This is a genomic window from Kribbella sp. NPDC050470 (assembly GCF_044458365.1).
Classification (GTDB): Bacteria; Actinomycetota; Actinomycetes; order Propionibacteriales; family Kribbellaceae; genus Kribbella.
In genome coordinates this window covers 55,166-111,543 of record NZ_JBITHV010000008.1, presented here as the reverse complement: position 1 = coordinate 111,543, position 56,378 = coordinate 55,166, and the positions used below count along the sequence as shown (strand labels likewise).

51 protein-coding genes and 7 tRNA genes (1 of these 58 cut by a window edge) are annotated in these 56,378 nt (G+C 69.2%); 31 read left to right on the top strand and 27 right to left on the bottom strand.

Going from position 1 to position 56,378, the window contains the following annotated elements; all coding sequences use genetic code 11:
* The 4 genes from ACIBGM_RS24575 to ACIBGM_RS24560 all read right to left on the bottom strand — a co-directional run.
* Positions 1-735 carry the 5' end (the start) of a MinD/ParA family protein gene (locus tag ACIBGM_RS24575; protein WP_396386854.1) on the bottom strand. The gene continues 894 nt to the left of window position 1, outside the view, so 735 of the gene's 1,629 nt are visible here — the first part of the coding sequence; the start codon lies at positions 733-735; its stop codon lies off the left edge, out of view.
* Between the two features lie 151 nt (positions 736-886).
* Positions 887-1,552 carry a response regulator gene (locus ACIBGM_RS24570; RefSeq protein ID WP_396386853.1) on the bottom strand — a complete coding sequence of 222 codons (666 nt, stop codon included), beginning with the start codon at positions 1,550-1,552 and terminating at the stop codon, positions 887-889.
* 4 nt (positions 1,553-1,556) lie between these two features.
* Positions 1,557-3,131 (bottom strand): sensor histidine kinase, encoded by a 1,575-nt coding sequence (locus ACIBGM_RS24565; protein ID WP_396386852.1) that lies wholly within the window; start codon positions 3,129-3,131, stop codon positions 1,557-1,559.
* A 55-nt stretch (positions 3,132-3,186) separates the two neighbouring features.
* Positions 3,187-4,293 carry a GntR family transcriptional regulator gene (locus ACIBGM_RS24560; RefSeq protein ID WP_360537767.1) on the bottom strand — a complete coding sequence of 369 codons (1,107 nt, stop codon included), beginning with the start codon at positions 4,291-4,293 and terminating at the stop codon, positions 3,187-3,189.
* Positions 4,294-4,354: 61 nt separating this feature from the next.
* Here ACIBGM_RS24560 and ACIBGM_RS24555 point away from each other — a divergent pair, with 61 nt between their 5' ends.
* The 3 genes from ACIBGM_RS24555 (at position 4,355) to ACIBGM_RS24545 (ending at position 7,212) form a co-directional block, all read left to right on the top strand.
* Complete coding sequence (locus tag ACIBGM_RS24555; protein ID WP_360537769.1) at positions 4,355-5,071, top strand: SDR family oxidoreductase; 717 nt, start codon at positions 4,355-4,357, stop codon at positions 5,069-5,071.
* 71 nt (positions 5,072-5,142) lie between these two features.
* Positions 5,143-6,600, top strand: a complete 1,458-nt coding sequence (locus ACIBGM_RS24550; protein ID WP_396386851.1) for an ArnT family glycosyltransferase — start codon at positions 5,143-5,145, stop codon at positions 6,598-6,600.
* Positions 6,601-6,609: 9 nt separating this feature from the next.
* Positions 6,610-7,212: a formylglycine-generating enzyme family protein gene (locus ACIBGM_RS24545; protein WP_396386850.1), complete on the top strand. Its 603-nt coding sequence runs from the start codon at positions 6,610-6,612 to the stop codon at positions 7,210-7,212.
* Positions 7,213-7,216: 4 nt separating this feature from the next.
* Here the strand turns inward: ACIBGM_RS24545 and ACIBGM_RS24540 are convergent, their stop codons facing one another.
* The 4 genes from ACIBGM_RS24540 to ACIBGM_RS24525 all read right to left on the bottom strand — a co-directional run bounded on the left by ACIBGM_RS24540 (position 7,217) and on the right by ACIBGM_RS24525 (position 9,533).
* Entirely contained in the window at positions 7,217-8,191 is a 975-nt protein-coding gene (locus tag ACIBGM_RS24540) for an NADPH:quinone oxidoreductase family protein (RefSeq protein ID WP_396386849.1), read from the bottom strand.
* Between the two features lie 1,061 nt (positions 8,192-9,252).
* Positions 9,253-9,324, bottom strand: a tRNA-Val gene (locus ACIBGM_RS24535).
* 33 nt (positions 9,325-9,357) lie between these two features.
* Positions 9,358-9,428: transfer RNA gene (locus tag ACIBGM_RS24530), tRNA-Cys, on the bottom strand.
* 32 nt (positions 9,429-9,460) lie between these two features.
* Positions 9,461-9,533 (bottom strand) — tRNA-Gly (locus tag ACIBGM_RS24525).
* Positions 9,534-9,708: 175 nt separating this feature from the next.
* Between ACIBGM_RS24525 and ACIBGM_RS24520 the strand changes: the two genes are divergently transcribed.
* On the top strand, positions 9,709-10,527 hold the full coding sequence (locus ACIBGM_RS24520; RefSeq protein WP_396386848.1) for an aminotransferase class IV: 819 nt from the start codon (positions 9,709-9,711) through the stop codon (positions 10,525-10,527).
* Positions 10,528-10,648: 121 nt separating this feature from the next.
* Here the strand turns inward: ACIBGM_RS24520 and ACIBGM_RS24515 are convergent, their stop codons facing one another.
* A complete protein-coding gene (locus ACIBGM_RS24515) occupies positions 10,649-11,209 on the bottom strand; it encodes a CGNR zinc finger domain-containing protein (protein WP_396386847.1) in 561 nt (186 codons plus the stop codon).
* Between the two features lie 132 nt (positions 11,210-11,341).
* On the opposite strand from ACIBGM_RS24515, the gene ACIBGM_RS24510 reads away from it, so the two are divergent.
* Positions 11,342-11,413 (top strand) — tRNA-Val (locus ACIBGM_RS24510).
* A gap of 346 nt (positions 11,414-11,759) precedes the next feature.
* Here the strand turns inward: ACIBGM_RS24510 and ACIBGM_RS24505 are convergent.
* A complete protein-coding gene (locus tag ACIBGM_RS24505) occupies positions 11,760-12,182 on the bottom strand; it encodes an ester cyclase (RefSeq protein ID WP_360538905.1) in 423 nt (140 codons plus the stop codon).
* Between the two features lie 135 nt (positions 12,183-12,317).
* Here ACIBGM_RS24505 and ACIBGM_RS24500 point away from each other — a divergent pair, with 135 nt between their 5' ends.
* Positions 12,318-13,439, top strand: a complete 1,122-nt coding sequence (locus ACIBGM_RS24500; protein ID WP_396386846.1) for a LuxR C-terminal-related transcriptional regulator — start codon at positions 12,318-12,320, stop codon at positions 13,437-13,439.
* A gap of 6 nt (positions 13,440-13,445) precedes the next feature.
* On the opposite strand, the gene ACIBGM_RS24495 is transcribed toward ACIBGM_RS24500, so the two are convergent.
* A complete protein-coding gene (locus ACIBGM_RS24495; protein ID WP_360538899.1) occupies positions 13,446-14,423 on the bottom strand; it encodes an aldo/keto reductase in 978 nt (325 codons plus the stop codon).
* A 66-nt stretch (positions 14,424-14,489) separates the two neighbouring features.
* Complete coding sequence (locus ACIBGM_RS24490; RefSeq protein WP_360538896.1) at positions 14,490-14,942, bottom strand: pyridoxamine 5'-phosphate oxidase family protein; 453 nt, start codon at positions 14,940-14,942, stop codon at positions 14,490-14,492.
* Between the two features lie 97 nt (positions 14,943-15,039).
* Between ACIBGM_RS24490 and ACIBGM_RS24485 the strand changes: the two genes are divergently transcribed.
* The 8 genes from ACIBGM_RS24485 to ACIBGM_RS24450 all read left to right on the top strand — a co-directional run bounded on the left by ACIBGM_RS24485 (position 15,040) and on the right by ACIBGM_RS24450 (position 21,097).
* The gene (locus tag ACIBGM_RS24485) at positions 15,040-15,906 is read left to right on the top strand and encodes a sigma-70 family RNA polymerase sigma factor (protein ID WP_360538893.1); all 867 of its coding nucleotides are present in this window, start codon (positions 15,040-15,042) and stop codon (positions 15,904-15,906) included.
* Positions 15,907-16,084: 178 nt separating this feature from the next.
* A tRNA-Gly gene (locus tag ACIBGM_RS24480) sits at positions 16,085-16,157 on the top strand.
* Between the two features lie 14 nt (positions 16,158-16,171).
* Positions 16,172-16,243, top strand: a tRNA-Cys gene (locus tag ACIBGM_RS24475).
* Between the two features lie 30 nt (positions 16,244-16,273).
* A tRNA-Val gene (locus tag ACIBGM_RS24470) sits at positions 16,274-16,345 on the top strand.
* Between the two features lie 246 nt (positions 16,346-16,591).
* Positions 16,592-16,771: a hypothetical protein gene (locus tag ACIBGM_RS24465; RefSeq protein ID WP_360538130.1), complete on the top strand. Its 180-nt coding sequence runs from the start codon at positions 16,592-16,594 to the stop codon at positions 16,769-16,771.
* Between the two features lie 43 nt (positions 16,772-16,814).
* Positions 16,815-17,717 (top strand): SDR family NAD(P)-dependent oxidoreductase, encoded by a 903-nt coding sequence (locus ACIBGM_RS24460; protein ID WP_360538128.1) that lies wholly within the window; start codon positions 16,815-16,817, stop codon positions 17,715-17,717.
* On the top strand, positions 17,714-19,315 hold the full coding sequence (locus ACIBGM_RS24455) for an AMP-binding protein (protein WP_396386845.1): 1,602 nt from the start codon (positions 17,714-17,716) through the stop codon (positions 19,313-19,315). Before ACIBGM_RS24460 ends, ACIBGM_RS24455 begins: the two co-directional genes overlap by 4 nt.
* Positions 19,316-19,411: 96 nt before the next feature.
* Positions 19,412-21,097, top strand: coding sequence for a beta-L-arabinofuranosidase domain-containing protein (locus ACIBGM_RS24450; protein WP_360538124.1), 1,686 nt, complete (start codon positions 19,412-19,414; stop codon positions 21,095-21,097).
* On the opposite strand, the gene ACIBGM_RS24445 is transcribed toward ACIBGM_RS24450, so the two are convergent.
* On the bottom strand, positions 21,081-21,794 hold the full coding sequence (locus ACIBGM_RS24445) for an alpha/beta hydrolase (RefSeq protein ID WP_360538122.1): 714 nt from the start codon (positions 21,792-21,794) through the stop codon (positions 21,081-21,083). The two genes, ACIBGM_RS24450 and ACIBGM_RS24445, sit on opposite strands and share 17 nt — an antisense overlap.
* A complete protein-coding gene (locus ACIBGM_RS24440) occupies positions 21,791-22,582 on the bottom strand; it encodes an LLM class flavin-dependent oxidoreductase (RefSeq protein ID WP_360538120.1) in 792 nt (263 codons plus the stop codon). Before ACIBGM_RS24440 ends, ACIBGM_RS24445 begins: the two co-directional genes overlap by 4 nt.
* Before the next feature lie 128 nt (positions 22,583-22,710).
* On the opposite strand from ACIBGM_RS24440, the gene ACIBGM_RS24435 reads away from it, so the two are divergent.
* The 4 genes from ACIBGM_RS24435 (at position 22,711) to ACIBGM_RS24420 (ending at position 30,867) form a co-directional block, all read left to right on the top strand.
* The gene (locus ACIBGM_RS24435) at positions 22,711-24,783 is read left to right on the top strand and encodes a glycoside hydrolase family 36 protein (RefSeq protein ID WP_360538118.1); all 2,073 of its coding nucleotides are present in this window, start codon (positions 22,711-22,713) and stop codon (positions 24,781-24,783) included.
* A gap of 143 nt (positions 24,784-24,926) precedes the next feature.
* Positions 24,927-25,328 (top strand): universal stress protein, encoded by a 402-nt coding sequence (locus ACIBGM_RS24430; RefSeq protein WP_360538116.1) that lies wholly within the window; start codon positions 24,927-24,929, stop codon positions 25,326-25,328.
* A gap of 377 nt (positions 25,329-25,705) precedes the next feature.
* Complete coding sequence (gene hrpA / locus ACIBGM_RS24425) at positions 25,706-29,623, top strand: ATP-dependent RNA helicase HrpA (protein ID WP_360538132.1); 3,918 nt, start codon at positions 25,706-25,708, stop codon at positions 29,621-29,623.
* 245 nt (positions 29,624-29,868) lie between these two features.
* Complete coding sequence (locus tag ACIBGM_RS24420) at positions 29,869-30,867, top strand: PQQ-binding-like beta-propeller repeat protein (protein ID WP_396387064.1); 999 nt, start codon at positions 29,869-29,871, stop codon at positions 30,865-30,867.
* Here the strand turns inward: ACIBGM_RS24420 and ACIBGM_RS24415 are convergent.
* On the bottom strand, positions 30,843-33,644 hold the full coding sequence (locus tag ACIBGM_RS24415) for a BTAD domain-containing putative transcriptional regulator (protein ID WP_360538113.1): 2,802 nt from the start codon (positions 33,642-33,644) through the stop codon (positions 30,843-30,845). The genes ACIBGM_RS24420 and ACIBGM_RS24415 overlap by 25 nt on opposite strands.
* A 92-nt stretch (positions 33,645-33,736) precedes the next feature.
* Entirely contained in the window at positions 33,737-34,552 is an 816-nt protein-coding gene (locus ACIBGM_RS24410; RefSeq protein WP_360538111.1) for an AraC family transcriptional regulator, read from the bottom strand.
* A 70-nt stretch (positions 34,553-34,622) separates the two neighbouring features.
* On the opposite strand from ACIBGM_RS24410, the gene ACIBGM_RS24405 reads away from it, so the two are divergent.
* Positions 34,623-35,369: a phytanoyl-CoA dioxygenase family protein gene (locus tag ACIBGM_RS24405; RefSeq protein WP_360538109.1), complete on the top strand. Its 747-nt coding sequence runs from the start codon at positions 34,623-34,625 to the stop codon at positions 35,367-35,369.
* A 60-nt stretch (positions 35,370-35,429) separates the two neighbouring features.
* Here the strand turns inward: ACIBGM_RS24405 and ACIBGM_RS24400 are convergent, their stop codons facing one another.
* Positions 35,430-35,846: a VOC family protein gene (locus ACIBGM_RS24400; protein ID WP_360533656.1), complete on the bottom strand. Its 417-nt coding sequence runs from the start codon at positions 35,844-35,846 to the stop codon at positions 35,430-35,432.
* Positions 35,847-36,025: 179 nt separating this feature from the next.
* Complete coding sequence (locus ACIBGM_RS24395) at positions 36,026-36,658, bottom strand: CGNR zinc finger domain-containing protein (protein ID WP_360533653.1); 633 nt, start codon at positions 36,656-36,658, stop codon at positions 36,026-36,028.
* Positions 36,659-36,709: 51 nt separating this feature from the next.
* On the opposite strand from ACIBGM_RS24395, the gene ACIBGM_RS24390 reads away from it, so the two are divergent.
* Genes ACIBGM_RS24390 through ACIBGM_RS24375 form a run of 4 tightly spaced genes read left to right on the top strand, consistent with a single transcriptional unit; the run spans position 36,710 to position 39,292 of the window.
* Entirely contained in the window at positions 36,710-37,921 is a 1,212-nt protein-coding gene (locus ACIBGM_RS24390) for an MFS transporter (RefSeq protein WP_360533650.1), read from the top strand.
* Entirely contained in the window at positions 37,890-38,654 is a 765-nt protein-coding gene (locus tag ACIBGM_RS24385; RefSeq protein ID WP_396386844.1) for a fructosamine kinase family protein, read from the top strand. Before ACIBGM_RS24390 ends, ACIBGM_RS24385 begins: the two co-directional genes overlap by 32 nt.
* 27 nt (positions 38,655-38,681) lie before the next feature.
* Positions 38,682-38,960, top strand: a complete 279-nt coding sequence (locus ACIBGM_RS24380) for a glycoside hydrolase family 20 zincin-like fold domain-containing protein (protein WP_360533644.1) — start codon at positions 38,682-38,684, stop codon at positions 38,958-38,960.
* Complete coding sequence (locus tag ACIBGM_RS24375; RefSeq protein WP_396386843.1) at positions 38,924-39,292, top strand: family 20 glycosylhydrolase; 369 nt, start codon at positions 38,924-38,926, stop codon at positions 39,290-39,292. The genes ACIBGM_RS24380 and ACIBGM_RS24375 overlap by 37 nt, the downstream gene beginning before the upstream one ends.
* Here ACIBGM_RS24375 and ACIBGM_RS24370 read toward each other — a convergent pair.
* Positions 39,289-39,564: a protealysin inhibitor emfourin gene (locus tag ACIBGM_RS24370; protein WP_360533638.1), complete on the bottom strand. Its 276-nt coding sequence runs from the start codon at positions 39,562-39,564 to the stop codon at positions 39,289-39,291. The genes ACIBGM_RS24375 and ACIBGM_RS24370 overlap by 4 nt on opposite strands.
* Positions 39,565-39,999: 435 nt before the next feature.
* Here ACIBGM_RS24370 and ACIBGM_RS24365 point away from each other — a divergent pair, with 435 nt between their 5' ends.
* Both ACIBGM_RS24365 and ACIBGM_RS24360 read left to right on the top strand, forming a co-directional pair.
* On the top strand, positions 40,000-40,203 hold the full coding sequence (locus ACIBGM_RS24365; RefSeq protein WP_360533635.1) for a cold-shock protein: 204 nt from the start codon (positions 40,000-40,002) through the stop codon (positions 40,201-40,203).
* A gap of 97 nt (positions 40,204-40,300) precedes the next feature.
* On the top strand, positions 40,301-40,789 hold the full coding sequence (locus ACIBGM_RS24360) for a DUF6328 family protein (RefSeq protein WP_360533632.1): 489 nt from the start codon (positions 40,301-40,303) through the stop codon (positions 40,787-40,789).
* Here the strand turns inward: ACIBGM_RS24360 and ACIBGM_RS24355 are convergent.
* Entirely contained in the window at positions 40,770-41,624 is an 855-nt protein-coding gene (locus ACIBGM_RS24355; RefSeq protein ID WP_360533629.1) for an LLM class flavin-dependent oxidoreductase, read from the bottom strand. The two genes, ACIBGM_RS24360 and ACIBGM_RS24355, sit on opposite strands and share 20 nt — an antisense overlap.
* Before the next feature lie 129 nt (positions 41,625-41,753).
* On the opposite strand from ACIBGM_RS24355, the gene ACIBGM_RS24350 reads away from it, so the two are divergent.
* Together ACIBGM_RS24350 and ACIBGM_RS24345 are read left to right on the top strand one after the other, a co-directional pair.
* Complete coding sequence (locus tag ACIBGM_RS24350; protein WP_360533626.1) at positions 41,754-43,526, top strand: BCCT family transporter; 1,773 nt, start codon at positions 41,754-41,756, stop codon at positions 43,524-43,526.
* 113 nt (positions 43,527-43,639) lie between these two features.
* Positions 43,640-44,140, top strand: coding sequence for a glycosyltransferase (locus tag ACIBGM_RS24345; protein WP_360533623.1), 501 nt, complete (start codon positions 43,640-43,642; stop codon positions 44,138-44,140).
* Here the strand turns inward: ACIBGM_RS24345 and ACIBGM_RS24340 are convergent.
* Positions 44,124-45,104 carry an SMP-30/gluconolactonase/LRE family protein gene (locus tag ACIBGM_RS24340; RefSeq protein WP_360533620.1) on the bottom strand — a complete coding sequence of 327 codons (981 nt, stop codon included), beginning with the start codon at positions 45,102-45,104 and terminating at the stop codon, positions 44,124-44,126. The two genes, ACIBGM_RS24345 and ACIBGM_RS24340, sit on opposite strands and share 17 nt — an antisense overlap.
* A gap of 150 nt (positions 45,105-45,254) precedes the next feature.
* On the opposite strand from ACIBGM_RS24340, the gene ACIBGM_RS24335 reads away from it, so the two are divergent.
* Positions 45,255-48,080 (top strand): DUF3376 domain-containing protein, encoded by a 2,826-nt coding sequence (locus tag ACIBGM_RS24335; protein ID WP_396386842.1) that lies wholly within the window; start codon positions 45,255-45,257, stop codon positions 48,078-48,080.
* A gap of 29 nt (positions 48,081-48,109) precedes the next feature.
* Here ACIBGM_RS24335 and ACIBGM_RS24330 read toward each other — a convergent pair whose 3' ends face one another.
* Positions 48,110-49,528 (bottom strand): ATP-binding protein, encoded by a 1,419-nt coding sequence (locus ACIBGM_RS24330; RefSeq protein WP_360533614.1) that lies wholly within the window; start codon positions 49,526-49,528, stop codon positions 48,110-48,112.
* 76 nt (positions 49,529-49,604) lie between these two features.
* Between ACIBGM_RS24330 and ACIBGM_RS24325 the strand changes: the two genes are divergently transcribed.
* The gene (locus ACIBGM_RS24325; RefSeq protein ID WP_360533611.1) at positions 49,605-50,420 is read left to right on the top strand and encodes an LLM class F420-dependent oxidoreductase; all 816 of its coding nucleotides are present in this window, start codon (positions 49,605-49,607) and stop codon (positions 50,418-50,420) included.
* A gap of 65 nt (positions 50,421-50,485) precedes the next feature.
* Complete coding sequence (def, locus tag ACIBGM_RS24320) at positions 50,486-51,091, top strand: peptide deformylase (RefSeq protein WP_360533607.1); 606 nt, start codon at positions 50,486-50,488, stop codon at positions 51,089-51,091.
* A gap of 1 nt (position 51,092) precedes the next feature.
* Here the strand turns inward: def and ACIBGM_RS24315 are convergent, their stop codons facing one another.
* From ACIBGM_RS24315 to cobT, 5 genes are read right to left on the bottom strand one after another with little or no spacing between them, the layout of a single operon-like run.
* Positions 51,093-51,647: an AAA family ATPase gene (locus tag ACIBGM_RS24315; protein ID WP_360533604.1), complete on the bottom strand. Its 555-nt coding sequence runs from the start codon at positions 51,645-51,647 to the stop codon at positions 51,093-51,095.
* 12 nt (positions 51,648-51,659) lie between these two features.
* Positions 51,660-52,196, bottom strand: coding sequence for a GNAT family N-acetyltransferase (locus tag ACIBGM_RS24310; protein WP_360533601.1), 537 nt, complete (start codon positions 52,194-52,196; stop codon positions 51,660-51,662).
* Between the two features lie 9 nt (positions 52,197-52,205).
* Entirely contained in the window at positions 52,206-53,015 is an 810-nt protein-coding gene (locus tag ACIBGM_RS24305) for an RNA methyltransferase (RefSeq protein ID WP_360533598.1), read from the bottom strand.
* Positions 53,012-54,271, bottom strand: coding sequence for a uroporphyrinogen-III C-methyltransferase (gene cobA / locus ACIBGM_RS24300; protein WP_360533595.1), 1,260 nt, complete (start codon positions 54,269-54,271; stop codon positions 53,012-53,014). The genes ACIBGM_RS24305 and cobA overlap by 4 nt, the downstream gene beginning before the upstream one ends.
* Positions 54,268-55,308, bottom strand: coding sequence for a nicotinate-nucleotide--dimethylbenzimidazole phosphoribosyltransferase (gene cobT, locus ACIBGM_RS24295; protein ID WP_360533592.1), 1,041 nt, complete (start codon positions 55,306-55,308; stop codon positions 54,268-54,270). The genes cobA and cobT overlap by 4 nt, the downstream gene beginning before the upstream one ends.
* Before the next feature lie 127 nt (positions 55,309-55,435).
* On the opposite strand from cobT, the gene ACIBGM_RS24290 reads away from it, so the two are divergent.
* Positions 55,436-55,966, top strand: coding sequence for a YbhB/YbcL family Raf kinase inhibitor-like protein (locus tag ACIBGM_RS24290; protein WP_360533589.1), 531 nt, complete (start codon positions 55,436-55,438; stop codon positions 55,964-55,966).
* The last annotated feature ends 412 nt before the right edge of the window (positions 55,967-56,378 follow it).

Below are 56,378 nucleotides of genomic sequence, written 5' to 3'. Positions count from 1 at the left end.
CGGCAGCGCCTGGATCAGCTCGTCGGTCCGGTACGACACCTCGCGCTGCTGCGGAGCCTGCTGACCGGGGATGCCTTGCGGGAAGAAGTGCTGGGCCTGCGGCGACAGCTGCTGTCCGCCCTGAGCCGGACCTGCGGCCGCCGGACCGCTGTTGAAGCCGGCGCCGGAGCCGTGAAAAGCCGAGCCACCGAATGCCTCGCCCGCGGCACCGGCGCCGGCACCGGCCGCGTTCTGAGCACCGGCGCTGTGAGCACCGGCGCTGTGAGTACCGGCGCTGTGAGTACCGGCGCTGTGAGTACCGGCAGCGCCTTCACCACCGGCCGCACCGGCGCCCAGCGCGCTCCCGGAGCCGGAGCTGTGCGCACCTGCGCCGTCGGCGCTGGCTTGGTCATCCTCGACGTACTCGTCCGGCTCGCTCGCGGGCTGGGTCCACGAGTTGCTCGAGTCGGCGGCCGGCTGGGCCCAGGAGGGGGCGGGCGGCGTCGACGGAGCAGGCGGCTGGGCCCAGGGCGCTGCCTGGCCCTGGCCGGACGGCCGGGACCACGAGTCGCCCGGGAAGTCCTCGGACAGCGCGTCCGGCTGCTCGTCGGGCTTCTCCGCGGGTTCGGGGTCGCTCTCGGGCGCCTGGTTCGGGTCCGGCTGGGTCCAGGAAGGGGTCGGTTGCCACATTCTCCGGACCTCGGCCGCCGCCGCTTCCCGGTCCTTGTGCTGTCCGGAGTTGTGCGAGTCGGTCACGACCTGGATCCCCGATTCTGTGAGAGGGGGGCCAGTGGGCCCCAGAGGTTGCTGGATCGATTCCGGAGGGGTGAGGCCCCCGGGAGGGCACCACTATCCCATGACCGGGTGTCCACAGGTCGTCACCACCCGGAGCGTCGGCAACCCCGGTTCAGCCGGTCACCAGACCCGCCTCGTAGGCGACGATCGCGGCCTGGACCCGGTTCTTCACGCCCAGCCGGAGCAGGACGGCGCTGACGTAGGCCTTGACCGTGCCCTCGACCAGGTAGAGGCGCTGCGCGATCTCGGCGTTGGACAGACCCGACCCGAGCAGGCCGAGCACTTCCAGCTCCCGCGGGCTGAGTACGGCGACCTGCTCCTTGGCAGCCGTTGCCCGGGCCATCGCTCCCCCACCCGACCCCGCGCTCAGCTCGGCGATCACGCGCTGCGCCACCCGCGGCGACAGGTAGGCGGCGCCTTCCGCAACAGCCTTCAGGCCGGCGATGAGCTCGCGCGGATCGCCTGACTTGAGCAGGAAACCGCTGGCCCCGTCCCCCAGCGCGCGGGCGATGTAGGCGTCCTCGGAGAACGTAGTCAGGATCACGACTGCCGTCTCCGGCATCGTGCGCCGGATCTCCGCCCCGGCGGCCAGCCCGTCCATCCGCGGCATCCGGATGTCGAGTACGGCGACGTCCGGCCGATGCCGCCGTACCGCTTCGATCGCCTCCGCGCCGTCGGCCGCCTCGGCGACGACCTCGATCTCGTCGTCGGTCCCGAGGATCGCCCGGACGCCGGCCCGCACCATCGCCTCGTCGTCAGCCAGCAGAACCCTGATCACGCAGTCATCCTGTCTCGGTCGTCGGGGTCACGGAGCCGCTCTGCACCATCGCCTTCGCGACCAGCACGCCGTCGGCGAAGCAGAGCCGGTAGGCGTACGTGATCGAGAACGGCCCGTCCGGGCGGTAGTAGCGGCAGGTCCAGCCGGCCGGTGGGTCATAGCCTTCGCCGGGCGGGTCGATCATCTGCATCGCAGGCAGGGCCTTCTCCACCTCGCGCTCGGGCTGGCCGACGGTCAGAGCGTCGTACTCGCTCGGTCGCAGGATCGAGCTGTAGCCGGCGATCAGGTAATAGCCCAGGGCAACCACTCCGATCACCGCACCGAGGATCAGCGGGGCTGCGACGGCGGTGATCAGGCCGCGACGGACACTGCGCCGTACCGTGGCCCGCTCAGCGGCTGCCGCGGACATTTGCGGCTCCTCCTCGGGCTCCGGTCGGCCACCTGCCCGCGGCATCGTCGCCACGACCTCGAAACCACCCTGGTACGGCCCGGCGGTCAGCGTGCCACCGACGAGCCGGACACGCTCCCGCAGCCCGTCCAGACCGCGACCCGACGACGGCACGGACTCCGGCACCGGCCGCACGGCGCCGGAGTCCACGATCCGCACACGCACGTCGTCCTCCGCGCACGTCACGCTCACCGTCACCGCCGCACCGGGCGCGTGCTTGCTCGCGTTCGTCAGCGACTCCTGTACGACGCGGTGCACTGCGCGGTCCACCATCGGCGACAGCTCCGCATCGCCCTCCTGGATCAGCCGCACCGACAGGCCGCTTGCAGCCGCACGCTCGACCAGAGTGGGCACGTCCTCGTCGCGTGGGACCAGTGGTGCCTCGGTGTCTCGCAGTACGCCGATGATGTCCCCGAGCCGGTCGGTCGCCGTACCGGCCATCTCCCGCAGCTCAGACGCGGCCCTGCGGTGCTCCTCGGGCAGCGATGGGTCCAGCTCCAATGCGGCGGCCCGCAGCGCGATCAGGCTGAGCTCGTGACCGACCGAATCGTGCATGTCCTGCGCGATCCGCGACCGCTCCCGCAGCCGCTCCTGGTCGATCGCCATCCGCTGCTCGCGCTCGATCCGCTCGGCCCGCTCCCAGCCGGCCGACGCGAGCAGCGCCTGCTGCGCCCGGTAGCGCCCGATCAGCCACGGCAGGACGACCAGCAGCAGGGCGAGCAGCAGCATGACCAGCCAGCTCAGCACTGCTTCCGTCGCCTGCTCCTCGCTACGGACGGCCAGGCTGAGCACCAGTAGCCCGGCCAGCGACCAGCTGCACACCAGGACGAAGTGTTTGAGCTGTGTCTCCCGCCGCCCGGCCAGGTAGCTCAGCAGCGTGATCGCCGGGACCAGGGCGATCTGGACTCCGTGCGTCGTACCGAGGGCGAACGCGAGGATCACGATCTGCGCCCAGGCCACCAGGGTGAAGGCCAGCAGCGGCCGCACCCGGCGGAGGAACACTCCGGCGAACAGGACCGCGAAGCAGGCGCCCTGGAACCAGTAGGGGTCGCCGCGGGCGCCGCTCTCCGCGAGCACGAGGAAGCACAGCACGGCCCACAGGCCGACGTCTCCCAAGCGCCGCCACTTCACGCGCCCGACGCTACACAGTCGGCGCGGTCGCGCCGTACTGCCGAAAGTCAGGTCTTCAGTTGCCTTCGGCATCAACGAGCTCGAACGGGACGATCGACAGGTTCGGCACGGCCTCGCCGCGCAACTGGGCCATCAGCAGGTCGACCGAGCGCCGGCCCATCTCCCGCTGGTCCTGCCGGACGTGCAGGTACGGCGGTCCGCCGATCGAGTCCCCCGGTGAGTCGAAGCAGGCGACCACCTGCTCCCCGTGCAGCGCCCGGTCGACCATCCGCGCCAGGTTGTACTCGCAAGCGACGTACGCCGTCACCTGCGGCAGCCGCTCGCGGAACGCTCGGATCACGTCGACATCCGCCCGGATGCTGTCTGGCGTCGTCGACCCGGGCAGCGTGCTGCGCAGCTCGGTCAGCTCGTAGGCGTGGCCGCGGCCGTCGAAAGCGGCCCGGAAGCCGTCCAGGCGGTCCTCGATCGACGAGGTGTTCACCGGCGGCGGCGAGACGAAGGCGATGTGCCGGTGGCCGCGATCCAGCAGACGGGACGTCAGCGCTCGCGAGGCAGCGACGTTGTCGGTGTGCACTGCGGCGACCGGGATGCCGGACAGGTGCCGGTCGACGAGCACCACCGGGTACCCGTCCAGCACCTGCCGCAGCAGGCTGGCGTTGTAGTAGTCGCCGTGCACTGGGAAGACGATCAGCCCGTCCACCTCACCGGTCGCCACCAGCGAGTCCACTGCCTTCTCCTCGTCGGACTGCCGGCCATGCGTCCGCCGTACGACGAGATGGGCGCCGTACTCCGCACACCGCTCCTCGATGGCGTTCAACAGGTCCAGCCCGTAGGCCTCGGACATGTCCGGTACGACGAACGCGACCGAGCGGGCCTCGTGCTTCGGCCGAGGGACGCGGCCCTTCAGCGGGACGGTGACTCCGGTCAGGTCTGGCAGGTTCCGCACGACGAACGTGCCCCGGCCGCGGATCCGCTCGACCAGCCCGGCCTCGCGCAACACCTCGAGCGCCCGCTTCGACGTGATCCGGCTGACCTCGAACTGGGTCGCGAGCTCCATCTCCGAGGGCACCCGATCGCCGGGCCGCAGCGCTCCGCGGCGGATCTGCTCCAGCACGTGGGTGCTCAGCTGCTGGTAGAGCAGGCCGGTTTGTCCGGTTGGCATACCAACATCATGTCGCATTGTCGGTGGACGGTGGGAGCGTGGGTTCCGGAGGTGGTCAGACATGAAGATCGACGGGAAACTCGCCGTCGTCACCGGAGCCGCGGTCGGGATCGGCCGGGCGATCGCGCAACGGCTCGCGGCCGAAGGCGCCTCGGTGGTCGTCGCGGACATCGACACCGACGGCGGGCTGGAAACCTGCGCCTCGATCGGCGTCGCGGCGCGGTTCGCCGAGGTCGACACGCGCGACGACCGGGCGGTCGCGGACCTGATGGCATGTCAACCACAGATCCTCGTCAACAACGCCGGCGGCGGCCCGTCGTTACGGCCGTGCTTTCCGGAGGCTTCGGTCGAGCGCTGGTCGGCGTCGCTCGACCTGAACCTGCGAGCGCCGATGCTGACCACGCAGCTCGCTCTGCCTGGCATGCAGCAGGCGGGCGGCGGCGCCGTCGTGAACGTCGGATCGACGGCAGGCCTGGGATTCGGGCCACATGTCTCGCCGGAGTACAGCGCCGCCAAGGCCGCGCTGATCCGGTTGACCGCGGTGCTCGCCCCGCTGTCGGACAGCCACGGGGTGCGCGTGAACTGCGTGGTGCCCGACTGGGTCGGGACTGAGCGCGGGATCCGGGAGCGCGCGGAGCTGCCCGAGGACGAGCGCGGGCCTGAGCTCGTGCCGCTCGAGGACCTCACCGATGCGGTCGTCCGCTTCGTCCAGGACGACGCCTTGACCGGCCGCGTGCTGCTGCTGGATCGCGACGAACGCCCCTTCTTCCTGAACTGAGCCTGCGAAGTGCGTGGAGAAGTCCGGTTCGGTTCCTGGTCCGGGCGGCTGCGGGCTGACAACATTCCCGCATGACCGAGCCCCGGCCTTCAGTGCCCGCCTTCGCAGCCGTTCCGGTGGTGTCCGTCGCCGCCGTCGTCGGGGTTGTGCTCACAGTCCTGTCGGGGCGGTACGGGTACCACCGAGACGAGCTGTACTTCCTGGTGGCCGGCCAGAAGCTCGCCTGGGGGTACGTCGACCAGCCCCCGCTCACCCCGTTCCTGGCGCGCGTCTCGTCGTCGCTGTTCGGGAACACGCCGATGGGGCTTCGAGTGGTGTCGACGGTTGCGTGTGCGGTCACGATCGTGGTGGTGGCGTTGATCGCGCGAGAGTTCGGGAGCGGTCGGCGCGGGCAGGTGCTGGCCGCGGTGTGCGCCGCGGTGTCCGGGTTCGTGCTGGGTGTCGGTCATCTGGTGTCGACTGCGACGTACGACTTGCTGGCGTGGATGCTGATCTGCCTGTTCGCGGTGAAGCTGTTGCGGACGGAGGACGCGCGTTGGTGGCTTGCGCTTGGTCTGACTGCGGGCATCGCGCTGGAGAACAAGTATTTGGTGGTGCTGCCGGTCGGGGCGCTGCTTGTGGCTTTGCTGATCGTCGGTCCACGGAGCGTGCTGCGGTCGTGGTGGCTCCTCGCCGGTGTTGCGGTCGCCGGGCTGGTGGCGCTGCCCAATGTGCTGTGGCAGTTCCAGCACGACTGGCCGCAGCTCACGGTGGCCGGCGGCATCAGCGAGGACGACGGCACCGAGAACCGGATCACGTTCATCCCGCTGCAACTCCTGCAGTTGTCGCCGTTCCTGATCCCGGTCTGGGTGGTCGGATTCCGGCGGCTGTGGCAGATACCGTGGGCGAGGTCTGTCGCGTTGGCGTATCCGCTGCTGTGCGTCGTCGTACTGGCTGTCGGCGGGAAGTCGTACTACGCGCTGCCGTTGCTGCTTGTCCTGGTGGCTGCCGGGGCTGAGCGGGTTGCGTCCTGGTCGCGCGGGGTTGTGGCGGTCGGGCTCGCGCTGACCGCGGTGACGTCGGCCATCTTCACCTTGCCCGTGTTGCCGGCGTCGGCGGTCGACCTCGTGATCCCGGTGAACCAGGAGCAGGGCGAGCAGATCGGCTGGCCCTCGATGGCGACAGCTGTGAAAGCGGAGTGGGATCGAATACCGGCTGACCAGCGCTCGACGGCCACGATCTTCACCGGCAACTATGGCGAGGCCGGTGCACTGCGCCGCTACGGGCCACCGTTGGGGCTGCCGACGGCGTACTCGGGTCACATGAGCTTCGCCGACTGGGAACGCCCCGCCGACACCCAGACCGGGCCGGTGCTGCTGGTCGAGCTCGAACGATCACCGGCGTACGAGGCACACTTCCGCGACTGCTCGGAGGTCGGCACGATCGACAACATCGTCTCGAACGACGAGGACGGCGCGGCGCTGGTGCTGTGCGCCGGGCCCGCCGAGCCGTGGTCAACTCTGTGGCCGAAGCTCCGGCACTACTACTAGGGTGCTCGAATGCTTTCCATGGTCGACATCCCGGCGGGCACCATCACCCTCCGGGACGACCGCCTCAGCACCCAGTGGCAGGTCGACCTGGCCGCCTTCCGCCTCGCCCGCATCCCGGTCGTCGGCGAGGGCGACGTACCCCTCACCAACCTCAGTTGGCTCGACGCAATTGCCCTGTGCAACGAGCTCTCGGCCGACTTCGGCCTGTCCCCGGCCTACCGGATCGACGGTTCTGAGGTCCTGTGGGACAGGGACTCCGACGGCTATCGCCTGCCGACCGAGGCCGAGTGGCAACACGCCTGCACCGCCGGCACGCCCGCCTATCGCTACGGCGAGCTCGACGACATCGCCTGGTACGCCGACAACTCCTCCGGCCAAGTCCACCCCGCCGGCCTGAAGCTGCCCAATGCCTGGGGCCTGCACGACATGCTCGGCAACGTCTGGGAGTGGTGCTGGGACCTCTACGACCCGTCGACCTACGGTTCCTACCGCATCTTCCGAGGCGGCGGCTTCGCGGACGCCGCGCGTTCCGTCGGCTCAACAGTCCGCCGCCGCTCCCATCCCACCTTCACCATCGAAGACCTAGGCCTACGAGTAGCCCAATCCCGTTAGGCGCCTAGGGCTTGAGTGCGAGCTTGCCTACGGTCGCCCGTGCTTCGAGCTCGGCCAGAACCTTCGGCCCGTCGGCCAGGTCGTACACCGTCGGCTGCCCCGGCGGGTAGACCCCGATCTCGATCAACCTATCGAGCTCCGCCATCAGCTCGGCAAACATCTCCGGTGCGTGCTGACCCAACACTCCAATATGCAGCCCGATCACGTGCACCTGGTGCTTGAAGTTCAGCTCCCAGTTGCTGACCGACGCCTCGCCTCCAGCAACCCCGTACACGATGACCTTCCCGGTCACCCGCTTCGCCACCTCGAGACTCTTGCCGAACGTCTCCCCACCCACCGATTCCAGTACGACGTCGACGCCTCGGCCGCCCGTCAGGCGCCGTACCTCACTCACGAGATCCGCGGTCCGGTAGTCGATCACCTCGTCGGCGCCGAGCCGCCGTACCACGTCATGCTTCTCCGCGGACGCCGTACCGATCACCGTCGCCCCGTAGTGCTTCGCCAACCGCACCGCCGCCTGCCCCACCGCCCCGGCCGCCGCATGCACCAACACCACCTGCCCGGCCGCAAGCTGCCCCAACGGCCGCAACGCCGCCAACGCCGTACCCCAATTCAACACCAACCCCAACGCCTGCTCATCCCGCCACCCAGCCGGCACCCGCGCCAGACTGTCGACCCCCATCACCATGTACTCCGCAAACGCCCCCGGCCCAGTCCCGATCACCCGGACACCCAGCAACGCCGGATCCACCCCGTCCCCAACAGCCACGATCTCCCCAGCCGCTTCGAACCCGGCCACATAAGGCGCCTCGGGTCCGCCGTCATACGCCCCGCGCGTCTGCATCACGTCCGCAAAGTTGACCCCCGCAGCCCCAACCTTCACCAGCACCTCCCCGGCCGCCGCCCGAGGCACCTCCACCCCATCCCCCACCACCAACGCCCCCGGCCCCACCAACGCCCCCAGCACCAACGCCCGCATACCCACTCCCAACTTCGATCCCCATCAAACTTCGACCCCGATCGTACAACCCCCCCCGACCGAACTGCCGCCGAGTTGTCGATTTTGGCTACCGCGAAACGTGATTTCGGACCAAAACTCACAACTCACCGAGTTCGCCCCCCGGCGCTCGACACCTCAGGCACGATCGGCCGCCCCGCAACCCGCCCACGCCAACGGCCCACCTCAAAGCCCTCGATCAGCCGTCTTCCGCGCCGACCGACCCCCACCGGCCGCCGGATCGCGGCGGCCAACCCGCCCACCCTGCTACGTCGCTTGCCTGGGCCAACCCCCACGGCAAAGCCACCGGCGGCAGGACCCCAAGCCCGTCAGCCGGGCCCGCGAGCACCCCGCCCCGAAAGGCAACCCCGACGGCCAACCTCCGGACCGCCAACGACGGCGAGCACCCCGCGCCACTCAGCCGACCAGATCGATCACCCCACGCCGCCCAGCAAACCGCGGCGGCCAACCCAAGCTGGTCGGCCGACTGCAGCGCCCAGCCCACGCCGGAACACCACGGCGGCGATCAACCCCGCCGGCCAGCCAACCGCGACGACCAACCCATCCCGGTCAGCCGATCGCGGCGCCCAGCCCACGCCTGAACACCACGGCGGCGAGCAACCCGAGCCGGTCAGCCGACCAGGGGCTATCAACCCACGCCGGTCAGCAAACCGGAGCGTTTAACCCACGCCGGAATACCACCGCGGCGAACAGCCCCCGCCGGTCAGCCGACCGCGATGGTCAATCCACGCCGTTGAGCCGGAGTCGATGCTCAGCCCACGCCGGGAACTCCACGGCGGCGAGCAACCCCCGCCGGTCAGCCGACCGCGGCGAGCAACCCCAGCCAGTCAGCCAACTGCGGCGAGCAAGTCGCGCCGGTCAGCAGACAGCGGCGGCCAACCACGGAGCCGAGCGAAGCGACGGCGCAAGGGGGTGCGGGTGGCGGAGCCCCCGCTCGCGGCAAGCGGAGCGCAGCCGCACAAATGACGAAGGCGAGGCGGTCAGCGCAGGAACTGCGCGACACACCTCGCCCATCGCCTTCGTGGACGATACTGGGATCGAACCAGTGACCTCTTCCGTGTCAGGGAAGCGCGCTACCGCTGCGCCAATCGTCCAAGACAACCAACTGAAACCTGTGGTGGGTTCCGAGGTGGAGACGGGATTCGAACCCGTGTACACGGCTTTGCAGGCCGTTGCCTCGCCTCTCGGCCACTCCACCAGTGAGAAAGCTGGCCTGCCGAACCCTCTCCGAGCGGACGACCGGGTTCGAACCGGCGACCTCAACCTTGGCAAGGTTGCGCTCTACCAACTGAGCTACGTCCGCGCTGCGACCGGGTTTTTCGTTCCCCCGGCGCGAGAAGAACATTAGCCCATCTCCCCCGGAGTTGAAAAATCGGGGTCCCCGCAACGTCGACCCACCGTCATCAACTGGTCACCTGTGGACAGCCTGATGGTCGCGAATCGCCTTAGGACTAAGGTGTTCTGCGGAAGGAGCACCAATGCGCATCTGGCTGAACGGCACCCTGCAGGACGACCAGGCGGTCGTCTCGCCGCTGGACCATGGACTGACCACGGGCGACGGGGTGTTCGAGACGATCAAGATCGTCGACGGGCGCCCGTTCGCGGTGACCCGGCACCTGCAGCGCCTGGTCCGGTCGGCGGTCGGCCTCGGCCTCCCGGAGCCGGATGTCGCGTACGTCGAGGAGGGCATCGCGACGGTCGTGAAGGCCGACCCGGACATCCCGTTCGGCCGGCTCCGGATCACGTACACGGGCGGTGTCTCCCCGCTGTCGTCCGATCGCGGTACGTCGGGCCCGACGATCGTGGTCGCGTCCGACCCGATCAAGCGCCCCGGCCCGGTCTCGGCGATCGTCACGGTCCCGTGGATCCGTAATGAGCGGAGCGCGGTGGCCGGCCTGAAGACGACGTCGTACGCCGAGAACGTCCGGGCCCTCGCCTTCGCCAAGGAGCGCGGCGCCAGCGAGGCGATCTTCGCCAACACGCTCGGCAACCTGTGCGAGGGCACCGGCGCCAACATCTTCTGCGTGTACGGCGGCGAGCTCGTCACCCCGACGCTCGAGTCCGGCGCCCTGGCCGGCGTCACCCGCGCCCTGGTCCTGGAGTGGTACGGCGCCACCGGGCGCGACGTACCGCTGGCACAGCTGTTCGAGGCTGACGAGATCTTCCTCACATCCACCACTCGCGACGTCCAAGCCATCCAGCGTGTCGACGACCGCGACCTGCCGGCTCCGGGCCCGATCACCGCCGAAGTCGCGAAGACCTTCGCCGAGCGCTCGGCCAAAGACTCAAACCCGTAAGCCGCCAGGCAACGGCCCCGACCAGTCACGACCCCTGGCAGGACAGACTCACGGGTGCGCCGTACAGGGCGCAGTAGTAGAGCAGCTCTCCGCCTGGTGCACGGAGAGCTGTTTGGGCCGGTTACTCGCCTGAGGCTTTGCGGCGTTCGCGGTAGGCGGCGACGTGGAGCCGGTTGCCGCAGGTGCGGGCGTCGCAGTACCGCTTCGAGCGGTTCCGGGACAGATCGATCAGGGCGTCGTCACAGTCCGGGGCCTCGCAGCGACGGAGACGTTCGCGTTCCCCGGCCGAGATCACCTGGGCAAGCGCGATCCCGCACTCCACCGTGATCCGGCACGCCAGCGACGCGCCGTCCCGGGAGTAGTGGATGTGCCACGGGTGCCCGTCGTGGTTCGTCAGCCGCGGCGTCGTCGTACCGCGGGCCACGATCGCGTTGATCATCGCAGCCGCCGTGGCATCGGATTCCGTGGTGAAGACCGGCGCGAACAACGGCCGCAGATCACGAACCTCGGCCAGGTCCTTGTCCGTCAGCGTGCCGACCGCACTGAACTCGCGCTCCTGGACGAACTTCTCCAGTTCCTCGAGCGATTCCATGGTGTCGACCTGGCTGTTCGGCCCGGGCAGCGTGTTCACCAGCCGGACCAGCGTGCCGAGCGCCTGCTCGGTGTCGTGCGAGAAAGTCACAATCACGTCTCCAACGCGACGGGGTCTCCGTCTTGCAGCAAGAGTAGCCCGCCCCGATTAGATTGGCGCTGACATCATGCGCTATGGTTTCACCCGCAAGGCACCACAAGACAACACCAGCAACACCAGAACGGGCGATTGGCGCAGTGGTAGCGCGCTTCGTTCACACCGAAGAGGTCACTGGTTCGAACCCAGTATCGCCCACGAAGGCGATAGGCGACTCGTGTCCGCGGAGAGCGCGGACCGGGTCGCCTTCGTCGTTTGTGCGGCTGCGCTTCGCTTGCCGCGAGCGGGGGCTCCGCCACCCGCACCCCTTTGCGCCTTCGCTTCGCTCGGCTCCGTGGTTGCCCGCCGCGGATCGCTGGCCGGCGCCTTCGCTTCGCTCGGCTCCGTGGTTGCCCGCCGCGGATCGCTGGCCGGCGCCTTCGCTTCGCTCGGCTTTGGGGTTGCTTGCCGATGGTTGGTTTCGGCGGTTCTGCTGTACGTCGGGGAGCGGGACAGCCGAGGTGGTGGCCTTCCGTGGGGCGGGGCCACGATTGTGGCGAAGGGGTCAGGGAGTGAGGCCTAGTTGGGTCAGCATTCCTGTTGAGTCGAGGTAGGCGTGTTCTGTTGCGATCAGGTGGTCTGGGGTGAAGGTCCAGAAGATTGCCATGTTGATGGCGAAGGAGTTGCCGGTGGCGGGGAACTCGCCGGTGGGGCCGGGCATGGGGCCTGTCATGGTGCCGGTGGCGTGCAGTTCCCAGGCGATGGCTTCGTTTGCTACGACGGGGTCACCGATCAGGGTCCAGACCATGTCGGGGAACGCCCTGCGGAACGCCGCGGCGGTCGCGAGTGCTGTCTCGCGGCCCTTCATCGGTTCGGGGGACATCGGGTCCTCGAGGATCACGTCGGCGGCGTAGAAATCCCCCAGGGCGGCGACCTCGCCGGAGTTGTAGAGGTCGACGTACCTGCGAATCAGCTCTGCGTCAGTCATTGTGTCTCCCCGCGGTCGAACTGAACCGGTCTCCTCAAATCTGGTCCGCGACCGGTGGCTCGTCCATTCCAGAAACCTGGCAACTCGGCGCCGGCGTCGATTACCGTTGAAGCGTGTCTCGGGTCTGGAGGCCAGGTGGCACGGCTGTCGATGGATGAGGCGGGCGCCCGGATCCGTCAGCTCGCCCGCGCGGGACTCGATACCCACGCGTTCTTCGAAGCGGCGGGCGACACCCTGAGTCGCGCCGTCCCGGTCGGCGGCGCGCCGCCGTTCTGGAACACCATCGATCCCTCGTCCCACCTGATCACCAGCGTCCACTTCGACGGCGAGTGGTTCTTCGACCTCGCCGGTCAACTCGAATGGGAGTACCAGGCGGTCGACCTGAACAAGACCGCCGACGTACTCGCGAACAGTCAGGGTGTCCAGACGCTGCATCAGGTGACGGGCGGTAGCCCCGAACGCAGCCCGGTCTTCCGTGAGTACCTGCGACCGCACGGCATCGAGCAAGAGGTCGCCGTGGCGCTGCGGGCGAAGACCGGTGAGGCCTGGGGATCCCTGCGGCTTAACAGGAGTCCCGGCCAGGACACGTTCAGCGCCGTCGAGCTCGACTTCCTGGGCTCGGTGAGCCCGCACCTGGCGGACGGGGTGCGCCGCGGCCTGCTGCTGGGCGAAGCCCTCGAGCCCGACTGGCCCGATGCGCCCGGCCTGGTGGTAATGGGCGAGGGTCTGTCGGTTGAGTCCGTCTCCCCAGAGGCAGAACGCTGGCTGAAAGAGTTGAGCGGAGGCCATGAGGGCACACCGGTCCCGCTCTTGTCGGTCGCAGCTCGAGCGACTGGCTGGGACGGACCCGCCCTGGCTCGGGTCCGCACCGCCACGGGTAGGTGGCTCGTCCTTCATGGAACGTCGATCACAACACCGACCGGCCTACGCGCGGCCGTCATCATCGAACCCGTTGCCCGGGCGCGGATCGCGAGCGTGCTGATGGCGGCCTACGGCCTCACCCACCGCGAACGTGAGATCACCAAGCTGGTTCTCATCGGGCAGTCCACCGCGCAGATCGCCGACGACCTCGTCATCGCGCCGGTCACGGTGCAGCAGCACCTTAAGAGCATCTTCGCGAAGACCGGCGTCCACAGTCGCCGGGATCTCGTATGCACCGTGTTCGTCGACCACTACGACCCACGTGTGCACGACAACGAGGTACGACGGGTTGCTGCGCGACCATCACGCGGTGGTCCCGCGCCGCTCAGCAACTGAGCGCGTCTACGCGTTGTGCAGGAGGTTGAGGTGCTCGGGCGAAAGCTCGAGGGTGGTGGCATCCAGGGCTTCCTCTAGTTGGCGGAGGGTGGAGGCACCGAAGAGGGGGATCAGGGTTTGGGGTTGGTGGAGGAGCCAGGACAGGACTAGTTGGTTGGGCGTGGCGTTGAGGGATTGGGACAGGTGGCGGAGGGATTCGAAGCGGGTGTAGGCGGTGGGGTGGGCGTAGCCGCGGGAGGCTGGGAAGGGGCGGTCGAGGTGGGCGTAGGAGCCGGCCAGGAGTGGGGAGTACGCGACCAGGGCCATGTCTGGGTGGGCGGTTAGGTAGTCGAGGTGTTCCACGCCGGCGTGGGTGTAGTGGGGGCTGCCTAGACGCTCTTCGCCTTGTAGGGCCGGCGGGTTGGGCCAGAGGTAGGTGTGGTGCTGCTGTACGACGGAGTACTGGGCGACACCTTGGTTGGCAGCTAGCTGGCGGGCTCGGTCCAGGCGCCAGCTGGTGGTGTTGCTGCAGCCGATGAGGTCTACGAAGCCTTCGGCGGCGAGCCGGCCGAAGGTGGCTACGGTTTCCTCGAGCGGGGTTCGCCGGTCGTCGATGTGCGCGTAGTACAGGTCGATGCGGTCGATGCCCAGGCGGTCGAGGCTGCCTTTGACGGCGGTCTCGATAGCGGTTGCGCTGAGGCCTTCCCAGTACTCGTCGTCAGGGGTGCCGGGGCGGGTCGACTTGGCGCCGACCTTCGTGGCGATCACGAGTTCGTCGCGGTTGCCTCGCGATTTCATCCAGCGGCCCAGGAGCTCCTCGCTCTCGCCGCCGTTGCCGTGCCATTGGTTGTAGTTGTTGGACGTGTCGATGAACGTCCCACCGGCCTCGACGAAACGATCGAGAATCGCGAACGCGGTGTCCGGGTCCGTCGTACTGCCGAAGTTCATCGCACCCAGACACAAGGCGCTGACGTCCCGGCGGTTGCCAATGGTTCGATACAACATGGAGTGCTCCCTCAAGCGGTGGATTCATTTCAGCCTGCCTGCTAGAGCGCACTCCAGGTCAACCCGTCAGACGAGCCAGACGCCGTCGTCCATCAACGTGCGGCTCGCGAGCTCGTCGACCTCGCGCCAGGCCAGGATCCTGGTCGGAGTCAGGCGGAAATAGGGGTACGGCGACTTGGCGGCCCGCGGATCGAATCCGGCCTTCGCCGCGAACGCGTCACCCTCGGACTGGGTCAGCGCGTCCGATCCCAGGATCACCGCGGTGGCAGTGATGTGGACGACGTCCCGGGTGTGGCCGAGGGTCAGTTGGGCCGTGGCGTTCGCGTGGAGGTTCTTGGCGGTGGGGTTGCCGGCCGCCGTGGACAGCAGGAGGGTCGAACCGTCCCAGAGGAAGGACAGCGGCATCAGGTACGGCGCGCCGTCCGCCGACGCGGTCGCGACCCAGAGGTCGACGTCCTCCTCGAGCCTGCGCAGCGTGTCCTGTTTCCGCACCGACAATGGACGGGCCGGCTCTGTCATCGTCAACTCCTCAGGGGTCGTGGGCTGCTGCAGTGTCACATGTACGGCGGGTCCTTCGTCAGAGCGGTGACGGTTGGCGGAGAGGGATGTGGTGGAGATGAGTGAGCACGACTGGCTGGCGGCCCGGTTCGAGGAGAACCGGGAGCACCTGCGCTCGGTGGCGTACCGGATCCTGGGCTCCGCTCCGGAAGCCGAGGATGCTGTGCAGGAGACGTGGATCCGGCTCAGTCGCTCCGACGCCGGCGAGATCGAGAACCTCGGCGGCTGGCTGACGACGGTGGTCGGGCGGATCTGTCTCGACATGCTGCGGCTGCGGCGCGGACATCCGGAGCAGCCGGTCGGCGACCACTCCCCCGCGCTTGCGGACGTCGCCGTACCTGATCCGGAAATCGAAGCAGTGCAGGCCGACTCGGTCGGGCTTGCGCTGCTCGTCGTACTGGAGACGTTGACGCCGGCCGAGCGGCTGGCGTTCGTGCTGCACGACATGTTCGCGGTGCCGTATGACGAGATTGCGCCGATCCTGGGCAAGTCGCCGGCGGCCGCGCGGCAGGTCGCGAGCCGGGCGCGACGGCGAGTGCAAGGTACGCCGGAGCCGCTCGAGGCGGACGCGATCCGACAGAAGGAACTCGTGACCGCGTTCCTGGCCGCTTCGCGGGGTGGCGACTTCGAGGCGTTGCTCGCCGTACTCGATCCCGATGTGGAGCTGCGTGCTGACGAGGCGGTGCTGGCGCGGGGTGCGAGTCAGCTGCGGGGTGCGGCGGCCGTTGCTCAGTCGTTCTCCGGCCGTGCGGCGGGCGCTCGGCTCTCGCTCGTCGATGGGCTGCCGGGTGCGGTGTGGTCGCTACGGGGGGAGCCGCAGGTCGTCTTCAACTTCACGATCGCCGGCGGGCGGATCACCGCGATCGAACTGCTGGGTGATCCGGAGTACCTGGCGGAGGTCGAGCTGGCGCCGTTGCAGGGCTGAGGGGAGGTACGTCGTACTGCTGCCGGCGACCTGTTGACCGGTGGGGCTGGTGTTACTTGTGTGACGAAATCCACGCTCGGACCGTCCGGACTGCGACACCCCGGAATCTGGTTTTTGCGAACGGGAAAAGTGCGCTACTGTTCTGCTCTCGCACCGAGCAGAACAACGCCGGAGCGATGCGGACGTAGCTCAGTTGGTAGAGCGCAACCTTGCCAAGGTTGAGGTCGCCGGTTCGAACCCGGTCGTCCGCTCGGAGCATTTCACTGGTGGAGTGGCCGAGAGGTTCAGGCAACGGCCTGCAAAGCCGTCTACACGGGTTCGAATCCCGTCTCCACCTCGGAACCCCAGGGTTTCAGTTGATGGTCTTGGACGATTGGCGCAGCGGTAGCGCGCTTCCCTGACACGGAAGAGGTCACTGGTTCGATCCCAGTATCGTCCACGAAGGCGATGGGCGAGGTGTGTCGCGCAGGTCCTGCGCTGACCGCCTCGCCTTCGTCATTTGTGCGGCTGCGCTTCGCTTGCCGCGAGCGGGGGCTCCGCCACCCGCACCCCCTGCGCCGTCGCTTCGCTCGGCTCCGTGGTTGGCCGCCGCTGTCGGCTGACTGGCGCGAGTTGCCCGCCGCGGCCGGCTGACCGGCGCGACTTGCTCGCCGCGGTCCGCTGACGGCGGGGGTTGCTCGCCGCCGTGGAGATCTCGGCCGCGGACCTGTTCGCCTTTGTGCTGCGCATCACCGAGAGCTGGCTCAGCGCCCCGCCCGCGCTCCAAGCGGCCGGCAGTGAGGACCCGCTAGCGCCCGAGCGCCTGCGCCAACACCGGGTCGCTCTCGAGGCCACCGTACGCAGCCTCGTCGAGAAACCCGCGTAGTCACAGGCTGCCAAGGATGGCTACCTGCGGGTAATGTCGGGGCATGGTGAGTGGCAAGCGGGCAGTCGGGTGGGGGTTGCTGGTTGCCCTGGCGCAGGGCCGGCGCCGGGTCACGGACGAAGCGCTGACGGCCGCCGTGGGTGGGCGGGTCGTGCTGGTGACGGGCGCGTCGTACGGGATCGGCGAGGCGACGGCGCGCCGGCTCGGGCAGGCTGGGGCGAAGGTCCTGCTGGTGGCGCGTACGGCGGACCGCCTGGAGGAAGTTGCCGCGGACATCCGCGCGACCGGCGGCGAGGCCGACGCGTACGCCGTCAACCTGGCTGATCCCGCAGCCGTCGAAGCGCTCGTGCGCACCGTGCTGGAGGAGCACGGCCACGTCGACGTGCTGGTGAGCAACGCGGGCCGGTCGATCCGGCGGGCGATCGCGGACACCTACCAGCGCTTCCACGACATCGAGCGGACCAACGCGATCAACTACCTCGGCCCGGCCAAGCTGGTCCTCGAGCTGTTGCCCTCGATGCGGGAGCGCAGATCCGGCCACATCGTCAACGTGTCGACGGCCGGCGTGCGGACGCCGCCGATGGCGCGCTGGTCGGCGTACCTGGCGTCGAAGAGCGCGTTCGACGTCTGGCTGCGCTGCGTCGCGCAGGAGATCCGCGGCGACGGGGTCACGGTGTCGACGGTCTACATGGGTCTGGTCCACACGCGGATGAGCGAGCCGACGCCGCTGCTCAACAAGATGCCCGGGCTGACCCCGGAGCAGGCCGCCGACCAGGTGTGTACGGCGATCGCCGGCCGCACGCACAACATCACTCCGCCGTTCGTCCGGCCCGCTGAGCTGCTCGGCAACCTGTTTCGCATCCCCACCGATCGGCTATTGGAACAGTACTTCCACCTCAGCGGCGGCGGATCCAAACGCCGGCAACCACCGGGAGCTCCAGAGTGAGAACACCGCGACCGATCGCTCCGATCCGACCACCGGACTGGCTGGTGCAGGCCGCGGCCGAGGTCGGCGGCGTGTCCGTCGCCGTACTCAAGTCCGGCGTCTGGAAACCGGCCCGGCCCTCGCACCTGGTCGGAATCGAGCGGGCGTTGCGGCACTGGGGCCAGTCGATGGCCGCGCTCGGCGCGATCGCCGCGATCAGGTTCCCGGACCGGCTTGCGGTGATCGACGACGACGGCAGTGCGACGTACGCCGAGCTGGATCGCCGGTGCGAGCGGATCGCCGCCGCCCTGCACGCCGACCACGGGATCGTTGCCGGGAGCAAGGTCGCGGTGTTGTGCCGCAACCATCGCGGCTTCCTGGAGGCGACCCTGTCGGCGTCACGGATCGGCGCGGACGTGTTGTTCGTCAACACCGAGTTCGCTCCCCCACAGCTCACTGCGGTCCTCGAGCGGCACCAGCCGGACCTGCTGATCCACGACGCCGAGTTCAGCCCGCGCACCCAGGTCCCCACAATCCTCAGCGACCACGACCTCGCTGACTCGAAGGCCGCCGAGGCCCCCAAACCGGAGTCGCCCGGTCACATCACGATCCTGACGTCGGGTACGACGGGAACGCCGAAGGCAGCCCCCCGAGCGCCGACCGCGCTCGGCCTCGCCGGGCTGACGGCCAGCGCGCTCAACCGCTTCGGACTGCGCTCCGGCGAGCCGATGCTGATCTGCCCGCCGTTGTTCCACGGCCTCGGCCTGCTCACCTCGATGCTCGCGCTCTTCCTTGGTTCGCCGCTCGTCCTCACCCGCAAGTACGACGCCCGCACCGTGCTGACCCTGGTCGAACAGACCCGCGCCGGCTCGATCGTCGCCGTACCGGTGATGCTTCGCCGGATGCTCGACCTGGGCCCGGTGGAGATCGCGCAGCACGATCTGCGGTCGCTCCGGGCGGTGATCTCCGGTGCGTCGGCGCTCGGCGCGCCGCTGGCCGAGCGGTTCATCGCGCAGTTCGGTCCGGTGCTGTGTGACGCGTACGGCTCCAGCGAGGTCGGCATCGCCACGATCGCGACGTCCGCCGACCTGACCGCGGCGCCCGGGACGGTCGGCCGGCCATGTCTCGGCAGCACGGTGCGGATCCTCGACGACGACGACCGGCCGGTGCGGATCGGCGTGACCGGGCGGATCTTCGCAGGCGGCGGGCTGGTGTTCGGCGGGTACTCCGACGGCTCGTCGAAGACGGTGGTGGACGGCCGGATGAGCACCGGCGATCTCGGCCACCTCGACCGGTCCGGGCGGCTGTTCGTCGACGGCCGCGAGGACGACATGATCGTGTCCGGTGGCGAGAACGTGTACCCAGTCGAGGTCGAGAGCTGTCTGGCGAGCCACCCCGCGGTCGCCGAGGCGGCGGTCGTCGGCGTGCCGGACGACGAGTTCGGCCAGCGCCTGGTCGGGTACGTCGTACTCCGGGCACCGGCGACCGAGGACGAGCTTGTCGACCACGTCAAGGCCAACCTGGCCCGCTACAAGACTCCCCGGCAGATCGTCGTACTCGACGAGTTCCCTCGCAACGCCACGGGCAAGGTGCTGCGGAGCAAGCTCCCTCCCCCGTGACGGAAAATTTCGAGGCCGGCACAGCCGTTGGCGCATTCCGATCAGCCGCACAGACTTGACGGATCAACCCCGTTTGCCGAGCCGAGGAGTCCGTCGTTGCAGCCCTTCGCCCTCGGTGAGGTGAAACTCGGTCCGGGCCTGCTCGCGACCAAGGCAGGCCGCATGCTCGACCACCTGCGGTCGTACGACCCCGACCGCCTGCTCCGCGCCTTCCGGGAGAACGCCGGCCTGCCGACGCCCGACGTACGCAGGCCCGGCGGTTGGGAGGACACCGCAGGCGAGGCGCATGGGAACCTCCGCGGTCACTACACCGGCCACTTCCTGTCCGCCCTCGCGCAGGCCTACGCAAGCACCGGCGAGCAGATATTCGCTGACAAACTGCGGCATCTCGTCGAAGGGCTTGCCGAGTGTCAGCAGCCGGACGGGTACTTGGCGGCGTCCCCGGAGACGCAGTTCATCGCGCTCGAGACGATGACCGAGGCCGACTACACCGTCGTCTGGGCGCCGTACTACACCGCGCACAAACTCCTCAAAGGCCTGCTCGACGCGTATCTGAGCACCGGCGACCTCCGCGCGCTCGGGCTCGCCGAAGGCCTGTGCCGCTGGATGTTCGAGCGCCTCCGGCGGCTCCCGTCCGACGTGCTGCAGCGGATGTGGTCGTTGCACGGCAGCGGCGAGTACGGCGGCCTCGCGGAAGCGGTCTGCGATCTGTACGCCGTGACGCGGGATCCGGACTGGGTGGAGTTCGGCCGGCTGCTCGACTTCGACGTACTGATCGACGCCTGTGCAGCGGGCCGGGACGTCCTGGACGGGGTGCACGCCAACCAGCACATCCCGATCTTCACCGGGCTGGTCAGGATGTTCGAGGTCACCGGCGAGGAGCGCTACCTGAACGCGGCGGTGAACTTCTGGGACCAGGTCCTGCCGGGCCGGATGTACAGCATCGGCGGGACGAGCTCGCTCGAGTTCTGGGGTCCGGCGGGGGCGATCACCGGCACACTGAGCGACACCAACGCCGAGACCTGCTGCGCCCACAACCTGCTCAAGCTCAGCCGGCTCCTCTTCACCCTGCTTCGGAATCCGAAGTACGTCGATTACTACGAGCGGACGCTGTACAACCAGATCCTCGGTTCGAAGCAGGACGTGGTCTCCGCGGATCGCCCGCTGACGACGTACTTCATCGGTCTCACGCCGGGGTCGGTCCGCAACTACCTGCCGAAGGACGGCGCGACGTGCTGCGAGGGCACCGGCCTGGAGAGCGCGACCAAGTACCAGGACTCGATCTACTTCCACAGCGACGACGAGCTCTACGTCAACCTGTACGCCGCGTCATCGGTCAGCTGGAACGGGATCACGCTGACTCAGACAACCGATTTCCCTTACGAACAAGGCGCGACGCTGACAGTCGAGGGCTCGGCGCGGTTCACCCTCAACCTTCACGTGCCGCCGTGGACGAAGATGAAGGTGAACGGGGAGCTGCAGGAGACGACCAGCCGCTACGTGTCCATCACCCGGGACTGGACCTCTGGTGACACGATTCGCGTCGAGCTCCCGTTCGAGCTCCGCACCGAGGCTGCCCTCGACGATCCGACGCTGCAGTCGGTCTTCTACGGGCCGATCAACCTGGTTGCGCTCGACGACCGCCAGGAGTTCCTCGAGCTCGGCGACCTCTCCCCGATCCCGGACAAGCCGCTGCACTTCGAGGCCGAGGGGATCGAGTTCGTGCCGTTCTTCGAGGGCACTACCGCCGCTTATCACGCCTATCTCAGATCCAGGTCCTGAGGAGGTTCGCGAAGCGTTCTGGGTGTTGCTGGTGCAGGTAGTGGGTTGTTCCGGGCCAGACTTCGATTGTGGAGTCGGGGGGCCACGGGATCGAGCGGGCGAAGGTGGCGGCGTACTCGGTTGAGTAGAGGCTCAGGCATGGTTTGCTGATTGACGGGAGGAATGCGCGGGCGGCCGGCCTGGAGCCGACGCTGTCCGGTGCCAGGTACATGGACTCGTACAGGTCTGCCAGGGCCTTCCCGGGTGTGGCGGCCATCTGTGCCCGGGCGTCGAGGTGCAGCGGGCTTCCAGGTGTGGTCGCGAACGCCTGATCGACGAACTCGACTCCCGACTCGGCGCCGCGGGTACGCAGGTCCTCCAGTACGGCGGGGCAGCGCTGCATCTCCGCGTCGTCTGCGCCGTACGCCGGGTCGATGACGACGATCCGGTCGACCAAGGCGGGATAGCGTACGGCGAGCCACGCGACCAGCTGGCCGCCCATCGAGTGGCCGACGGCAACGACCGGCTCGGTCAGCCCGGCAGCGAGATCGTCCACCAGCAGCGAGACCGTCAGAGAGCGCGTGGACGTCCGGGAGCCGTGGCCGAGGAGGTCGGGGGTGACCGCGTCGGCCCAGGGCGAGACGAGCTTCGTGATCTCCTCCCACGACTGGTGGTCTGCGCCCCACCCGTGGACGAGCAGCAGCCGGGGTCTGGTCACCACCAAATCCTTTGGGGCAGGAGCCGCGCGAGCTTGGTCATCCGTTCCAGGGCACCTTCGTGGTCGCCGACCGAGAAGGCCAGCGTCTCGGCGCCCGCGTCGGCCAGTCCCTGCGCGCTGTCGATGATCGGCGCGACAGGTCCGCCCGGCCAGTGCAGTCGTGTCCCGACCTTCACAGACCGAACGGCCTGACTCCGAATCCGGGCGACCGCAGCCGCGAAGCCCGCGCCGTCCAGGTTCAGCCCCTGCCACTCGTCCGCGAACCGCGCGACCCGGCGCAGCGCCGGACCCGTCGTCCCACCGATCATGATCGGCAGCGGCGCCCGCAGCTTCGGCTCGAAGACACCGCCGCGATCCTCGCCCTCGAACAGCCCGCGGATGATCTCCAGCCCTTCATCCGTCCGCCGCCCCCGCTCGGAGAACGACGCGCCGACCGCCGCAAACTCGGTCTCTTCCCACCCCGCTCCGATCCCGAGGATGACGCGTTCGCCGGACAGCCGGTGCAACGTGGCCGCTTGCTTCGCGACGACGTACGGGCTGCGCATCGGCAGCACCAGCACCGACGTGCCGAGCCGGATCCGTGTCGTCCGCGCGGCGAGGTAGCCGATCGTCACCAGCGGTTCGTAGACCCCGCCGTACGTCGAGCCGAACTCGCCGGGTGGCAGCAGGTGGTCGGGCAACCACGCCGTCCCGTAACCGAGCTCCTCCGCGGCGACGGCGAGCTCGCTCAACCGCTCCGGCGGCATCGTCGCGGACTCATCGGGCAGGACGACCTGCAGCTCAACCATGCGACCGACAGTAGCCCCTCACACCGATGTCAGAGTCAAGCGAAATTTTCGGCGTGCCGCGATCCAGGTTCGTTGGAAACAAGGGGTGTTAGCGTCGTCCCACTTTCCTCTGCTGAGGCGGTTGCCACGTGAGTGTTCCGGTCTTTCAGTGGGGCAACGACGCTCTGCGCCTGCACATCGCCCATGGCGAACAACTACCACCAAGCCTGCTGGCGTTGACGCTTCCCGGCGATCCTGCTCCGGATCCCGAGGAGTGCCTGCGTTCCGCCCTGCCGGTGGTCGAGCTGTCCCTCGCCGGCACCGGACGCCACGGTACGTCGGGCAAGCGGCATGTCGACGGGCTCGCGGCTCAGCGCCTCCGGCTGCAGACCTGGCAGGAGTACTTCGACGACGGCGCGCACCGTCTGCGCCTGGACCTGACTGATCCCGACAGCGGCCTGGAGGTCAAAGTCCACTACGCGATCGCCGACGGCATCCCGGTCCTCCACTCCTGCGCCGAGGTGAGTACGTCGGCGCAGCCCGTCGTACTGGACTACGTGTCGAGCCTGACGCTGTCCGGGCTCGGTCGCGGACTGCAGTGGGAGGACGAGCTCTCGTTGTGGTCGGCAGCGAATCCGTGGAGTGGTGAGTTCCGGTGGCGGCGTGCGACGCTCGGCGAGCTGGGGCTGTACGACGTCGGGATGGTCGAGTACGGCCAGACCGGGTCGAAGAATCGGATCGCGATGACGAGCACCGGCAGTTGGTCGACATCCGAGCGGCTACCGATGGGAATACTCGAGCAGCCCGGTCGCGTCATCGGCTGGCAGGTCGAGCACAACGGCGCATGGCACTACGAGCTCGGCGACCGGTACGGCGCGATCTACCTGACCGCCTCCGGTCCGACCGCCGCCGAACACCAGTGGTCTGCGCGGCTCGAGCCCGGCGAGAGCTTCCGGACCGTCCCGGCGGCGCTTGCGATCGGCAACGACCTGCAGACGGTCGCGGACGCGTTGACCGCTCATCGTCGCCGGATCCGCCGGCCGCACCCGGACACTGTCGACGTTCCGATTGTCTACAACGACTTCCTCAACGGCCTGATGGCCGACCCGACCACCGAGCGGGAGCTGCCGCTGATCGAGGCGGCCGCGGACCTCGGCGCGGAGATCCTCTGCATCGACGCGGGCTGGTATGACGACGAGGGCGGCGGCTGGTGGGACGCGGTCGGCGCGTGGAAGCCGTCGGTCAACCGGTTCCCGAACGGCGGGCTCGGCGGCGTGATCAAGCGGATTCGCGGCGCCGGGATGCGGCCGGGGTTGTGGCTCGAGCCGGAGGTGGTCGGCGTACGCAGTCCGATCGCACGGTCCCTGCCGGACGAAGCCTTCTTCCAGCGCGACGGACAGCGGCTGACGGAGTGGGGCCGGCATCAATTGGATCTCCGTCATCCGGCCGCGAAGGCGCACGTCGACGAGGTGGTCGACCGGCTGATGTCGGCGTACGACCTGGCCTATCTCAAGCTGGACTACAACATCGACATCGGTCCCGGCACCGACGTGAGCGGGAGTGTTGGCGCTGGGCTGCTCGCGCACAACCGGGCGTACCTCGCGTGGGTCCGTGAGCTGATGGACCGGTACCCGAACCTCACGATCGAGGGCTGCTCGGCGGGTGGCAGCCGGACCGACGGGGCGTCCGGCGCGGTGTTCCCGATCCAGTCGCTCACCGACCAGCAGAACTTCCGGCTGATGCCGCCGATCGCGGCCGCGTCACCGCTCTCGATCACTCCTGAGCAGGCCGGTGTCTGGGCATCCGTCGACGGATCGATGACGGACGAGGACCTGGCCTTCTCGCTCATCACGAGCCTGCTGTTCCGCATCCACCTGGCCGGTCGGATCGACACCCTCTCCCCCGCGCAGCGCACGATCGTTCGCGATGCCTTACGCACCTATCGCGCCATCCGCGGGACGATGGCTGACGGTACGCCGTACTGGCCGTTGGGACTGCCGGGGTGGCGGGACGACTGGATTGCGGTCGGCCGGCGTACCCGAGCAGGGTCGCTGCTAGCGGTCTGGCGGCGGGACGGCGAGGCCAAGATCACGCTGCCGATCGAGGTCGACGATGTCGAGGTCCTCTACCCGCGGTGGGGTGGCGAGGTGATCAACCTCGACCCGGACAGTGTCGAGATCGGCCTGCCGCTCAACTCAGCGCGGCTGCTCCGCCTGCACTGAACGCGGCGGGTGTCCGGTGTAGCTGACCGTGCTCGCGCTGTTCGTCCCGTACTTGCCCCGGATCGTGGCGCGGATCCGCGGCGCCCAACCCGCCCGCGACCGCCTGGCCTTCGGCGAGGACGACTGATGGGAGAGTAGGGGCTGTGAAGATCCTGGTCGGCTACGTGCCAACTCCCGAGGGCGAGGCCGCGCTGGCGGCCGCGGCTGCCGAGGCGGAACTGCGCGGGGCGTCCGTGCTGCTGCTCAACACCAGCCGCGGCGACGCCTACATCGACGCCCGCTACGCCAACGCCGAGGAGCTGGCCGCCGCCGAGGCAGGTCTGCGCGAGCGTGGCGTCGAGGTCACGATCCAGCAGGCCCTCTCCTCCGGCGACGTCGCCGGCGAGCTCCTCAAGGCAGCCGCCGCCGAGGACGTCATCCTCATCGTCCTCGGCCTCCGCCGCCGCAGCCCCGTGGGCAAACTCATCCTCGGCAGCACCGCCCAACGAGTCCTCCTCGAGTCCCCCGTCCCGGTCCTCGCCGTCAAAGCCCCCGCCCGCGACTGAGGCGGACGCCCAGGCCATCACAATCCGCACGTCCCGGCCTGCGCCCGCGGGGAGCGTCGGCTCGGGGCGAGATTGTGATGGCCTGGCGGTTCGCCAAACCAGGTGAGCTCCTGGACCGGGCCGCCTAAACTGGTCTGGTTATGCCTGATGCCCGGACCGAGTCGTCTAGTCCAAACCCAGCCACCGGTCCCGCCCAGGACCCCGCCGCGCGCCCGCCGCGCCGCAACCCCGCCGCAGGCGGCTCCGCCGCAGGCGGTTCCGGCACAGGCCGCCCCGTGGACACCGCCGGGACGAGCGGCGGCTCCGACGACTCCCGCGGTTCTCGCCGTCGCTCCGGCGGACGGCGCTCCGCCTCCACCGGACCCGCCGAAGGCGGGGTGCCGACGCTTGCTGAGCTAGTGGCGCGGCTGGAAGGGCTGACTGCGTCCGACCGCGAGCAGTTGGGGCGGCGGTTGGAGCGGGTTCGACGGACGGGTGAGGGCCCGAAGCGCGAGCAGGAGCTGCGGGGTGTGCTCGGCGCGGTCGAGCAGGCCGAGCGGCGGGTGGAGGTACGGCGGGGCGCCGTACCGGAGATCTCGTACCCGGAAGAGCTGCCGGTCAGCCAGCTGAAGGACGAGATCGCGGACGCGATCCGGGCGCACCAGGTCGTGGTGATCGCGGGTGAGACCGGGTCCGGGAAGACCACCCAGATCCCGAAGATCTGCCTCGAGCTCGGCCGCGGGGTGCACGGCATGATCGGCCACACGCAGCCGCGCCGACTGGCGGCGCGGACGGTCGCGGAGCGGATCGCCGAGGAGCTCGGCACCGAGCTGGGCGAGACGATCGGCTTCGCGGTGCGGTTCACCGACAAGGTGAGCGAACGCTCGCTGGTGAAGCTGATGACCGACGGCATCCTGCTCAACGAGCTGCAGCGCGACCGCGACCTGACCCGGTACGACACGCTCATCATCGACGAGGCGCACGAGCGCAGCCTGAACATCGACTTCATCCTCGGCTACCTCAAGCAGCTCCTCCCCCGCCGCCCCGACCTCAAGGTCATCATCACCTCGGCCACCATCGATCCCGAGCGGTTCGCCGAGCACTTCGCGGACAGCCAGGGCACCCCGGCGCCGATCGTCGAGGTCTCCGGCCGGACGTACCCGGTGGAGGTCCGCTACCGGCCGATCAACGACCCGGACGACCCGAGCACGATCGAGCGCGACCAGACCCAGGCGATCCTGGACGCCGTCGACGAGCTCGAGTACGAGGCGTCCGGCGACGTACTGGTGTTCCTCAGCGGCGAGCGCGAGATCCGCGACACCGCGGACGCGCTCAACGACAAGTACGCCGCCCAGCGCGGCCGGCCCGGCGCCGTCGAGGTGCTCCCGCTCTACGCCCGGCTGTCCAACGCCGAGCAGCACCGCGTCTTCCAGCCGCACTCCGGCCGCCGGATCGTGCTCGCGACCAACGTGGCCGAGACCTCGCTGACCGTCCCCGGCATCAAGTACGTGATCGACCCCGGTACGGCGCGGATCTCGCGCTACAGCCATCGCACCAAGGTCCAGCACCTGCCGATCGAGCCGGTCTCGCAGGCGAGCGCCAACCAGCGCAAGGGCCGGTGCGGCCGGACCAGCGACGGTATCTGCATCCGGCTGTACTCGGAGGAGCACTTCGAGGGCCGGCCCGAGTTCACCGACCCGGAGATCCTGCGCACGAACCTGGCCTCGGTCATCCTGCAGATGACCGCGATCGGGCTCGGCGACATCGCCGCGTTCCCGTTCATCGACGAGCCGGACAAGCGCAGCATCACCGACGGCCTGCAGCTGCTGACCGAGCTCGGCGCGATCGAGAAGGCCGGCCGCCTGACCCCGGTCGGCCGCCAGCTCGCCCAGATCCCGCTCGACCCGCGGCTCGCCCGGATGATCGTCGAGGCGGACAAGCACGCGTGCGTGCGCGAGGTGATGGTGATCGCGGCCGCGCTGTCGATCCAGGACCCGCGCGAACGCCCGACCGACGCCGAGGCGCAGGCGCAGCAGGCGCACGCCCGGTTCCGCGACCCGAACAGCGACTTCCTCGGGTACCTGAACCTGTGGAACTACCTGAAGAAGCAGCAGAAGGAGCTGTCCGGCAACCAGTTCCGCCGGATGTGCCGCAGCGAGTACCTGAACTACCTCCGGGTCCGCGAGTGGCAGGACATCTTCGCCCAGCTCCGCCAGGTCGCCTCCCAGATCGGTGTCACGCTGAACAGCGGTGAGCCGGCCGACCCGCAGAGCGTGCACGTCTCGCTGATGTCCGGCCTGCTGTCCCACCTGGGCATGAAGGACCCGTCGAACCAGCACCAGTACCTCGGCGCCCGCGGCACCAAGTTCGCGATCTTCCCCGGCTCCGGCCTGTTCAAGAAGCCGCCGCAGTTCGTGATGGCCGCCGAGCTGGTCGAGACGTCGAGGCTGTGGGCGCGGGTCAACGCCAAGATCGAGCCCGAGTGGGCCGAGGACATCGCCCAGCACCTGATCAAGCGCTCGTACTCCGAGCCGCACTGGGAGCGCAAGGCCGGCGCGGTGATGGCCTACGAGAAGGTCACGCTGTACGGGGTGCCGATCGTGGCCCGGCGCAAGGTGAACTACGGCAAGGTCGACCCGGAGGTGTCGCGCGAGCTGTTCATCCGGCACGCGCTGGTCGAGGGCGACTGGGACACCCACCACAAGTTCTTCCACGAGAACCGCAAGCTGATCGAGGAGGTCGAGGAGCTCGAGGAGCGGACCCGCCGGCGCGACCTGCTGGTCGACGACGAGACGCTGTTCGCCTTCTACGACGAGCGGATCGGCAGTGAGGTGGTCACCGGCCGGCACTTCGACACCTGGTGGAAGAAGGCCCGGCAGCGCGACGCCGACCTGCTCGACTTCGAGCGGTCGCTGGTGGTCCGCGAGGGCGCGGAGGTCAGGGAGGACGAGTTCCCGCTGACCTGGACGCGGAACGGGATGACCTTCGACCTGACCTACGCGTTCGAGCCGGGCACCGACGCCGACGGCGTGACCGTGCACCTCCCGCTGCTGGTGCTGAACCAGGTCACCGCCGACGGGTTCGAGTGGAGCGTGCCCGGGTTCCGCGAGGAGCTGGTCACCACCCTGATCAAGTCGTTGCCGAAGGCAATCCGGAAGAACATCGTGCCGGCCCCGGACCACGCCCGCCAGGTCCTCCCCCGGCTGGACCCGGCGTCCGGCCCGTTGACCGACGCGCTCGCCCGCGAGCTGCGCAACCTCCGCGACGTGGTCATCGAGCCGGCCGACTGGGACTGGAGCCGGGTGCCCGAGCATCTGCGGATGACGTTCCGGGTGGTCGACGACCAGGGCAAGACCGTGGCCGAGGGCAAGGACCTGGCCAAGCTGAAGGAGCGGCTGAGGCCGAGGACCAAGGCCGCGATCTCGAAGGTCGCGTCGAAGGCGGTGAGCGGGCTGGAGCGGTCCGGCCTGACCGACTGGACCTTCGGCGACCTGCCGCGCAGCTTCTCCGAGCACCGCAACGGGCTCACGGTGGCCGGCTACCCGGCGCTGGTCGACGAGGGCAAGACGGTCGCGATCCGGCTGCAGGAGACCGAACGCGACCAGGCTGCCGCGATGTGGAACGGCACTCGCCGGCTCCTGCTGCTCACGATGCCGTCGGTGATCGACGTCGTCCAGCGGAACCTGACCAACCAGCAGAAGATGACGCTGATGGCCGGCCCGCACCGCAACGTCGGGGAGCTGCTGGACGACGCGATCTCGGCGGCCGTCGACCAACTGATGGCCGCGGCGAACGGACCGGCGTGGAACCTGACCGCATTCTCCATCCTGCGCGACGCCGTACGGTCGGACCTTGCGGACACTGTGCTGACGATCCTCAAGCAGGTCGAGCAGGTGCTGTCGCATGCGCGGGCCGTGGACAAGCTGATCTCGCGGGCGTCGAGCCCGGCGCTGATCGCGGCGTTGTCGGATGTCCGCGGGCAACTGGAAGGGCTGGTCCACCCCGGGTTCATCACCGAGACCGGCGCGAAACGGCTGCCGGATCTGGTCCGCTACCTGCGCGGGATGGAGCAGCGGCTGGACAAGATCGGCGCCAACGCGATGCGGGACCGCTCGGGGATGGCGATCATCCAAACGCTCGATGACGAGTACCGCGCCCGGCTGGCCGCCGTACCGACCGGGAAGTACCCGAGCCCGGAGCTCCTCGAGGTCCGCTGGATGCTCGAGGAACTGCGGATCAGCCTCTTCGCGCAAACCCTCGGCACGCCGTACCCGGTGTCGGAGAAGCGGATCCGGAAGGCGCTCGCGGCGGCTTGATCGATCGTTGATGCCCGGCGGGCATCGTCGGGGTATGACTGGACGATTGGTGAGGGTGCGGGCGGTGTGTGCGCTCGCTGCGCTTGTGATGACGCCGCTGGTTGCTTCGGGCCCGGCGAGCGCCGTGGCGGTCGGTGACTGGACCCAGTTCCGGAACGGGCCGGCGCACCAGGGGGTCAACCCGGCCGAGACCGCGCTGTCGGTGTCGACCGTCAGCGGGTTACGGCAACAGTGGGTGACGAAAGATCGGGGGCAGTGTCTGGTCCTCGCCTGCGACGGCGGACGGCAGGCTGTACGTCGGTGGGCTCGACGGCCGGCTGCACGCGCTCGACGCGGCGACGGGCCAGACGCTGTGGGCGAAGCCGGACAGCGCGCTGACCGGCGACTGGACGTTCACCTCGCCGGCGGTCGGCGACGGCGTGGTGTACCTGGGGATCAACCGGCCCTCGGCCGAGATCTGGGCGTTCGACGCGGTGACCGGGGCGACCCGGTGGCGGACCGGCGCCTCGATCAGCAACATCAACGGGTCGCCGACGCTGGCCGGATCGGTCCTGTACGCCGCGACGACCGAGGACCAGGTGCTGGCGCTCGACGCCGCCACCGGCGCCCGGATCTGGGACGCGGAACCCAACGGGGGTCGCGGATCCGGCTTCTACTCGTCGCCGACCGTTGCTGAAGGCAAAGTCTTCGCCGCGTCGCTGAACCAGCGGCTGTACGCCCTGGACCAGGCGACCGGCGCGGTGCTGTGGTCGTTCCCGACCGGTGGGCACAACTCGTCGACGCCGGCAGTGGTCGACGGGACGGTGTACTTCGGTTCGCGGGACGGGCATGTGTACGCCGTGGACGCAGCAACCGGCGTGCAGCGGTGGAAGACGCAGTACGGCACGAACATTCTCGCGTCGTTCCAGTCCTCCCCGGCTGTGTCCAACGGGACGGTCTACATCGGCACGAACAACGACCGCCGAGTGCTCGCGCTCGACGCGGCGACCGGCGCAATCCGGTGGAGCTTCCGCACCGGTGGCGTGGTGATGTCCTCGCCGGCGGTCGCGAACGGCGTCGTGTACGTCGGGTCGGACGACCGCAGCGTCTATGCACTACGCGCCACGAACGGACAACGACTGTGGTCCGGCCGGGTGTCCGGTGCGGTCGACTCCGGCCCGGTGGTCGCGCAGGGCAAGGTCTACGCCGGGACGTACGGCGACAACGGCGGCGGCAACGTCTATTCGTTCGCGCTCAGACGCTGACCGTTGCCATGCGGTCCAGGCTGCTGCAGCGCCTCGCTGAGCAACCGCAGGCACTGCGCAGCACCGCGCCGGTCGTCGGTGCGTTCGCAGATCGCCAGCGCGGACCGCAGGCATTCGAGCGCCCGGTCGACGTGGCCCAGGTCGCGGTGGGTCATGCCGAGGTGGGTCAGGCAGTGCGCCTGACCCGCCTCGTCGGCCAGCTCACGGAACATCGCCAACCCCCGTGTGAAACCGGCGAGTGCCTCGCTTGGCGAGCCGGCGGCCTCATACACCTCGCCGACGTTCGTCCACGCCGCAGCGCGGCCGCGGCGGTTGCCGAGCTCGGCCCAGATCGTGCTGGACTCCGCGAGACAGCGGAGTGCTTCGTCGTACCGGCCGAGTCGTCCGAGCACCGGACCCAGGTTGTTCAGGTAGATGCCTCTGCTGTGCGGGTCACCAGCGAGGGACAGGGCCTCGGTCAGGCACGTTGCGGCCTGGTCGTAGCGTCCGAGGCTGTCGTAGACGGTCCCTAGGCCGTTCAGGCACGAGGCGCGGTCTACAGCCTCGGTGAACAACCGGAGTGCGGCCCGCAGGTGGTCCACAGCCTGGTCGTACTCCCCCTGCAACTCATAGGCCGCACCCAGGTCCCGATGCGCCAAGCCCTCGGCATACGAGTCCCGCGTACGGCGTGCCACCGCCAGCGCAGTTTGGTTGAGCCGGATCCAGTCCGCCCGATGACCTCTGATGTGGAAGAACGCGAACAGCCCACGCGCCAACTGCAGCGGGATGTCGTCCGGTACGCCGTCAGTCGCCGCCGCCTGCTCGACCGTCGCCAGCAGGTTCGCCCGCTCGGTCTCGAACCAGTCCAACGCCGCCCGCACATCGCTGAACGCCGTAGCGCCCGCCGCCCACTCCCCCGCGGTGCGCAGGCGCGGGTCGCCCGGGCGGAGCATCGCGTACCCGTTCCACACGGTCGCGACCTGCCAGCGCATGGCTTTAGTCAGCACAGCACCGAGGTCCTGCCCTGCAGCGACCTCACGAGCCAGCAAGCGCAGCAGCTCGTGCAGTCGGTAGCGACCGGGCGCTGGGCTCTCCAGCAGCTGTGCGTCGACCAGCAGCTCCAGCACCGGTGTCGGGTCCGCTGAGCCCAACAGGCGTTCCGCAAACGGCGGACTGAGGTCGGCAGCGTCGGGCAGGCCCAGCAGACCAAAGGCCGCCGCAGCCTCGCGTTCTGCGGCCGACCCGGCGGCCAGCAACCGATGGCTCAGCTGGAGCGACGCGCGAACGTCGAGGTCGCCCGCAAGTAGCTCGTCCAGGCGACTGCGGGTATCAGCGAGCCGATCAGTCAGCGTCCGGACCGGCCACGCGGGACGTGCCGCCAGCCGAGCACCGGCGATCCGCACTGCCAACGGCAGGCCTCCGCACAACGCGACCAGCTTCCGCGCGGCCGCTGGGTCGGCCGCGATCCGGTCAGACCCAGCCAACTGCCCCAGCAGCGTCAGCGACTCGCTGGCTGCCAGCGGACGCAGATGCAGATGTCGTACGCCGTCCAACGTCGCCAGCACCCGCCGACTGGTCAGCAGTACGGCGCAGGCCGGCCCAGCAGGCAGCAACGGCCGCACCTGCGCCGCGTCAGCCGCGTTGTCCAGTACGACGAGCACGCGCCGCGTCGCCGTCTCCGCACGGAACCGGCCAGCGGCCTCGTCCAGGTCGTACCGCCCGGCATCAGGTACGTCGAGCGCACGCAGGAACCGGCCGAGCACCCCGATCGGCGTACCGTCCGAGGACAGGTCGGCGTACAACTGCCCGTCCGGGAAGCTCGCCGCGACGAGGTGCGCGGCATGAACGGCCAAGGCGGACTTGCCGATCCCCGCCACCCCGTCGACCGCCCCAACGGCCGCGTCGCCTTTCAGCAGACCGGTCAGCTCGGCCAGCTCGGTACGGCGGCCAGTGAAGGTGGTCACGTCCGCCGGGAGCTGGCGCGGAACCACAGTGCGCGTTGCCAGCGACAGGTGATCGGGGAGGTCGAGCACCGGGTCGGCGGCGAGCATCTGCTCGTGCAGGTCCCGTACGGCGCGGCCGGGCTCGGTGCCGAGTTCGTTGGCCAGCCGGTCGCGGAGACGGCGGTAGGCCGCGAGCGCATCGGCCTGCCGACCGGACCGGTAGAGCGCGAGCATCCACTGCTGCCACAGGCGCTCTCGGAGCGGGTTGTCCTCTACGAGGGCGCGTAGCTCTGTGGTGAGCTCGGTGTGCTGGCCCAGAGCGAGCCGAGCTTCGACCAGGGTCTCGCTGGCGGCCAGTCGTCGTTCCTCCGCCACGACAAGGCGGCCGTCGGGGTCGGCGTCGACGGGCACGTCCTCGAGCGGGCGGCCGCGCCAGAGTGCCAGGCCTTTGCTCAGCTGCTGGCTGGCGGCCAGCGGGTCCCCATCGCGTAGTGCCTGCTCGCCGCCGCTGGTCAGCTCCTCGAAGGCCAACAAGTCGAGGTCGGCGGCGGTCACGTCCATCCGATAACCGGCCGCATCAGTCACCAGCCGCGGCAGCCGGCCGTCGACGACACCTGGCCCGGTGCTGAGCTGCAGGTCGCGGCGCAGGGCCGACACGTAGGTGCGCAGTGCTCCGATCGCGGTCGGCGGCGGCCGCTCGGGCCAGACCGTCTCGACCAGTCGGCCCGCGGTCAGTGGACGGTTGGCGCTCACGAGCAGGATCGCGAGGACGGCACGCAACTTCGGCGAGCCCAGCCTCACCGGCTCGCCCCGGCCATCCCTTATCTCCAGCGGTCCGAGCACCTTGAACCGCACCTGGGCCCCCTCCCGTCGTCACCCAGACCAACGGATCACCCCGCCCAGCGGTTCAACGCCGCAGCAGATCGGCCTGGCAGGCCGTGGATGGTTCAGGGGACGAAGGCTCGCTGGGAGCGGCGGCGGAACTCCCGCGGCGAGAGCCGGTGGGCGGCGGCGAAGCAGCGGCTGAAGTACGACTGGCTCGCGAAACCGCAGCGGGCGGCGATCGCCGCGACCGGGTCGTTTGTTGCTGCCAGCAACGATGAGGCGTGCTCGAGGCGGAGGTCGGTGACGAAGTCCGTCGGGGTCACGCCGTACGCCGCCCGCATCGATCGGGACAAGTGGGCCGGGCTGACACCGGCCAGCTCGAGCAGTCTGGGCACGCCGCCCCGGAGGTTGTCCTCGGCGCGCATCGCCGTACAGGCCTTGGCCAGCCAGTCCGGTGTCCCCAGGCGGGTCGACGGGTCGTGCGGCGAGACCAGGGTGAGCAGGTCGATCCAGAACCGCATCAGGTCGTACGGGCCGGGGTTGTCCTGGAAACGTTCGAGGGCGCGCTCGAACACCGCGATGGCGGCGGGTGCATGAACTGCCAGGTGTGCGCTGCCCGGATCGGTCCTGGTGAGGGCGAGGAAGCCCTGCCAGGCCGAGCTCGGGAACGCCACGTTGATGAACTCCAGGCCGCTCGGCGCCGAGCCGCGGACGGCATGCCGATCCATTGGCCGGACCAGAACGACGTCACCGGCGCGAAGTCGCTCGACGCCAGTCGTCAGCAGGTGCTCGCCCTCACCCGAGACCACGCCCATGAACTCGTGGAAGTCCGCATGGGTGTGCAACTCGGTGTCGCGGGCGCGCGCCGGGATCCGCACCCGCGCCGCGTGGTACGGCCGGCCGAACGCGTGCGACTCGAACCGCAGCACCTGGTCCACATCAACACGCTACAAGTTCTCGTCAGCTCGCTGCTAGTACGACGCCTCCCGGCAACCGCAGCATTGAGGCATGTACGAGACCGAGGGCTATGTCATCTTCCGTGACGTCATCGACCAGGAACTGATCAAGGAAGTGAACGACCATGTCGAGTGGCTGCAGGCGCGGCATCCCGACGTACGGCCCGAGCAGCTCGGGCACGTCTACCTGCGCGACGACCCGTTCTGGGTCCGGCTGGTGAGTGACGAGCGGCTGCTCGACATCGCCGCGGAGTTCGTCGGGCCGGACCTCGCGTTGTTCGCGTCGCACTACATTTCCAAGCCGCCGTACTCCGGGCAGCCGGTGCTGTGGCACCAGGACGCGGCGTTCTGGCCGCTGGATCCGATGCAGGTGGTGACGCTGTGGCTGGCCGTCGACCACTCCACCCCGGAGAACGGCTGTGTGCGGGTCATCCCCGGCAGCCACCGGTCCGAGGTGGCCGGGATGCGCGACAACACCGAGGTCGAGAGCGTGCTGGGCAAGGAGATCGCGGTCGAGGTGGACGAGTCGGCGGCCGTCGACATGGTGCTGGCGCCCGGCGACGTCGAGGTGCACCACCCGAACATCGTGCACGGCAGCAACGCGAACACCTCGCCGAACCGGCGTTGCGGGCTGACCATCCGCTACATCCCGACCTCGACCCGGATCACCGACCCGGAGACGCCGTACCCGAGCGCGTTCCACCTCCGCGGCGAGCCGGGCGTGAACAGCTATCAGCCCCGGCCCCGGTACGTCGAGGGCCGCCACTTCCCCTTCACCGGCAGCAGCGAGTGGACCTAGACAGCAGCAGCCCGCCCCGGCCGGGTGGCCGGGGCGGGCTGTCGATCCAGGCAGTTGTTCCTACTCCAGGCAGATTCGGAACGGGTGGCCTGCGGGGTCGGCGTAGATCCGCCAGCCGCGAGCGTTCTCGGCGGGGGGTGGGTCCAGGGGGTCGAGCGGTTCGGCCCCCAGCGCGGTCACGCTGGCGTGACCGCTGGAGAGGTCCTCGACGATGAGGTCGAGATGGAGATCCTGCGCGTCGGTGCCGGGCCAGGTCGCCGGCACGAACTCCTCCGAGCGCCGGAAGGCCAGCGTCGAGAACCCGAACGACGAGCCGGGGCCGGTCAGGCTCCGCCAGTCGTCGTCACCGTTCTCGTCGATGTCCAGCCCCAGCAGCGCCGAGTAGAACTGGGCGAGCTCGAGTGGGTCCGGGCAGTCCAGCACCACCGAGCCGAGCCGCCCGGCAGTACTGCCCGGCTGCTCTGCCACCTGCGTCATCTGTCCTCCAGCTTCTTTCTTCAACTGCCCGCCCCTGTCCGGGGCAGGACCGGCCAGGCCCGTCGTGGTCGGAAGGCCCGGCCGCCTACGATGACAGGTCGGACGGACACTTCGCATCTTTCGACACGCCTACTTGACGGGTCACACGATCGCGGACAGTGAGCGTACCTGCTAACCAGTCAGACAGTGGAAGCAGAACGGCGCTTGGCGCTGAGCTTGCGGATCTTCGCCTGAGTCCCGCAGTCCTGCATCGAGCACCAGCGGCGTGACCCGTTCCGGCTGCGGTCGAGGAACAGGAAGCCGCAGCCGCCCTCGTCGACCGGGCAGGCCCGGAGCTGCCGCAGGTCGACGGTCCGCAGCAGCTCGACCGCGGCGCTGACCAGCCGATCCGGGATCATCGACGCCGGCGACGTACCGACCATCAACTCGGCGACAGCACCACCTGGAACGAGCACCGAGCGCGCCGCGGCGGCCGACCAACGGAGCGTCAGAAGCTCAAGCGCAGCAGCGAATTCGGCTCTCTGATCTCGCCGACTCAGGGCCGTGTAGACAGCCTCCCGGATCTCGACCGTCGCATGCAACGCCTGCGCAGCCACACCAGGGGCAGCGCTCCACGCGGAGCCGACAGCATCCGCCTCAGCCTCGGTGAGCAGCTCGGTACGGCGACCCCACGCCAGCAGCTCCTCAGGCCCTGGAATGTAGTCCCGCTGATCGTCCGCGCCACCGACCACCCGCGGCGCGACCGTGTTCACCAACTCGAGGGCGGGATGCCCTCCGACGATCCGGAGTTCGTCATTGCGGTCTTCTGCCATACGTGACATGCTACCACTATCACCCCTTTTACTGGAATCACAGGTGGCGTCATGTCCGACACGTCCCGCCGAACCCAGGCCGTGCTCGCCGTACTCGGCGCCGGCACCTTCTCCTACGTGACGATCGAGATCCTGCCGATCGGCCTGCTGACCGTGATCGCGGACGACCTCGGCCGGTCCCGCTCCGACGTCGGCCTGCTCGTCACCGGGTACGCCGTGCTCGTCGCGCTGACCGCGATCCCGCTGGCCCGGCTCACCCTCGGGCTCCCCCGCCGGCCCGTCCTGGGCGCCACGCTCGGCCTGATGGCCGTCGGCGCGACCGTGTCTGCGACGGCGCCGACGTACGAGGTCCTGCTCGTCGGGCGGCTGCTGACGGCGCTGTCGCATGCGCTGTTCTGGTCGATCATCTTCCCGATCGCGACCAGCCTGTTCCCGCCCGCAGTCCACGGCCGGGTGGTCGCCAGGCTGTCCATCGGCTCCGCGCTCGCTCCGGTCGTCGGCATCCCGCTCGGCACCTGGCTCGGTGAGCAGGCCGGCTGGCGACTGCCGTTCGCCCTGATGGCCGTCTTCGCGGCTGCGACCGGTCTGACCGTTCTGGCGCTCCTGCCTCGCGGCAGCGCACACCAGACGACAGCGAGCCGCGGACGCGCTCATGGCACGCGTCGCTACGCCGTACTCGTGGCCAGCACAGCTGTCGGCGTAGCGGGCTTCCTGACGTTCAACACCTACGTCACGCCGTTCCTGCTGGACGTCAGCGGCTTCGGCACCGATGCGCTCGCCCCGATCCTGCTGGCCTGCGGGCTGGGCGGCCTGGCCGGGACTCTGCTCATCGGCCGGCTCATCGAGCGGGACCCGTGGGTGGCGGTAGTCCTGCCGCTGGCCCTGGTCGGCGCATCGCTGCTGGCCCTCTACTCGGTCGGGCACGAGCGGGCGCCGGCGGTGTTGCTGTACGCGCTCGTCGGGATGTCCTTCAGCATGCTGGCGGTCGGCATCCTGAGCCGGACGCTGCTCGTGGCGCCGGGGAGTCTGGACCTCGCTTCGGCCGGCACCAATGTCGCTTTCAATGTCGGGATCGCGGCCGGCGGGCTGATCGGCGGGGTGCTGCTCGACCACACCGGCGTGCGCAGCGTGGCCCTGGTCGGCGGCCTGCTGGCGATCCTCGCGCTGACGGCGATGACGGCAGATGAGCCGGTGCTGGCCCGCGGCCGCCGGTTGATGCAAGAGTGCGAGGATGGCTGTCGAGTTCGTGAAGAGACGGCATGACGCGCCACCGGGCTTCTTCGAGGTCGAGGCGGCCGGCCTGCGCTGGCTCGCCGTACCCGGTGGGGCGGCGGTTGCGGAGCCCCTGGACGTCTCCCCCAGTCATCTGAGCATGGTCAGGCTCGAGCTCGCCCCACCGACCGGTGCCGCGGCCGACGAGTTCGGCCGTCGGCTGGCCGTGACGCACGACGCCGGCGCTCGGCACTTCGGCGTACCGCCGGACGGCTGGGACACCGACGGCTACCTCGGCACGATCGGGCTGCCGCACACGCTGGAGCCGGTGAAGTCGTGGGGCGAGTTCTACGCGAACCTGCGACTGCGGCCGTACCTGCGGTCGGCGTACAACCAGGGCACGATCGACGGGCACCAGCTGCAGGTGATCGAGCAGGTCTGCATCCGCCTGGAAGCCGGGGCGTACGACGACCCGACCGACCCGCCGAGCCGGATCCACGGGGACCTGTGGTCGGGCAACGTCGTCTGGTGCACCGACGGCGTCCACCTGATCGACCCGGCGGCGCACGGCGGCCACCGTGAGACCGACCTGGCCATGCTCGGCCTTTTCGGGCTCCCACAGCTCGAACGAGTGCTCCGCGCGTACGACGAGGTGCATCCGCTCGCGGACGGCTGGCGGGACCGGGTCGGGCTGCACCGGCTGCACCCGCTGCTGACCCACGTGGTGCTGTTCGGCGGGAGCTACGTACCGCAGGCGATCGCGATGGCCCACAAGTATGGCTGAGACCCTTGCAAGATCCTGACCCAGTGAGTGAGCAAGCGCGCGGACCGCTCCGGCGTCGCTGTCACCGCGGCCACGCCTGAGGGCCTGTTCCGCGGCGTCACGACTCTGCGCCAACTGCTCCCAGCCAAGGCCGACGCTGGCACCCTGCAGAACGGCCCGTGTCGCGGGTACGACGATCTCCGACTCACCGCGGTACGCGTACTGGGGCACCGACGACGCCCGGTCGCAGGGCCTCGCACGCCAAGCCGCGGCGCAGGGGGGCCAAGGTCGTGCTGTCTCCGGCCAACCGTGCGTACCTGGACATGAAGTACCACAAGGACACCCCGTACGGGCTGTCCTGGGCCGGTCTGGTGAGCGTGGAGAAGTCCTACAGCTGGAACCCGTCCACGCTCATCCCTGACCTGCCTGCGGATGCCATCGCGGGGGTCGAGGCGCCGCTGTGGTCGGAGACGCTCGACGAGGTGGACAAGGTCGAGTTCATGGCCTTCCCGCGGCTGCCGGGCATCGCCGAGCTCGGCTGGTCCCCCGCGTCCGCGCTCGACTGGCCGACGCACAAGGACCGGCTGGCCGGTCAGGGCTCGCGGTGGGACGCGCTGAGCGTGAACTTCTACCGCGCGCCGGAGATCGCCTGGCGCTAGGTCTCCAGCACCCGTTCGAGCAGCCAGGCGGTGGTCTGGTCGAGGTCCTGCTCGGCGACGGTGAGGTGCGTGGCGGGCGAGCCCGGCGCGTCACGCACCTCGACCCGGTACACGAACCGGTCCGGCTGGGGTATCCCGGAACCGAGCCTGCCCTGGTCCAGCGCCCGGACGGCGGCCTCCAGCCGGGCCGCGTCGGGCTGGAACGTGGTGTCGAGCTCACCGTGTGCCATCAGGCCGGCGAAGCCTCCGCTGCGGGTCACTGTGACGATCAACCGTGCCTCCTTCGGGCTCACCCTCGCGGTCTGCGCAACGATTGTCCAGAGGCGCGCGACACGCCCGAAAAATCGATCAGGTTCGCGCGTCCATCACCCGGCGTACCGGGCGCAGTCCCACGTTGGAACCGCCCGGCCGCCGGTCCCGGCGGCGAACGAGCAGGTCGGCGCGGGATTTCGTGGTCCCGGCGGGGTGTTCCGGGCGCGTTTCGGGGTGTTCACGGAACGTGGCGACCGGCGACTATTAGCGACACGTGTTCTCGGTCACCCCTACCACCCGGCCGGATAACGGCTACAGTTATCGCGTTGCAGTTTTGGACTCCCTGACTTTTGCTGTGCTGCATGGCCGGTCTGTCGTCTGGGGCCTTTCGGCGACGCGTGGCCCATGAGGTGTGGGTCGCGGATTGTTACAAGCCATCGAGGAGATAGACACAAATGGCTGTCGGTACTGTCAAGTGGTTCAACGCTGACAAGGGCTTCGGCTTCATCACCCCGGATGACGGTGGCGCGGACGTGTTCGCGCACTACTCGGCCATCCAGATGTCGGGCTTCCGTTCGCTGGACGAGAACCAGCGGGTCGAGTTCGAGATCACCCAGGGCCAGAAGGGCCTGCAGGCGGAGAACATCCGCCCGATCTGATCCGTTCAGATCACCCTTCGAGAAACTGAAGTGAAGGGGCCGCACACTCACCGGTGTGCGGCCCCTTTACCGTTTCGCCGCGGGTACCGTCAAGGACATGACCGACAGTGAGGCTGGGTACGACCGGGACGGCGAGCACAGGACCGAGCGGCTCGACCGGCACTGGAACGAGCTGCTGCAGGAGCTCCGGCTGGCCCAGACCGGTACCCAGATCCTGTTCGCGTTCCTGCTGAGCATCGCCTTCCAGGCCAAGTTCCAGGAGGCCGACTCGTTCACCCACGACGTGTACGCCGGCACCCTGATCGCCTCCGCCCTGGCCGTCGGCCTGTTCCTCGCGCCGGTGTCGTTCCACCGCGTCGTCTACCGGCAGAAGCTGCGCGACCGGATGCTCCCGATCGCCGGTCACATGGCCTCGGCCGGCATGATCTTCCTCGTCATCGCGATGGCCGGCGGCGTGCTGCTGGCGCTGGACGTCGTACTCTCCCGCTCGGTCGCGATCGTGATCACCGCGATCGTGCTCGCCTGGTTCACCGTCTTCTGGTACGTCATCCCCGCCTGGGTCCGCGCTAACGCCAACGGGGAATGACCTCAGCCGCCACCTTCTCGAGCACGTCGACCGACCCGGCGTAGACGCCTTCCAGGCGGGGCCAGTGGGTGATGACGTCGGTGAAGCCGAGGGCGGCGGCGCGGCCGACGACGTCTTCGAAGGCGTCGACGCTGCTCAGCGAGAAGCGGGCGGAGTCGAGCGCCAGGTAGCGGTCGAGCGGCTGACCTTCGAGTACGTCGTCCAGGCGGTGGCTCAGGTCGACGACCGTGGCGAACCAGGTGTCGAAGTCCGCTGACTTGATCCCGGTGGTCACCCAGCCGGCGCCGTACCTGGTCGCCAGTCGCAGCGACCGCGGGCCGTTGGCCGCCATGATGAACGGCACCCGCGGCTGCTGCACACACCCCGGCAGCGTCCGGCCGTTCCGCGTCTCGAAGTACTCGCCCTTGAAGTCGACGCCGTCGGTCGTCAGCAGCTTGTCCAGCAGTACGACGAACTCCTCGAAGCGGTCCACCTTCTGCCGGGGGCTGAGCTCCGGGCCGCCCTGGATCGTGGTGTCGATCCCGCCGCCCGAGCCGACCCCGCACAGGAACCGGCCGCCGGAGACGTCGTCCAGCGCCAGGATGTCGCGGGTCAGCGCGAGCGGGTGCCGGAAGTTCGGCGAGGTCACGAACGTGCCCAGCTTGATCGTCGAGGTGACCATTGCGGCCGCGGTCAGCGTCGGCGTCGTCCCGTACCAGGGCGCGTCCTGCAGGCCGCTCCAGGTCAGGTGGTCGTAGGTCCAGGCATGGTCGAACCCGAGCTCCTCCGCCCGCCGCCACCGCGGCGCCGCCTCGCTCCACCGGTACTCCGGCAGGATGGTGATCCCGAATCGCATGAGCGCACCCTAACCACAGTGTGGCCGAAACCACGATTGTTGCGTTTTGCCACGAACTTCGGCACGGTCGTCAGGCAGTCCCCTACCAAAAGGAAACGGAGGCGCGCCGAAGCGAGGCGTGATTCACCTGTGGCGATCGATGTCGACAGCCCGGCAGAGAACACGAATCCCGACCATGCACAACACCCTGCCATCGCAGCACCTCCTCCGCCCGGCAGCCGAAGTCGCGGCTCCGGCCTCGACCGCGTCGTCTTCGGCGTCACCGCGGTCATCGCCCTGGCCTTCGTCGCCTGGGGCTTCGCCGACGCCACCGGTCTCGGTACGGCGTCCACCTCGGCCCTGACCTGGGTCGAGACCAACACCGGCTGGCTGTTCGTCCTGCTGGCCTCCGCCTTCGTCGTCTACGTGCTCTGGCTGGCGGCCGGCCGGTACGGGCGGATCCCGCTCGGGCGCGACGACGAGGAGCCCGAGTTCAAGACCGTGTCCTGGGTGGCGATGATGTTCAGCGCCGGCATGGGCATCGGCCTGATGTTCTACGGCGTCAGCGAACCGCTGACCCACTTCACCAGCCCGCCGCCGGGAACAGTCGAGGCCGGCTCGTCCGCCGCGCTGCAGACGGCGATGGCGACCACGCTGTTCCACTGGACCCTGCACCCGTGGGCGATCTACGCCGTCGTCGGGATAGCCATTGCCTACGGCACCTTCCGGCGCGGCCGCTCGCAGCTGATCAGCTCCGCGTTCGCGCCGCTGCTCGGCCGCCGGACCGAGGGACCGATCGGCAAGGTGATCGACGGGCTCGCGATCTTCGCGACGCTGTTCGGCTCGGCCGCGTCGCTCGGCCTGGGCGCGCTCCAGATCGGTTCCGGCGTGCAGATCCTGGGCTGGCTGGACAAGACCGGTAACGCGTTGCTGGTCGGCGTCATCGCCGTACTCACCGCGGCGTTCGTCGCGTCCGCGGTGTCCGGTGTCGCGAAGGGCATCCAGTGGCTGTCCAACATCAACATGGTGCTGGCCGTCGTCCTGGCGTTCTTCGTCTTCGTCGCCGGCCCGACCGTGCTGATCCTCAACCTGGTCCCGACCGCGATCGGCGACTACTTCCGCGACCTGGCCGAGATGGCGGCCCGGACCGAGGCCAGCGGCGGCGACGCGATGTCCGAGTGGCTGTCCGGCTGGACCGTCTTCTACTGGGCCTGGTGGATCTCCTGGACGCCGTTCGTCGGGATGTTCATCGCGCGGATCAGCCGCGGGCGCACGATCCGGCAGTTCGTCACCGGCGTGCTGCTGGTGCCGTCGCTGGTCAGCCTGGTCTGGTTCTGCATCTTCGGCGGTACGGCGATCGACCTGCAGCGCAACGGGGTCGACGTCGCCGGGCAGTCCACCACCGAGGGCCAGCTGTTCGGGGTGCTCGACCACATTCCGCTGGCCGCGGTGACGACGATCGTGGTCGTGGTCCTGGTGGCGATCTTCTTCGTCTCCGGCGCAGACGCCGCGTCCATCGTGATGGGCACGCTGTCCGAACGCGGCGCGATCGAACCCCGCAAGCCGGTCGTCATCTTCTGGGGCGTGCTCACCGGCGCCGTCGCGGCGGTGATGCTGCTGGTCGGCGGTGGCGGGTCCGAGGCACTTCAAGGCCTGCAGAACCTGACCATCGTGGCCGCGCTTCCGTTCGCGCTGGTCATGGTCGGGCTCGCGGTCGCGCTGGCCAAGGACCTGCGCACGGATCCGCTGATGCTGCGGCATGCGATCGGCTCGGAGGCGGTCGAGGCAGCAGTCATCGAAGGTGTCAGCAACCACGGCGACGACTTCACTCTGGTCGTCGCCGGCAACGGCCACGACACCCCCGGCACCGACGTACCGGAGTCCCCACAACCCCAGGACGAGGTTCCACCTCCCAAGCCCTGAGCTGTGGGAACGAGCGCCGGCCAGGCGAGGACCTGGCCGGCGCTTGTGCGTCGGGCCGTTTGCCCCTGGCAACCGTTAGGCATCCCGGCCATGCGCATTCTGGTTACCACCACGTGAGCGGCCGCGTCATTTACGCAGTCAAGGAGCCGGAGGCACCCGGCGGCGGCGTGCGAGTCATCGCCCACACCGACAACTATCCGGGCTGGGCCCCCGCGCCGCACGTTTGGGCCGTCTCCCGGGAGAGCATCGACGTACTGGCCCGAGTCCACCCGCACCTGCCCCTCAGCCACATCCCCAACCCCGTCGACAGCGACCTCTTCCGTCCCGGCCATCGCGCCGTACGGCGAATCGCCTGGATGCCGCGCCGTCGCCCGTTGGAGTCGACCGTCCTCGAGCGGATCCTCCGCAACGACGCGCGCACGCAGGATGTCGAGCTCCTACCGCTCTCCGGCCTGACCGAGGAGCAGGTCGCGGAAGCCCTCGGCGAGACGTCGGTCTTCATCGCGCTCGGCATCTCCGAAGGCTTCGGCCTGCCCGTCGCCGAACCGTTGTCGGCCGGCTGCCTCGTCGTCGGCTACCCAGCCGGCGGCGGCGCGTTCAGCGGGTGGGGGTAGGGAAGGTGGCCAGGGCGTTGGTGCCGATGCTGCCCAGCCAGACGTGGCCGTCGCGTTCGCGGACTCCGGTGGGCATGTGGAAGTTCGGGTGGTGGCCGCGGAGGTCGTGCACCAGCGTGCCGTTGTCGTCGTACGCCTGGATCTCGATGATGTCGGCCGCCTTGGGCTTCAGCGCCTCGGGCAGGTTCCACACCAATGTCCGCAGGAACGGCTGCTTCGGCAGCAGGAAGTCGAGCAGCGCGTTCCGCGGCGAGCCGATCGTCACCCAGATCAGTCCGTCGGACCCGCGCGCGATGTTGTCCGGCAACCCCGGGATCGCCGCGACCAGCTCCGGCTCCGCACCGTCGGTCGTCAGGTCGAGCTTGTAGAGCCCGTACGTCGCCGACTCGGCCCAGAAGAGCGTACGACGGTCGCCGCTCAGCGCCACGCCGTTCGGGAAGCCCCGGCCCGTGGTCAGCCGCGTCAGCTCGCCATCCGGGGTGAGGCGGTACACGCTCCCGGTCGTGGAGTGCTCGAGCAGGTCCGCCATCCACTCGTCGATGCCGAACCGCGTCGACGAGTCGGTGAAGTAGATCGTCCCGTCCGGGGTGATGTCCGCGTTGTTGCAGAACCGCATCGGCCGGCCGTCGACCTCGGACAGCAGCGTCGCGATCCGGCCGTCCTTGTCGAGCGTCAGCAGCCCGCGGTTGGCGTCACAGATCAGCACCTTCCCGTCCGGCAGCCACTCCAGCCCCAGCGGCCGCCCGCCGGTGTCGGCGAGCGTCGTGATTGTCTTGCCGTCCGCGCTGACCCGCAGGATGCGACCGTCGTACAGCCCGGTGAGCACGCTGCCGTCTTCGTCGATCAGCGTGTCCTCCGGCCCGTCCCCCGGCAACGCGACCGTCTGCACCTCGATCCGGGTCGGCTCACGCTTCGGCGGCGCAGCAGGCGGAGTCCATCGCACAGGCGAAATCGACGACTTCATGCGCCGACCCTAGCGCTCCTCCCCCCGGTGTGTAACCGCACGCTCCGGCGCGCTGAGGGACCCCTGAACCCTGCGCCGTCAGCCATCTCCACCCGATCCCCACCACAACCGTTGCTCAAGAAATTCTGCCTACCAGAACTTCCGGGGAGCATGATCAGCAAACGCTTTATCGCGGGGTCGGCTGTTGCCGTGGAATGCTTCGTACTGCGCACGGAATTGTGCTGTTTCAGGTTCGTTCTGGAAGTTTCTGGCGAACGCGAGTACACGTGGATGTCAAGGGGGCTCATAAGGGGGAGCGAGATGGCCGAGCATGAGATTCGGATCGCACTGGTGATGAATGGCGGCGTCAGCTTGGCGGTGTGGATGGCTGGCGTCACGCACGAACTCGACCTGATCCGCCGCGCGAGCACGCCGGGTGCACCTCCGGCGCAACCGTACGACGAGAAGGTGGCCGCCCGCTGGCAGCAGTTGCTGCGCCCGGAGCAGGGGTACGAGCAACGGCGATTGGTCATCGACGTGATCGCCGGCACGAGTGCCGGCGGTTTGAACGGGGTGATGCTGGCAACGGCGATCGCTCACGACGCAACCCTCGACCCGACCGATGGAGCCGACGTCAAGACTCGTGGTCCGTGGCTACGCGAGCAGTGGCGCGAACTGGGGGCATTGGAGGCGACGAAGTTACTGCCTGACAATGCCGGCGAACGAACCGGTTCGGTGCTGAACGGCAGATTCTTTTTGCAGGAGGCCACCCGACTGCTGACGTGCTTGGCCGATAAACGCACACCGACCGCAAACCATCCGGTGACTCTATTCACCACCGCCTCCGGACTGGGCGAGCAGGGATTTGATGCCTACGACTACGCCGGCACGCCGTTCGACGTGGCCGATCACCGGTTCTTGTACCGATTCACCACCGACCTGCCGAGAATTTATGACCGTAGATCGATCGAGTTCCCCGCGCCACCGGATCCCGGCGCCCAGTTCGGCGACACCAGCCTCCTGGCCCGCGCCGCGCGGGCGTCGGCGTCGTTCCCGGTCGCGTTCGCGCCGGTCAACGAGGACGACGAGTTGAACAAAGTACGGCCACCTCGCGAGCGGCCACGACGGACCGACACGGCGCCGTCGTGGCTGATGGACGGCGGGGTACTCGACAACGCGCCGTTCGGCCCAGTGCTGGAAACGGTGTCCCGCAGCGAGGTCGAGAGCCATGCCAGCCGGTACTTGGTGTACGTCGTTCCGTCCTCCGGAGTCGGCAAGGCGACCACCGCGGTGTCCGACGACGAGCCGTCTTGGAAGCAGACTGCCGGTTCAGCGATCCAGTTCCCCCGTGAGGTGGACTTTCGATCTGACATGGAGGATTTGGAGCGGCTGCTGCTGGACGCCGACGCCAGTTGGTCCGATACGCAACGCCTGTTCAACAAGGCATGTCATGACCCCATGGAGCGGGCGCGGGTCATGCTCGCGGCCGAGCAGTTACAGCCCACCTACACCCGGGGCCGCGCGGCAGGTGGTGTATGGGAAGCAGTCACGGTCTCCAGATCCGGACGCACGACAGTGCTCGACAAGGCCGCCGCAGTCTCGGACGAGGCGGTCAAGGAGATCCTCAAGCTGGATCTGACCTGGACACCGCCTGAAGGCGCCGCAGTTGCCCCGACGCTCGTCGCGACCAGCGGACAGGTGGTGTGGCCGTGGGGTCTCGGCCCGGCCGAACGGGTGACGCGTCTGGTCCTGCGGTGGCTGCGGTCCAACCTGGCCGACGCGTTCAACGCCGCCAAGGTCGGCGACCTGAGCCGTCCCCGTTCGGTCCCCGAACTGGAGGACGACATCTCGAAGGCCAGCGAGGTGCTGCGCAACATCCTCGCCGTTCGGGAGGCACTTACTCCGGCCGTCAAGGCAGCGCAACTGACCACCCGGACACCCGAGGTCCAAGTCGCCACCGCGCTCAACCGCATCTTCTCCGATCACCGGGTGCCCGAGGCACTGGGCCAGGAGATCCGCCGACTCGAGGAATCCATCCCAGACGGCGCGGACCTGGTCGAATTGGCACTCGCGACGGAGGTGGTCTCCCGCTGCACGTCGTCCCGCACACCCGATCGGCGCAGTGCCCCATTCCGCTTCGTTCGGCTTGGTCCGGACGTCGCGTTGCCTGTGCTGAGCGCTCCGGATCGGAAACTTGCCACCGATCTGGGCGACCGGATCCTGTATGGGACACAGGTCGGTCACTTCGGCGCGTTCGGAGCGGCAGACTGGCGTCGTTGGGACTGGCTGATGGGCCGGCTGCACGCGGTCGCGCACATCGGCACGCTGCTGCACGCAGGTCAAGACGCCCAGGCAGCGGAGGAGTGGGTAGGTGCAACCCAACGCGAAGTACTGGCTGCCGAGAACTGGGAAGACGTAGCGGTCGCCAAACGGCTTCACAGCCTGCGGGATGACTTCCTGTCCGCCTCCGTCTGGGGTGGACTGGGCCGGATGATCGATGCGCTCAACGATGCTGACCAGGACCGCAACAAGCCAGCGTCGACCACCACCGGTCTAGGCGACCGACTGGTGCACGTCTCGGGTGGTCTCGGCAAGCGACCCGGGCAGTGGATCAAGGTCGTCGCAGGCCGCGAGACCAGGAGCAACAGCACCCTGGAGCAACTCGTCCGGTGGTTCACCGAGCCGACGCGCGATCTCGTGTGGAGCGTCCTGACGGCAGGCCAGGTGAAGTCCGCCCGCGCACAAGGCGGCGCGGTGGCACTACTGCGCTCCGCGGTCTGGTTCGCTGCTGCTCTGCTCGGCGCCGCGTTGCTACTCGCGGCGCTGCTGGGAGGCGATGCCTCGTGGTGGGTTGTGGTGCTCGCCGGCCTAGGATCCGCAGCCCTGCTGGTCGGGCTGGCGCTTGGAGTACTGGTGGCGCGACTGAACAGCACCCGGACGTCCCTGCGCGACTGGATTCAGGTGCGACTCGAACGGTGGCTGAGGCCACAGCCCTGACGGCTGGACCGCACAGACACCCCTCGCGGTCAGCCCGGGTAGAGGGCGGGGCCGGCCGGCGGAGGTGGGGTGTAGTCGGGGGTTTCGCCGTTGGTGGCGCCGAGGAGGCGGCGGGTCAGGGCGTCTTGGGACGAGAGGAGCTCGGCGGTTGCCTTGCGGAGGTGGTCGGCGTCGGGGGGTGTGCCTGACTCGGCTGCCAGCAGGATGGTTCGGCGTACCAGCTCTTTGGTGAAGGAGGCGGTGGTGCCTTCGGTCTGGGTGACGATCTGGTCGATGACGTCGGGGCTGAGGTCGAGGCCGGGGCCGTAGAGGTGCAGGAGGCGGGCGCGGCCGTCGGCGTCCGGCAGAGGTACCTCGACGGCGAGGTCGACGCGGCCGGGGCGTTGCATGAGCGCCGGCTCCAGGAGATCGGCGCGGTTGGTGGTGAGAAGGAAGGCGACGTCGGCGTCCTCCGCGAGACCGTCCATCTCGTTGAGCACCTGGAACAGCAGCGGGTTCTCCATCCCGCGCGAGTAGTCGCGGGCCTCGGCCACCAGGTCGCAGTCCTCCAGCACGATCAGCGCAGGCTGTAGCAACCGCGCCAACGCACACGCCTGCGAGATGAACCCGATGCTCGTCCCCGCCAGCAGTACGACGGTGAACGCCGGCAACCGCGACAGCAGGTACCGCACGGTGTGCGTCTTCCCGGTCCCAGGCGGCCCGTAGAGCAGCACGCCGCGCCGCAAGTGCTGACCCGCGTCCAGCAGCGTCTGCCGATGGTCGGCGATCCCGATCACCTCCCGCTCGACCCGCTCCAAGACCCCGGCCGGCAGTACGACGTCCGCCCGCGTGATGCCCGGCCGCGGATGCAGCCGGAACGGCCCGACCCCCTGCCCGAACTCGTGCCCCTCGAAAGAGACCACCTTCCCGCGGAAGATGTTGTTCTTCCGGATCAGCTCCGGCAGCGCATCGAGGAAGCTGTCCGCCTTCCCGGTCGCCAGCACCTCCAGATCGACCCGGATCCGCCCGTACTGCGGATTCGCCGAGCGCAGCAGCGCGACGTACCGCTCCGAACCCCGCACCCCGAGGTAGAACCCGAACGAGACGCAGTCCATCTCCTCGTCCACGTCGATCGGCAGCCGCTCGTAGTCGACCGACCCGATGCCGAACCGGTCGTACTGCGCGAGCTCCAGCACCTCACCGAGCGAGTGGTGACCGCGGTTCGACCCGGCCAGCCCGATCAACTCGAACGAGTCGAACCATGCCTCGATCGCGAATTGCACGTTCGGCAGGTCGTACGGCGCGAAGCTCGACGACACCACCGGCAGCTGGTCGGGGTCGGCGCCGAGATGCGCCCGCAACCGGTCCAGCAGGTTCTCCCGGTCGCCCGCGCGGCGATGCTGCTGCATCCGCTCCAGGAACCCGGTGAACAGTCGCGCGAACTCGTCGATCTCGTCGCCGTTCTCCATCCCGCACTACCCCCGCCTCGTTCGGATACCGGCCTGATCCGGAGGGTCCTCCGAAAAGCCGGATAGGATCTCCACCATGACAGATTCCGAGTCCACCGACCGTCCGTACGCCGCCTTCCCGGTCCGGATCGGCCTGCAGGTCCAGCCCCAGCACGCCCAGTACGCCGACATCCGGCGGACCGTGGCCGCGGCCGAGGAGATCGGCGTCGACGTGGCGTTCAACTGGGACCACTTCTACCCGCTGTCCGGTGAGCCGGAGGGCCTGCACTTCGAGTGCTGGACCATGCTCGCCGCCTGGGCGGAGGCGACCGAGCGGATCGAGTTCGGCGCCCTGGTCACGTGCAACTCCTACCGCAACCCCGACCTGCTGGCCGACATGGCCCGCACGGTCGACCACATCAGCGAGGGCCGGCTGATCTTCGGCATCGGCTCGGGCTGGTTCGAGAAGGACTACGACGAGTACGGCTACGAGTTCGGTACGGCGGGCGGCCGGCTGGACGCGCTCGGCGAGGCGCTGCCGCGGATCGAGAAGCGGTGGGCCAAGCTCAACCCGCGCCCGACCCGGGACATCCCGGTGCTGATCGGCGGCGGCGGCGAGAAGAAGACGCTGAAGCTGGTCGCGCAGCACGCGAACATCTGGCACGGTTTCGGCGACGCCGAGACGATCGCGCACAAGCACGCCGTACTGGACGAACACTGCCGGACGATCGGCCGCGACCCGGGCGAGATCGAGCGCTCGGTGGGCGTCGGCGACAAGAAGCCCGAGGACGTCGGCAAGAAGTTCCTCGACGTCGGCACCCGGCTGTTCACCGTGCACTCGTCGGGGCCCGACTACGACCTCGGCCTGCTTCGCGAGTGGGTCGCCTGGCGCGACGAGGTCAACGCCAAGTAGCAGCCGCTGCCGGGTGGCGCGAGCCACCCGGCAGGGTGGTCGCCGGAGTCGATAGGATTTCCGGCATGTCTACGTTGCCTGAGAACGGTTCGGTGCGGCCTATCACCCGGTGGGGTGAGGACGTCATGCACCGGATCAACCAGCCCGTGACCGACTTCGGGGACGAGTTCCAGACGCTGATCGCGGACATGGTCGCCACGATGAACGCGGCCGAGGGTGTCGGACTGGCCGCGAACCAGGTCGGCGTGGACCTGCAGGTGTTCGTGTTCGACTGCCCGGACAAGGACGGGAACCGGGTCCAGGGCGTCGTCTGCAACCCGGTCATCGAGCTGCCCGAGGGCAAGGACCGCCGCCTCGACGAGGGCGACGAGGGCTGCCTGTCACTGCCGGGCGCCTTCACCAAGTGCGCCCGTCCCGACTTCGCTCGGGTCACCGGCCTCGACCAGCACGGCGAGCCGGTCTCCTTCGAGGGAACCGGCCTGCTGGCCCGCTGCCTGCAGCACGAGACCGACCACACCCAGGGCACCGTCTTCGGCGACCGGCTCTCCCGCAAGTACCGCAAGCGCCTGTTCGGCGAAGCCGAGGAGCTGGCCCCCGACTACCCCGCCGACTGGCCCGTCTCCCCCATGATCGAACACGAAACCGACCACGAAGGCACCCCGGCGACCTGACCTACCAGCGGGCCTTGTCCAGGTCCGCGAGGATCGCCTCGACCGACTCGTCCGGGGTCAGGTTGGTGGTGTCGAGCCAGAGGCCTCGGCGTGGGGTGTTGTCGACGTACGTCTGGAAGGCCCGGACGGCGTTGATCAGGCCGCCGTCGGCGTCCTGCCAGTCGCGGTAGGCGTTGTTGCCGCCGCGGGCGAGCTCGCGTTCCACGACGGACTCGACCGACGGGGTCAGCATGACGAAGTACGGATCGACGTCGTGCAGCCGGCCGAACCAGCGCTCGACGTCGTCCTCGAAGATGTTGTCGCTGCAGACGAAGTCGAACCCGGCGTCGGCGTAGTGCTGAGCGATCAGCGCGGAAGCGTCGTACCGGAGGTGCAGCTGACGTAGCGCCTCTGGCGACGGATCGGGCGTCATGATGTCGGCGCCGGCGACGACGCCGCGGTAGAACACGTCACCGTCGAGCGTCGCGGCGGGCGGTCCGAGCCGAGCGGCGAGCAGCGGCGCGATCGTCGACTTCCCCGCGGCCTGCATCCCGGTGACGAGCACTACCTTCGGCATGCCCCCATCAGATCACCCGCGTCCACCGGTTCTCGCACTCCAGGCCGCGGCCGTCATCGAGTAGATGGTGGCGTCGAACTGCTCGCCGTCCTCCTCCAGCCTCGCCTCGTGGTCGAAGCTCATGCCGAGCCGGCGCATCACGCCGATGCTGCGCAGGTTCGGCGTGTCCGTGACCGAGATGACGCGGGGGAGCCCCAGCGTGGTGAACCCGTACTCCAGCCAGGACGCCGCCGCTTCAGTCGCGTAACCGTGTCCCCAGTACGCGCGGGCGAGTCGCCAGCCGATCTCGAAGTCGTCCGGGTACCACGGCGTGAACTGCAGCCCGCAGGCGCCGACGAAGGCACCATCGGTACGGCGCTCGATCGCCAGGAACCCGGTGCCGTCCGAGGCGAACCGCTTGTTGACGCCCGACGCGATCCGGTCCGATTCCTGCCGATTCAACGGCTTCCCGAGGTATTTCATCACCTCGGCATCCGTGTTCAACGCGGCCCACGGCTCCAGGTCGTCGTCGCGGAACGGGCGCAGCAGCAGGCGTTCCGTCGTACGCATGACTCCCCCTTAACGTCGCGTCGCGTAGAAGGCGACTGCGGCCGAGGATGCCACGTTCAGGGAGTCAACACCCCCAGCCATCGGGATGCGCACGGTCAGATCTGCCTTTTCGAGCACGTGCGGCTTGAGGCCGTGCCCTTCGGTGCCGAAGATCAGCGCGAGCCGGTCGTCGCGGCGGGCGACCAGGTCGTCGAGGCTGATCGAGTCGTCGGTGAGCGCGAACGCGGCCGCGACGAACCCGCGGTCCTGCAGGGTGTCCAGGTCGCCGGGCCAGGACGTGAGCCGGGTCCACGGGACCTGGAAGACCGTGCCCATCGAGACCTTGATCGACCGCCGGTACAGCGGGTCCGCGCAGGTCGGCGTGACCAGCACGAGCTCGACGCCCATCGCGGCGGCGGCGCGGAACCCGGCGCCGACGTTCGTGTGGTCGACGATGTCGTCGAAGATCGCGATCCGTCGTACGTCGTTCGTCAGCAAGTCGGGCAGCGGGACGGCCGGTTGACGCCGGTACGACGCGAGCGCGCCGCGGTGCACGTGGAAGCCGGTGACCTGCTCGGCCAACTCCTCGGAGACGACGTACACGGGGGTGTCGGGCCATTTCGCGAGTACGTCGTGCAGGGAGTCGAGCCAGCGCGGTGCGAGCAGGAACGAGCGCGGCTCGAAACCGGCCTCCGCGGCCCGGCGGATCACTTTGTCGCCCTCGGCAATGAACAGCCCGTGCTCCTCCTCGAGGAGCCGGCGCAGGTTCACCTCCCGCAACCGCACATAATCAGCCAGCCGCTCGTCCCCCGCATCCTCCACCCCCACGAGCCGACTCATCCCGCCCCGCCCGCCTCCGCTCCCGCACCCGGCTCCGCGGCGGCAGCGCCGCCGACTTGTGCTGCGACCTCGACTACGTTGCCGATGACAACGATCGCGGGCGCTCCGACGCCTGCCTCCTGCATCGTGTCGGCGATCCCGGCCAGGTCGGACGTCACCATCCGTTGACCCGGAAGGGTGCCGTCGGCAATGGCTGCGGCCGGGGTGCTCGCCGGGCGACCGGCGGCGATCAGCCGCTCGGTGATCGCAGGCAGGTTCTCGACCGCCATCAGCAGGACCAGCGTGCCGGACAGCTGCGCCAGCGCGTCCCAGTTGATCAGCGAGTCCGGATGCGACGGCGGGATGTGACCCGACACCACGGTGAACTCATGCGTCACGCCGCGATGCGTCACCGGGATCCCGGACACCGCCGGCACCGAGATCGAACTGGTGATCCCCGGCACGACCGTCCACGGCACGCCGGCCTCCGCGCAGGCCAGCGCCTCCTCGAAGCCGCGACCGAACACGTACGGATCGCCGCCCTTCAGCCGTACGACGACCTTCCCCTGCCGACCGCGATCGACCAGGATCCGGTTGATCTCCTCCTGCTGAGCCGCCCGCCCCCGAGGCAACTTGGCCGCATCGAACAGCTCCACGTCCGGGTGCAACTCGTCCAGCAACTGCTGCGGCGCCAGCCGGTCCGCCACGACGACGTCGGCCTCGGCGAGCAACCTGCGCCCGCGGACCGTGATCAGATCCGGATCCCCCGGTCCCCCACCCACGAGATAGACACCCGGCCGCCTGTCGACCTCGCGCGCAGCCAACGCACCCGAGCGCAGTTCCTCCAGAATCGCGTCCCGGACCGCGGCCGAACGCCGGTGATCACCACCACCAAGCACGCCGATCGTCACGTTGTCGTGCTGCCCGGACGCGGGCGTCCACGCAGTCGCCCTGGACCGGTCGTCGGACCGCACGCAGAAGATCCGGCGCTCCTCGGCCTCGGCCGACACCCGGTCGTTGACATCGGAGTCGTCGGACGCCACGACGACGTACCAGGCTCCGTCGAGGTCGCCGTACTGATAGCCGCGCTCGACCCAGGTCAGCGACGGGTTGGAGAGCAGGCCCTCGATGGTCGGGGTGATCGCCGGGGAGATCAGGTCGATCTGCGCGCCGGACTCGATCAGCCGCGGCAGCCGTCGCTGGGCGACACCGCCGCCGCCGACCACGACCACGCGGCGTCCCTCGAGCACCAGGCCGGACAGGTACTGACTCGTCACGAGCTGATCCCAGCGGACTCGAAGGTGGCCATCTCGCCGAGCGCGCGGACGGCGCAGGTCAGGATCGGGTACGCCACCACCGCGCCTGTCCCCTCGCCCAGCCTCATATCGAGGTCTACCAGCGGCTGCAGGCCGAGCGTCTTCAGCGCGATCGCGTGGCCCGCCTCGGCCGAGCGGTGGCCGGCGACGCAGTAGTCGATCACGGCCGGATGGAACGCCTGCGCGACCAGGGCGGCGGCGCCCGCGATCACCCCGTCGAGGATGACCGGGACCTTGTTGGCCGCGGCGCCCAGGATGTACCCGGCCAGGGCTGCGTGTTCGAGGCCGCCGTACGCCTCGAGGGCCTTGAGCGGCTCCGTCGCCGGTACGTCGTGGTGCGCGAGAGCCTCCGCGATCACTTTGGTCTTGTGGGCGAGCGTGGCGTCGTCGATGCCGGTGCCGCGGCCGGTGACCACGTCCGCGGTCGAGCCGGTGAAGGTCGCGATCAAGGCGGCCGAGGCGGTCGTGTTCGCGATGCCCATGTCGCCGGTCAGGAGGCAGCGGTAGCCGTCCTTGACCAGGGTGTTCGCGAGGTCGAAGCCGACCGCGATCGCCGCCATCACCTCGTCCTCGGTCAGGGCCGGCTCGACGGACAGGTCGCGGGTGCCGGGGCGGACCTTGGCGTGCACGATGTCCAACTCGTCCACGTCGGCCGCCACGCCGACGTCGACCACGCGGACGTCGACCCGGTTGTTCGCCGCGAAAGCGTTGACCGCGGCGCCGCCGGCGGCGAAGTTCGCCAGCATCGCGGCGGTCACTTCCTGCGGCCAGGGCGACACGCCCTGTGCGTGGACGCCGTGGTCGGCCGCGAAGACGGTCACCACGGCCGGCGCCGGTACGGCGGGCGGGCAAGTGCCGGTCATCCCGGCCACCTGGACCGACAACTCCTCCAGCACGCCAAGTGAACCGGCCGGTTTCGTCAACGCGAGCTGACGCTCCGCGGCAGCCCGCATCGCCACCGCGTCCGCCGGGCCGATCCGGGCCAGGTACTCCTCCACCGCACGTCCTCCACTCGTCGCCTGGTCCGATCTTCGCATCTCCACCCGGGTGCCCCTGGACGAATCCGTGTGATGTGGACAGTAATGTCGGAATCACCACACGTCGCGAGACCCCGGAGGCTCCCAGATGTCGCTCGATCGCCCCGTCGCACCGGACCCGTACGCACTGCTCCCGAAGGCCGGCACCTTCACCGTCACCAGCACCGACGTCGCCGACGGCGAGCCGCTGTCGGACGACCACGCCTTCGCCGGCGGCAACACCTCGCCGCAGCTGAGCTGGTCCGGGTTCCCCGAGGAGACCAAGGCGTTCGTCGTCACCTGCTTCGACCCCGACGCCCCTGTCGTCTCCGGCTTCTGGCACTGGGTCCTGGTCAACCTCCCCGCAACCGTCACCTCCCTCGACACCGGCGCCGGCACCACCGAACGCCTCGACAACGGCGCCTTCCACGTCCGCAACGACTTCGGCACCAAGAACTACGGCGGCGCCGCCCCACCCGCCGGCGACCAGGTCCACCGCTACTACTTCGCCGTCCACGCCATCGACGTAGAGGCCTTAGACGTCGACTCCGACGCCACCCCCGCCGTAGTCAGCTTCAACCTCGCCTTCCACACCCTCGCCCGAGCCCTGATCACCCCCACCTACCAGGTAACCGAGTAGTACCTGGCCGGACCTTCGGACACCATGCGGGGACCTCGGACACCAAGTCAGATGTCCGAGGCCCCGAGCAGCTGTACGAACCCAGCGGGGAACCTCCGACGAGGCAGGTCCCCGTCGACGCTCAGTCTGGTGGCCGGCCCGGGTGCGCACCGGCTCACGACGGATCGCCTCCTGGCGCGACCACGTGGCGGTTGAACGCCGGCGACGAAGGAGCCCGGCTGGGCGCGAGGCCCCGCAGGGAAGGTTGGGTGGGGTGGGAGCGGTGGCGAAGCACGCGACGAAGGAGCAGGCGTAGCGGCGCGTGGGCCAATGCAAATGGGTGGACAGCGGTTTCCGGGGTGCCATACGTTCGGGGTGGTGGCCGCACGTCGCGGGAGACTTCCGCGCTGTGCGCGGTGGTGCTGCCCGGTCC

Excerpts from the sequence above, each read along its gene's own strand:
- ACIBGM_RS24330 (WP_360533614.1), bottom strand. The coding sequence starts at position 49,528 with ATGGAGAACGGCGACGAGATCGACGAGTTCGCGCGACTGTTCACCGGG.
- ACIBGM_RS24325 (WP_360533611.1), top strand. The coding sequence starts at position 49,605 with ATGACAGATTCCGAGTCCACCGACCGTCCGTACGCCGCCTTCCCGGTC.
- ACIBGM_RS24540 (WP_396386849.1), bottom strand. The coding sequence starts at position 8,191 with ATGCGGGCGTTGGTGCTGGGGGCGTTGGTGGGGCCGGGGGCGTTGGTG.
- ACIBGM_RS24440 (WP_360538120.1), bottom strand. The coding sequence starts at position 22,582 with ATGGTTGAGCTGCAGGTCGTCCTGCCCGATGAGTCCGCGACGATGCCG.
- ACIBGM_RS24305 (WP_360533598.1), bottom strand. The coding sequence starts at position 53,015 with ATGAGTCGGCTCGTGGGGGTGGAGGATGCGGGGGACGAGCGGCTGGCT.
- ACIBGM_RS24520 (WP_396386848.1), top strand. The coding sequence starts at position 9,709 with ATGCGCATCTGGCTGAACGGCACCCTGCAGGACGACCAGGCGGTCGTC.
- ACIBGM_RS24315 (WP_360533604.1), bottom strand. The coding sequence starts at position 51,647 with ATGCCGAAGGTAGTGCTCGTCACCGGGATGCAGGCCGCGGGGAAGTCG.
- ACIBGM_RS24555 (WP_360537769.1), top strand. The coding sequence starts at position 4,355 with ATGAAGATCGACGGGAAACTCGCCGTCGTCACCGGAGCCGCGGTCGGG.
- ACIBGM_RS24560 (WP_360537767.1), bottom strand. The coding sequence starts at position 4,293 with ATGCCAACCGGACAAACCGGCCTGCTCTACCAGCAGCTGAGCACCCAC.
- ACIBGM_RS24405 (WP_360538109.1), top strand. The coding sequence starts at position 34,623 with ATGTACGAGACCGAGGGCTATGTCATCTTCCGTGACGTCATCGACCAG.
- ACIBGM_RS24385 (WP_396386844.1), top strand. The coding sequence starts at position 37,890 with ATGGCTGTCGAGTTCGTGAAGAGACGGCATGACGCGCCACCGGGCTTC.
- ACIBGM_RS24395 (WP_360533653.1), bottom strand. The coding sequence starts at position 36,658 with ATGGCAGAAGACCGCAATGACGAACTCCGGATCGTCGGAGGGCATCCC.
- def (WP_360533607.1), top strand. The coding sequence starts at position 50,486 with ATGTCTACGTTGCCTGAGAACGGTTCGGTGCGGCCTATCACCCGGTGG.
- ACIBGM_RS24490 (WP_360538896.1), bottom strand. The coding sequence starts at position 14,942 with ATGACAGAGCCGGCCCGTCCATTGTCGGTGCGGAAACAGGACACGCTG.
- ACIBGM_RS24310 (WP_360533601.1), bottom strand. The coding sequence starts at position 52,196 with ATGCGTACGACGGAACGCCTGCTGCTGCGCCCGTTCCGCGACGACGAC.
- ACIBGM_RS24365 (WP_360533635.1), top strand. The coding sequence starts at position 40,000 with ATGGCTGTCGGTACTGTCAAGTGGTTCAACGCTGACAAGGGCTTCGGC.
- ACIBGM_RS24400 (WP_360533656.1), bottom strand. The coding sequence starts at position 35,846 with ATGACGCAGGTGGCAGAGCAGCCGGGCAGTACTGCCGGGCGGCTCGGC.
- ACIBGM_RS24495 (WP_360538899.1), bottom strand. The coding sequence starts at position 14,423 with ATGTTGTATCGAACCATTGGCAACCGCCGGGACGTCAGCGCCTTGTGT.
- ACIBGM_RS24360 (WP_360533632.1), top strand. The coding sequence starts at position 40,301 with ATGACCGACAGTGAGGCTGGGTACGACCGGGACGGCGAGCACAGGACC.
- ACIBGM_RS24505 (WP_360538905.1), bottom strand. The coding sequence starts at position 12,182 with ATGACTGACGCAGAGCTGATTCGCAGGTACGTCGACCTCTACAACTCC.
- ACIBGM_RS24290 (WP_360533589.1), top strand. The coding sequence starts at position 55,436 with ATGTCGCTCGATCGCCCCGTCGCACCGGACCCGTACGCACTGCTCCCG.
- ACIBGM_RS24335 (WP_396386842.1), top strand. The coding sequence starts at position 45,255 with ATGATCAGCAAACGCTTTATCGCGGGGTCGGCTGTTGCCGTGGAATGC.
- ACIBGM_RS24485 (WP_360538893.1), top strand. The coding sequence starts at position 15,040 with ATGAGTGAGCACGACTGGCTGGCGGCCCGGTTCGAGGAGAACCGGGAG.
- ACIBGM_RS24460 (WP_360538128.1), top strand. The coding sequence starts at position 16,815 with ATGGTGAGTGGCAAGCGGGCAGTCGGGTGGGGGTTGCTGGTTGCCCTG.
- ACIBGM_RS24545 (WP_396386850.1), top strand. The coding sequence starts at position 6,610 with ATGCTTTCCATGGTCGACATCCCGGCGGGCACCATCACCCTCCGGGAC.
- ACIBGM_RS24340 (WP_360533620.1), bottom strand. The coding sequence starts at position 45,104 with ATGAAGTCGTCGATTTCGCCTGTGCGATGGACTCCGCCTGCTGCGCCG.
- ACIBGM_RS24390 (WP_360533650.1), top strand. The coding sequence starts at position 36,710 with ATGTCCGACACGTCCCGCCGAACCCAGGCCGTGCTCGCCGTACTCGGC.
- ACIBGM_RS24550 (WP_396386851.1), top strand. The coding sequence starts at position 5,143 with ATGACCGAGCCCCGGCCTTCAGTGCCCGCCTTCGCAGCCGTTCCGGTG.
- ACIBGM_RS24355 (WP_360533629.1), bottom strand. The coding sequence starts at position 41,624 with ATGCGATTCGGGATCACCATCCTGCCGGAGTACCGGTGGAGCGAGGCG.